At 71.7% G+C, this 57,671-nt stretch carries 43 protein-coding genes and 3 pseudogenes (1 of these 46 running past the window's edge); 16 read left to right on the top strand and 30 right to left on the bottom strand.

Annotated features, from left to right (window positions below):
* From ABZ471_RS11815 to tkt, 5 genes and pseudogenes are all read right to left on the bottom strand, one after another.
* Nucleotides 1-897: pseudogene (locus tag ABZ471_RS11815) on the bottom strand (glucose-6-phosphate isomerase); the annotation flags it as partial.
* A 1-nt stretch (nt 898) separates the two neighbouring features.
* On the bottom strand, nt 899-1,825 hold the full coding sequence (opcA, locus tag ABZ471_RS11820; protein ID WP_359065100.1) for a glucose-6-phosphate dehydrogenase assembly protein OpcA: 927 nt from the start codon (nt 1,823-1,825) through the stop codon (nt 899-901).
* Nucleotides 1,822-3,414: a glucose-6-phosphate dehydrogenase gene (gene zwf / locus ABZ471_RS11825; RefSeq protein WP_359065102.1), complete on the bottom strand. Its 1,593-nt coding sequence runs from the start codon at nt 3,412-3,414 to the stop codon at nt 1,822-1,824. The genes opcA and zwf overlap by 4 nt, the downstream gene beginning before the upstream one ends.
* A complete protein-coding gene (tal, locus tag ABZ471_RS11830) occupies nt 3,414-4,556 on the bottom strand; it encodes a transaldolase (RefSeq protein ID WP_359065104.1) in 1,143 nt (380 codons plus the stop codon). Before tal ends, zwf begins: the two co-directional genes overlap by 1 nt.
* A gap of 19 nt (nt 4,557-4,575) precedes the next feature.
* Complete coding sequence (tkt, locus tag ABZ471_RS11835) at nt 4,576-6,651, bottom strand: transketolase (RefSeq protein WP_359065106.1); 2,076 nt, start codon at nt 6,649-6,651, stop codon at nt 4,576-4,578.
* A gap of 145 nt (nt 6,652-6,796) precedes the next feature.
* Between tkt and ABZ471_RS11840 the strand changes: the two genes are divergently transcribed.
* Entirely contained in the window at nt 6,797-7,699 is a 903-nt protein-coding gene (locus ABZ471_RS11840) for an AraC family transcriptional regulator (RefSeq protein WP_359065108.1), read from the top strand.
* A 139-nt stretch (nt 7,700-7,838) separates the two neighbouring features.
* On the opposite strand, the gene ABZ471_RS11845 is transcribed toward ABZ471_RS11840, so the two are convergent.
* Nucleotides 7,839-9,239, bottom strand: coding sequence for a glycoside hydrolase family 16 protein (locus tag ABZ471_RS11845; RefSeq protein WP_359065110.1), 1,401 nt, complete (start codon nt 9,237-9,239; stop codon nt 7,839-7,841).
* Nucleotides 9,240-9,686: 447 nt separating this feature from the next.
* On the opposite strand from ABZ471_RS11845, the gene ABZ471_RS11850 reads away from it, so the two are divergent.
* A complete protein-coding gene (locus tag ABZ471_RS11850) occupies nt 9,687-12,356 on the top strand; it encodes an FAD/NAD(P)-binding protein (RefSeq protein WP_359065112.1) in 2,670 nt (889 codons plus the stop codon).
* Nucleotides 12,357-12,445: 89 nt separating this feature from the next.
* Here ABZ471_RS11850 and ABZ471_RS11855 read toward each other — a convergent pair whose 3' ends face one another.
* On the bottom strand, nt 12,446-13,252 hold the full coding sequence (locus tag ABZ471_RS11855) for a DUF817 domain-containing protein (protein ID WP_359065114.1): 807 nt from the start codon (nt 13,250-13,252) through the stop codon (nt 12,446-12,448).
* Nucleotides 13,253-13,432: 180 nt separating this feature from the next.
* On the opposite strand from ABZ471_RS11855, the gene ABZ471_RS11860 reads away from it, so the two are divergent.
* Nucleotides 13,433-14,731, top strand: a complete 1,299-nt coding sequence (locus ABZ471_RS11860) for a lipase family protein (protein ID WP_359065116.1) — start codon at nt 13,433-13,435, stop codon at nt 14,729-14,731.
* An 85-nt stretch (nt 14,732-14,816) separates the two neighbouring features.
* On the opposite strand, the gene ABZ471_RS11865 is transcribed toward ABZ471_RS11860, so the two are convergent.
* The 8 genes and pseudogenes from ABZ471_RS11865 to ABZ471_RS11900 form a co-directional block, all read right to left on the bottom strand.
* Nucleotides 14,817-15,659 carry a hypothetical protein gene (locus tag ABZ471_RS11865; protein ID WP_359065314.1) on the bottom strand — a complete coding sequence of 281 codons (843 nt, stop codon included), beginning with the start codon at nt 15,657-15,659 and terminating at the stop codon, nt 14,817-14,819.
* An 8-nt stretch (nt 15,660-15,667) separates the two neighbouring features.
* A complete protein-coding gene (locus tag ABZ471_RS11870) occupies nt 15,668-17,347 on the bottom strand; it encodes a histidinol-phosphatase (RefSeq protein ID WP_359065118.1) in 1,680 nt (559 codons plus the stop codon).
* 28 nt (nt 17,348-17,375) lie between these two features.
* Entirely contained in the window at nt 17,376-19,202 is a 1,827-nt protein-coding gene (locus ABZ471_RS11875) for a LamG-like jellyroll fold domain-containing protein (RefSeq protein WP_359065120.1), read from the bottom strand.
* A gap of 44 nt (nt 19,203-19,246) precedes the next feature.
* A pseudogene (locus tag ABZ471_RS11880) lies at nt 19,247-20,668 on the bottom strand (beta-galactosidase domain 4-containing protein); the annotation flags it as partial.
* 86 nt (nt 20,669-20,754) lie between these two features.
* Complete coding sequence (locus ABZ471_RS11885) at nt 20,755-21,591, bottom strand: carbohydrate ABC transporter permease (protein ID WP_359065122.1); 837 nt, start codon at nt 21,589-21,591, stop codon at nt 20,755-20,757.
* A gap of 14 nt (nt 21,592-21,605) precedes the next feature.
* On the bottom strand, nt 21,606-22,562 hold the full coding sequence (locus ABZ471_RS11890) for a sugar ABC transporter permease (RefSeq protein WP_359065124.1): 957 nt from the start codon (nt 22,560-22,562) through the stop codon (nt 21,606-21,608).
* A complete protein-coding gene (locus tag ABZ471_RS11895) occupies nt 22,562-23,848 on the bottom strand; it encodes an extracellular solute-binding protein (RefSeq protein ID WP_359065126.1) in 1,287 nt (428 codons plus the stop codon). The genes ABZ471_RS11890 and ABZ471_RS11895 overlap by 1 nt, the downstream gene beginning before the upstream one ends.
* A 51-nt stretch (nt 23,849-23,899) precedes the next feature.
* A complete protein-coding gene (locus tag ABZ471_RS11900) occupies nt 23,900-24,958 on the bottom strand; it encodes a carbohydrate kinase family protein (RefSeq protein ID WP_359065129.1) in 1,059 nt (352 codons plus the stop codon).
* A gap of 128 nt (nt 24,959-25,086) precedes the next feature.
* Between ABZ471_RS11900 and ABZ471_RS11905 the strand changes: the two genes are divergently transcribed.
* The 4 genes from ABZ471_RS11905 to ABZ471_RS11920 are packed head-to-tail and all read left to right on the top strand — an operon-like array spanning nt 25,087 to nt 31,525.
* Nucleotides 25,087-25,851, top strand: a complete 765-nt coding sequence (locus ABZ471_RS11905; protein ID WP_359065131.1) for a DeoR/GlpR family DNA-binding transcription regulator — start codon at nt 25,087-25,089, stop codon at nt 25,849-25,851.
* Entirely contained in the window at nt 25,848-27,185 is a 1,338-nt protein-coding gene (locus ABZ471_RS11910; protein WP_359065133.1) for a 6-phospho-beta-glucosidase, read from the top strand. The genes ABZ471_RS11905 and ABZ471_RS11910 overlap by 4 nt, the downstream gene beginning before the upstream one ends.
* A 32-nt stretch (nt 27,186-27,217) precedes the next feature.
* On the top strand, nt 27,218-30,271 hold the full coding sequence (locus ABZ471_RS11915) for a glycoside hydrolase family 38 C-terminal domain-containing protein (RefSeq protein ID WP_359065135.1): 3,054 nt from the start codon (nt 27,218-27,220) through the stop codon (nt 30,269-30,271).
* 3 nt (nt 30,272-30,274) lie between these two features.
* On the top strand, nt 30,275-31,525 hold the full coding sequence (locus tag ABZ471_RS11920) for an alpha-L-fucosidase (protein ID WP_359065137.1): 1,251 nt from the start codon (nt 30,275-30,277) through the stop codon (nt 31,523-31,525).
* 253 nt (nt 31,526-31,778) lie between these two features.
* Here ABZ471_RS11920 and ABZ471_RS11925 read toward each other — a convergent pair whose 3' ends face one another.
* Entirely contained in the window at nt 31,779-33,464 is a 1,686-nt protein-coding gene (locus tag ABZ471_RS11925; RefSeq protein ID WP_359065139.1) for a carbohydrate binding domain-containing protein, read from the bottom strand.
* Between the two features lie 135 nt (nt 33,465-33,599).
* Nucleotides 33,600-34,733: an ATP-grasp domain-containing protein gene (locus tag ABZ471_RS11930; protein ID WP_359065141.1), complete on the bottom strand. Its 1,134-nt coding sequence runs from the start codon at nt 34,731-34,733 to the stop codon at nt 33,600-33,602.
* A gap of 267 nt (nt 34,734-35,000) precedes the next feature.
* Here ABZ471_RS11930 and ABZ471_RS11935 point away from each other — a divergent pair, with 267 nt between their 5' ends.
* On the top strand, nt 35,001-35,906 hold the full coding sequence (locus ABZ471_RS11935; protein ID WP_359065143.1) for a metallophosphoesterase: 906 nt from the start codon (nt 35,001-35,003) through the stop codon (nt 35,904-35,906).
* A complete protein-coding gene (locus ABZ471_RS11940) occupies nt 35,854-36,534 on the top strand; it encodes a 4'-phosphopantetheinyl transferase superfamily protein (RefSeq protein WP_359065145.1) in 681 nt (226 codons plus the stop codon). The genes ABZ471_RS11935 and ABZ471_RS11940 overlap by 53 nt, the downstream gene beginning before the upstream one ends.
* A gap of 25 nt (nt 36,535-36,559) precedes the next feature.
* On the opposite strand, the gene ABZ471_RS11945 is transcribed toward ABZ471_RS11940, so the two are convergent.
* The 3 genes from ABZ471_RS11945 to ABZ471_RS11955 all read right to left on the bottom strand — a co-directional run bounded on the left by ABZ471_RS11945 (nt 36,560) and on the right by ABZ471_RS11955 (nt 38,319).
* Nucleotides 36,560-36,787 (bottom strand): hypothetical protein, encoded by a 228-nt coding sequence (locus ABZ471_RS11945; protein ID WP_359065147.1) that lies wholly within the window; start codon nt 36,785-36,787, stop codon nt 36,560-36,562.
* Nucleotides 36,788-37,084: 297 nt separating this feature from the next.
* Entirely contained in the window at nt 37,085-37,630 is a 546-nt protein-coding gene (locus tag ABZ471_RS11950) for a toxin-antitoxin system, toxin component (RefSeq protein WP_359065316.1), read from the bottom strand.
* Between the two features lie 32 nt (nt 37,631-37,662).
* Nucleotides 37,663-38,319: a helix-turn-helix transcriptional regulator gene (locus ABZ471_RS11955; RefSeq protein WP_359065149.1), complete on the bottom strand. Its 657-nt coding sequence runs from the start codon at nt 38,317-38,319 to the stop codon at nt 37,663-37,665.
* 238 nt (nt 38,320-38,557) lie between these two features.
* Here ABZ471_RS11955 and ABZ471_RS11960 point away from each other — a divergent pair, with 238 nt between their 5' ends.
* The 7 genes from ABZ471_RS11960 to ABZ471_RS11990 all read left to right on the top strand — a co-directional run bounded on the left by ABZ471_RS11960 (nt 38,558) and on the right by ABZ471_RS11990 (nt 47,524).
* The gene (locus ABZ471_RS11960; RefSeq protein WP_359065151.1) at nt 38,558-39,229 is read left to right on the top strand and encodes a hypothetical protein; all 672 of its coding nucleotides are present in this window, start codon (nt 38,558-38,560) and stop codon (nt 39,227-39,229) included.
* 101 nt (nt 39,230-39,330) lie between these two features.
* Nucleotides 39,331-40,329 (top strand): LacI family DNA-binding transcriptional regulator, encoded by a 999-nt coding sequence (locus ABZ471_RS11965; RefSeq protein WP_359065153.1) that lies wholly within the window; start codon nt 39,331-39,333, stop codon nt 40,327-40,329.
* A 119-nt stretch (nt 40,330-40,448) separates the two neighbouring features.
* The gene (locus tag ABZ471_RS11970) at nt 40,449-41,801 is read left to right on the top strand and encodes a sugar ABC transporter substrate-binding protein (protein ID WP_359065155.1); all 1,353 of its coding nucleotides are present in this window, start codon (nt 40,449-40,451) and stop codon (nt 41,799-41,801) included.
* A 5-nt stretch (nt 41,802-41,806) separates the two neighbouring features.
* Nucleotides 41,807-42,760, top strand: coding sequence for a sugar ABC transporter permease (locus tag ABZ471_RS11975; protein ID WP_359065157.1), 954 nt, complete (start codon nt 41,807-41,809; stop codon nt 42,758-42,760).
* Nucleotides 42,757-43,632, top strand: coding sequence for a carbohydrate ABC transporter permease (locus ABZ471_RS11980; RefSeq protein WP_359065159.1), 876 nt, complete (start codon nt 42,757-42,759; stop codon nt 43,630-43,632). The genes ABZ471_RS11975 and ABZ471_RS11980 overlap by 4 nt, the downstream gene beginning before the upstream one ends.
* A gap of 51 nt (nt 43,633-43,683) precedes the next feature.
* Nucleotides 43,684-45,291 (top strand): glycoside hydrolase family 13 protein, encoded by a 1,608-nt coding sequence (locus tag ABZ471_RS11985; protein WP_359065161.1) that lies wholly within the window; start codon nt 43,684-43,686, stop codon nt 45,289-45,291.
* A 55-nt stretch (nt 45,292-45,346) separates the two neighbouring features.
* Entirely contained in the window at nt 45,347-47,524 is a 2,178-nt protein-coding gene (locus tag ABZ471_RS11990; protein ID WP_359065163.1) for a discoidin domain-containing protein, read from the top strand.
* 12 nt (nt 47,525-47,536) lie between these two features.
* Here ABZ471_RS11990 and ABZ471_RS11995 read toward each other — a convergent pair.
* The 10 genes and pseudogenes from ABZ471_RS11995 to ABZ471_RS12040 form a co-directional block, all read right to left on the bottom strand.
* A pseudogene (locus ABZ471_RS11995) lies at nt 47,537-47,662 on the bottom strand (oxidoreductase); the annotation flags it as partial.
* A gap of 188 nt (nt 47,663-47,850) precedes the next feature.
* The gene (locus ABZ471_RS12000; protein ID WP_359065165.1) at nt 47,851-48,570 is read right to left on the bottom strand and encodes a hypothetical protein; all 720 of its coding nucleotides are present in this window, start codon (nt 48,568-48,570) and stop codon (nt 47,851-47,853) included.
* Between the two features lie 43 nt (nt 48,571-48,613).
* A complete protein-coding gene (locus ABZ471_RS12005) occupies nt 48,614-50,818 on the bottom strand; it encodes a M48 family metalloprotease (protein WP_359065167.1) in 2,205 nt (734 codons plus the stop codon).
* Entirely contained in the window at nt 50,815-51,669 is an 855-nt protein-coding gene (locus ABZ471_RS12010; RefSeq protein WP_359065170.1) for a hypothetical protein, read from the bottom strand. The genes ABZ471_RS12005 and ABZ471_RS12010 overlap by 4 nt, the downstream gene beginning before the upstream one ends.
* A 70-nt stretch (nt 51,670-51,739) precedes the next feature.
* Nucleotides 51,740-52,594: a hypothetical protein gene (locus ABZ471_RS12015; RefSeq protein ID WP_359065172.1), complete on the bottom strand. Its 855-nt coding sequence runs from the start codon at nt 52,592-52,594 to the stop codon at nt 51,740-51,742.
* 170 nt (nt 52,595-52,764) lie between these two features.
* Entirely contained in the window at nt 52,765-53,550 is a 786-nt protein-coding gene (locus ABZ471_RS12020) for a hypothetical protein (RefSeq protein WP_359065174.1), read from the bottom strand.
* Between the two features lie 105 nt (nt 53,551-53,655).
* On the bottom strand, nt 53,656-54,828 hold the full coding sequence (locus ABZ471_RS12025; RefSeq protein ID WP_359065176.1) for an NlpC/P60 family protein: 1,173 nt from the start codon (nt 54,826-54,828) through the stop codon (nt 53,656-53,658).
* Between the two features lie 127 nt (nt 54,829-54,955).
* Nucleotides 54,956-55,492 carry an RNA polymerase sigma factor gene (locus tag ABZ471_RS12030; RefSeq protein ID WP_359065178.1) on the bottom strand — a complete coding sequence of 179 codons (537 nt, stop codon included), beginning with the start codon at nt 55,490-55,492 and terminating at the stop codon, nt 54,956-54,958.
* A gap of 88 nt (nt 55,493-55,580) precedes the next feature.
* Nucleotides 55,581-56,264, bottom strand: coding sequence for a M15 family metallopeptidase (locus ABZ471_RS12035; protein ID WP_359065180.1), 684 nt, complete (start codon nt 56,262-56,264; stop codon nt 55,581-55,583).
* A gap of 89 nt (nt 56,265-56,353) precedes the next feature.
* Nucleotides 56,354-57,671, bottom strand: partial view of a BTAD domain-containing putative transcriptional regulator gene (locus tag ABZ471_RS12040; RefSeq protein ID WP_359065182.1) — the 3' portion only. 2,705 nt of this gene lie beyond the right edge of the window; only the last 1,318 of its 4,023 coding nucleotides appear in the window; its start codon lies beyond the right edge, outside the window; its stop codon occupies nt 56,354-56,356.

The following is a 57,671-nucleotide window of genomic DNA, read 5'->3' on the forward strand; positions in this document are numbered from 1 at the left end:
CATCAGCGACAGACCGATCGCGGAGTCGTACGAGTACCGTCCGCCGACCCAGTCCCAGAACTCGAACATGTTGTCCGGGTCGATGCCGAACCCGGTGACCTTCTCGGCGTTCGTGGACAGCGCCACGAAGTGCTTCGCCACGGCCTTCTCTCCCCCGCTCTCGAATTCGCTCGAGCGGGAGGTGCCCCCATCGTCCAGGCCCTCCAGCAGCCACGAGCGGGCCGCGGTGGCGTTGGTGATCGTCTCGATCGTGGTGAAGGTCTTGGACGCGACGATGAACAGGGTCTCCGCCGGGTCCAGGTCGCGGGTGGCCTCGTGCAGGTCGGCGCCGTCCACGTTCGACACGAACCGGAACGTCAGCTCCCGTGCCGTGCAGGCGCGCAGGGCCTCGTAGGCCATCGCCGGACCGAGGTCGGAGCCGCCGATGCCGATATTGACGACGTTGCGGATCCGCCTGCCGGTGTGGCCGGTCCACTCGCCCGAGCGAACCCGCTCGGCGAAGTCGGCCATCTTGTCCAGGACGGCGTGCACGCGCGGTACGACGTTCTCGCCGTCGACCTCGATCACCGCGTCCCGCGGGGCGCGCAGCGCGGTGTGCAGCACGGCCCGCCGCTCGGTGATGTTGATCTTCTCGCCGCGGAACATCGCGTCCCGCAGCGCGAACACGCCGGTGGCGGTGGCGAGTTCCTGGAGGAGGGCCAAGGTCTCGTCGGTGATCAGGTGCTTGCTGTAGTCGATGTGCAGATCGCCGGCCCGGACGACGTACCGCTCGGCGCGGCCGGGGTCCGTCGCGAACAGCTCCCGCAGGTGCGGCTGCCCCTCTGCGCGGTGGTCGGCGAGGGCCGTCCACTCGGGCCGGCGGGTGAGCTTCGGGGTGTCTGACGGTGCGTCGGACATGTCAGGCGTTCTCCTTGGTGGCCCCGCCCTTGAGGGCGATGGCGTACATCTCGTCGGCGTCGAGGCGGCGCAGCTCCTCGGCGATGAGTTCGGAGGTGGAGCGGACCTTCAGGGCGAGGGTGCGCGGCGGCTGGCCCGGCAGGGTCAGCGTCGCGAGAGGCCCTTCGGGCCGGTCGACGACGATCTCGCCGCTCGCGGTGCCGAGGCGCACGGCCGTGACGACCGGGCCCCCGGAGACCACCCGGTCCACCGGGACGTTCAGGCGGGCCTCCAGCCAGCGCGACAGGAGTTCGGCGCTGGGATTGTCCTGCTCGGCCTCCACGGCCGCCGACGTCACCTTGGTCCGCGCCTGGTCCAGGGCGGCGGCCAGCATGGACCGCCACAGCGTGAGCCGGGTCCAGGCGAGGTCGGTGTCGCCGGGAGCGTAGTTCCGGGCCCTGGTCTCCAGGACCTCCATCGGCCGCTCGACCGCGTACAGGTCGGTGATCCGGCGCTGGGCCAGCGCGCCCAGCGGGTCCTTCGACGGGGTGTCGGGCGCCTCCACCGGCCACCACACCACCACCGGGGCGTCCGGCAGCAGCAGCGGCAGGACCACGGAGTCGGCGTGGTCGGACACCTCGCCGTAGGTCCGCAGCACGACCGTCTCGCCGGTGCCGGCCTCCGAGCCGACCCGGACCTCGGCGTCGAGGCGGGAGGTGGTGCGGTCGCGCAGGGTGCGGGCGTGCCGCTTGATGACGACCAGGGTGCGCGAGGGGTGCTCGTGCGAGGCCTCCTCGGCCGCCTTGATCGAGTCGTAGGCGTTCTCCTCGTCCGTGACGATGACCATCGTCAGGACCATGCCCACGGCCGGGGTGCCGATGGCGCGGCGGCCCTGCACCAGCGCCTTGTTGATCTTGCTTGCCGTGGTGTCGGTCAGGTCGATCTTCATGGCCTGCGCCAGCTCCGTCCGTCTCGTGCGAGCATCTCGTTTGCCTCTTCCGGACCCCAGGTGCCCGACGGGTACTGAGCCGGCCTGCCGTGCTTCGCCCAGTACTCCTCGATCGGGTCGAGGATCTTCCAGGACTCTTCCACTTCCTGGTGACGGGGGAACAGATTGGCGTCGCCGAGCAGTACGTCAAGGATGAGCCGCTCGTACGCCTCCGGGCTCGACTCCGTGAACGACTCGCCGTAGGCGAAGTCCATGGACACGTCCCGGATCTCCATCGAGGTGCCCGGCACCTTGGAGCCGAAGCGGACGGTCATGCCCTCGTCGGGCTGGACGCGGATGACGATCGCGTTCTGCCCCAGCTCCTCGGTGGCGGTGGAATCGAACGGGGAGTGCGGGGCCCGCTTGAAGACGACGGCGATCTCGGTGACGCGGCGGCCGAGCCGCTTGCCGGTGCGCAGGTAGAAGGGGACGCCCGCCCAACGGCGGTTGTCGACGCCCAGCTTGATCGCCGCGAAGGTGTCGGTCTTCGACTGGGGGTCGATACCGTCCTCCTGGAGGTAGCCGACGACCTTCTCGCCGCCCTGCCAGCCGGTCGCGTACTGGCCGCGCACGGTGTGCTCGCCGAGGTTCTCCGGCAGCCGCACCGACTTCAGCACCTTCAGCTTCTCGGTGAGCAGCGCCTCCGCGTCGAAGGCGATCGGCTCCTCCATGGCGGTCAGCGCCATCAGCTGCAGAAGGTGGTTCTGGATGACGTCACGGGCCGAGCCGATGCCGTCGTAGTAGCCGGCCCGGCCGCCGATGCCGATGTCCTCGGCCATGGTGATCTGCACGTGGTCGACGTAACTGCGGTTCCAGATCGGCTCGTACATCTGGTTGGCGAAGCGCAGCGCCAGGATGTTCTGGACCGTCTCCTTGCCGAGGTAGTGGTCGATCCGGAACACCTGCTCCGGATCGAACACGTCGTGCAACACCGCGTTCAGGTCCTGCGCCGACTTCAGGTCGTGGCCGAACGGCTTCTCGATGACCGCGCGCCGCCAGGAACCCTGCGCCGGACTGGCCAGGCCGTGCTTCTTCAGCTGCTGCACGACCTTGGGGAAGAACTTCGGCGGGACGGAGAGGTAGAAGGCGAAGTTGCCGCCGGTGCCGCGGGAGGCGTCCAGCTCGTCGACCGCGTCCTTGAGCTGCTTGAAGGCGGTGTCGTCGTCGAAGTCGCCGGGGATGAACCGCATGCCCTCGGCGAGCTGCTGCCACACCTCCTCGCGGAACGGGGTCCGGGAGTGCTCGCGCACCGCGTCGTGGACGACCTGCGCGAAGTCCTGGTCCTCCCAGTCCCGGCGGGCGAAGCCGACGAGGGAGAAGCCCGGCGGCAGCAGGCCGCGGTTGGCCAGGTCGTACACGGCCGGCATCAGCTTCTTGCGCGACAGGTCGCCGGTCACGCCGAAGATGACCAGGCCGGAGGGGCCCGCGATGCGGGGCAGCCGGCGGTCGCGGGTGTCCCGCAGCGGGTTCTCCCAGTCGGCGGCCGGGGCGAGCGGAACGCGCACCTCCGTGGCAGGGGGCGTCTCGGGTTCCGGAGCCTTGGTAGTCATTACGCGTCCACTCCCTTGCTGTCCAGGGACTTGGCGACGGCGTCCAGCAGGTCCTGCCAGGCCGCCTCGAACTTGGCGACGCCCTCGTCCTCCAGCTGCTGGACGACCTCGTCGTAGGAGATGCCGAGCCGCTCCACGGCGGCGAGGTCCGCGCGGGCCTGCGCGTAGCCGCCGGTCACCGTGTCACCGGTGACCTCGCCGTGGTCGGCGGTGGCCCTCAGGGTGGTCTCCGGCATGGTGTTCACGGTGCCGGGCGCGACCAGCTCGTCCACGTACAGCGTGTCCTTGTACGCGGGATCCTTCACCCCGGTGGAGGCCCACAGCGGACGCTGCTTGTTCGCCCCGTCACCGGCGAGCGCCGACCAGCGCCCGGACGCGAAGACCTCCTCGTAGGCCCCGTAGGCGAGCCGCGCGTTGGCGAGGGCCGCCCGGCCCTTGAGCGCGAGGGCCTCGTCGGTGCCGAGGGCGGTCAGCCGCTTGTCGATCTCGGAGTCCACGCGGGAGACGAAGAAGGACGCCACCGAGTGAATCCGGGACAGGTCCAGGCCCCGCTCACGGGCCTTCTCCAGGCCGGCCAGGTAGGCGGCCATGACCTCGTGGTAGCGCTCCAGCGAGAAGATCAGCGTCACGTTGACGCTGATGCCGAGGCCGATGACCTCGGTGATCGCCGGGAGGCCCGCCCGGGTCGCCGGGATCTTGATCATCACGTTGGGGCGGTCGACCAGCCAGGCCAGCTGCCTGGCCTCGGCGACCGTCGCCTCGGTGTGGTGGGCGAGGCGCGGGTCGACCTCGATGGAGACCCGGCCGTCGCGACCCTCGGAGGTCGTGTATACAGAATCCAGGATATCGGCGGCTGCACGCACGTCGGCGGTCGTCATCATCCGCACGGCCTCGTCGACCGTGACACCCCGTACGGCGAGGTCGGTCAGCTGCTCCTCGTATCCCTCGCCGGAGCCTATGGCCGCCTGGAAGATCGACGGGTTGGTGGTGACGCCGACGACGCCGCCGCTCTCCACCAGCTCGGCCAGGCCGCCCGAGGTGATCCGCTTCCGCGACAGGTCGTCCAGCCAGATCGACACGCCTTCGTCGGCGAGGCGCTTGAGGGCTCCGGAGGTCGCGATTGCTTCGGTCACAGTGATCATCTTTCTGGTCGCGTCGGTATCAGGCGCGCGCAGCGGCCAGCGACTCGCGGGCAGCGGCGGCGACGTTCTCGGGGGTGAAGCCGAACTCGGCGAACAGTGTCGTCGCATCGGCGGAGGCACCGAAGTGTTCGAGAGAGACAATCCGACCTGCGTCACCCACGAACCGGTGCCACGTCAGACCGATACCGGCCTCGACGGCGACGCGGGCCTTCACGGCCGGCGGCAGCACCGAGTCCCGGTACCCCTGGTCCTGCTCCTCGAACCACTCCACGGACGGCATCGACACGACCCGCGTGCCGATCCCCTCGGCCTCCAGCTGCTCCCGCGCGGCGACGGCCAGCTGCACCTCGGAGCCGGTCGCGATGATGATCACCCCCGGGGTCTCGGTCGACGACTCGCGCAGCACATAGCCGCCCTTGGCCGCGTCCTTGTGGGGCGCGTGGACCGGCACGCCCTGGCGGGTGAGCGCGAGCCCGTGCGGTGCCGGGTGGGTGGCGTGCCTCTTCAGGATCTCGGCCCAGGCGATCGCGGTCTCGTTGGCGTCCGCCGGGCGGACGACGTTCAGGCCCGGGATCGCACGCAGCGAGGCCAGGTGCTCGACCGGCTGGTGCGTCGGGCCGTCCTCGCCGAGGCCGATGGAGTCGTGCGTCCACACGTACGTCACCGGCAGCTGCATCAGCGCCGACATGCGGACGGCGTTGCGCATGTAGTCGGAGAAGACCAGGAAGGTGCCGCCGTAGACGCGGGTGTTGCCGTGCAGGGCGATGCCGTTCATCTCCGCGGCCATGGAGAACTCGCGGATGCCGAAGTGGACGGTACGGCCGTACGGGTCCGCCTCGGGCAGCGGGTTGCCCTTCGGCAGGAAGGGGCTGGTCCCGTCGATGGTGGTGTTGTTCGAGCCCGCGAGGTCGGCGGAGCCGCCCCACAGCTCGGGGAGGACCGGGCCGAGCGCCTGCAGCACCTTGCCGGAGGCCGCGCGGGTGGCGACCGACCTGCCCTCCTCGAACACCGGTAGGGCGTCCTGCCAGCCCTCGGGCAGCTCGCCCTTGCTGATCCGGTCGAAGAGCTGCGCCCGCTCCGGGGCGGCCGTGCGCCACTCGGCGATCCGCTTGTCCCAGGCCGCGTGCGCCTCGGCGCCCCGGTCCAGGGCCCGGCGGGTGTGCTTCAGGACCTCGTCGGTGACCTCGAAGGTCTGCTCGGGGGCGAAGCCGAGGACGCGCTTGGTGGCGGCGATCTCGTCCGCGCCGAGTGCGGAGCCGTGGGAGGCCTCGGTGTTCTGCGCGTTCGGGGCCGGCCAGGCGATGATCGTGCGCATCGCGATGATCGAGGGGCGCTCGGTCTCGGCCTGCGCCGCCCTGAGGGCCGCGTACAGGGCGGGCACATCGATGTCGCCGCCGAGCACGGGCTCGACGCGCTGCACGTGCCAGCCGTAGGCCTCGTACCGCTTCAGCACGTCCTCGGAGAAGGCGGTCGCGGTGTCGCCCTCGATGGAGATGTGGTTGTCGTCGTAGAGGAGGACCAGGTTGCCGAGCTTCTGGTGGCCGGCCAGGGAGGAGGCCTCGGCGGAGACGCCCTCCTCCAGGTCGCCGTCGGAGACGATCGCCCAGACGGTGTGGTCGAAGGGGGAGGTGCCCTCGGGGGCCTCGGGGTCGAACAGGCCGCGCTCGTAGCGGGCGGCCATCGCCATGCCGACGGCGTTGGCGACACCCTGGCCGAGCGGCCCGGTGGTGGTCTCGACTCCCGCGGTGTGCCCGTACTCGGGGTGGCCGGGCGTCTTCGAGCCGTGCGTGCGGAACGCCTTCAGGTCGTCCAGCTCCAGCTCGTACCCGGCGAGGAAGAGCTGGGTGTAGAGGGTGAGCGAGGTGTGTCCGGGGGACAGCACGAAGCGGTCGCGGCCGGTCCACTCCGGGTCGGCCGGGTCGTGCCGCATCACCTTTTGAAAGATCGTGTACGCGGCAGGGGCCAGGCTCATCGCGGTTCCCGGATGACCGTTACCGACCTTCTGTACGGCGTCTGCCGCGAGAAGTCGGGCGGTGTCCACGGCACGCCGGTCGAGGTCGGTCCACTCGAAGCCGTCGGATGTCTGCGTGCTCATCTTCAAGAAGTCCTCGTTCAATGCGTGATCACTGGCCGGACGCGTTCAAACCTAAAAGTCTGACTTTTTAGAGGGAAGGGCAGGGTGTGTCAGCCTGTGGTGAATCTGGGACAGTGATCGCGCGAACGGACGGCACAGAAAGAACATGGCGGACAGAACACCCCGACCCAGTGGCGACGGCAGGGACGGCGACGGGATCAGGACCTTCCCCTTCCCGGCCGAGCTGACCGTCGGCGGCGTCGGCATGCAGGTCGGCACCATGGGGAGCGGAACCTGGCGGGTCGACGCTCCGCTGGACCGGATCCACCGCATCGACTTCCACGTCGTCATGCTCTTCACCGACGGCCCCGTACGGCACATGGTCGACTTCGCCGAGTACGAGGCGACGGCCGGAGATCTGCTGTGGATCCGCCCCGGACAGGTCCACCGGTTCTCCCGGACCAGCGGGTACCGCGGCACCGTCCTGGCCATGCAGCCCGGTTTCCTGCCCCGCGCCACCGTCGAGGCCACCGGCCTGTACCGCTACGACCTGCCGCCGCTGCTGCACCCCGGCCCGGCGCAGCTCACCGCGCTCCGGGCGGCTCTCGGCCAGCTGCGCCGCGAGTACGAGGACACCGTCACGCTCCCGCCGAGCCTGCACACGGCCGTGCTGCGGCACACCCTGACCGCGTTCCTGCTGCGCCTCGCCCATCTCGCCGCCAGCTCGGCGCAGGGGTCCCGGGAGCGGTCGGACACCACCTTCACCCTCTTCCGGGACGCCGTCGAGCAGGGTTTCGCCACCAACCACAGCGTCAGCGCCTACGCCGACGCGCTCGGCTACTCCCGCCGCACCCTCGTCCGCGCGGTCCGCGCGGCCACCGGCGAGACCCCGAAGGGCTTCATCGACAAGCGGGTCGTCCTGGAGGCCAAGCGCCTCCTCGCCCACACGGACATGCCGATCGGCCGCGTCGGGGCGGCCGTGGGCTTCCCCGACGCGGCGAACTTCTCCAAGTTCTTCCATCTGCACACCGGCGTCACGCCGGCGGCGTTCCGGGCGGAACTGCGCTGAACGGGGGGCCCGGTCGCGCACCTCCTCTTCACCACCCGTGGATCACCAGCCGGTGCCGGGCGTCAGCCCGGTCGGCGGGTTCGCGTCGCCCGGCCGGCACGCCGGCCGGGGAGCGCGTGGTCATCGGTCGGCTTCCCTGTCAGTGGCCGAAGTCGAACCAGTTGACGTTCACGAAGTCCGCCGGCTGACCGCTGGTGAAGGTCAGATAGACGTCGTGGGTTCCGGTGACGGAGCTGATGTTCGCGGGCACCGTCGTCCACGCCTGCCAGCCACCGGTGTTGGCCACCGAGAAGCTGCCGACCGGCGCGCTCGTACGGCTGTCGAGGCGCACCTCGACCAGTCCGCTGACCCCGCCCGCGGCGCCGCTCGCGACCCGGCCGTAGAACTGACGGGCCGCCGTGGAACCGAAGGCGACGCCCTTGTACAGCGCGTAGTCGCCGTTCGCGAGCGTGCTGATGTTCTGGCCGCCGCCCGTGTCGGTCGTGGTCTCGGTGCCGACGCCCGCCTGGCCGTCGTACGACTCGGCCTGGATCGCGCTGTACGCGTCACGGTTGCCGGTGGGCGGCGGGGTCGTGCCCCCGCCGCCGCCGGCCGACCGCAGGACCTGGACGTAGTCCACGACCAGCGGGTGACCGGGGTCCGTGCCGGCGTCCGGGCCACCGCCGAAGGCGTCCGGGAAGCCGCCGCCCATCGCCACGTTCAGGATCAGGAAGTAGCCGTGGTTCGTGGCGTTCGCCCAGGTGGTCGCGTCGACCTGATTCGCCCGTACCGTGTGGAAGTTGACGCCGTCGAGGTAGAAGCGCATCTCCTCGGGGCTCGTGGACCTGTCCCACTCCACCGCGTACGTGTGGAAGCCGGCCTGGCAGGTGGTGCCGGCGCAGGGGGTGTTGCCGCCGATGCCGGAGGTCTCGTTGCAGGGGCCGCCCGGAGAGGTGCCGCAGTGCATGGTGGCCCACTCGGTGTTGAGTCCCTGGACGTTCTCCATGATGTCCAGTTCGCCGATACCCGGCCAGTTCCAGTAGTTGCCGCGGAAGGGCGCGCCCAGCATCCAGAACGCGGGCCAGTATCCCTTGGCGGCGGCGCCGGTCACGTTCGGCATCTGGAGGCGGGCCTCGACGCGGAGCTTGCCTCCTGCCGGGGGCTGGAAGTCGGTGCGGACGGTCTCGATGCGGCCCGAGGTCCAGTTGCCCGCCGCGTCGCGCCGGGGGGTGATCCGGAGGTTTCCGGCGCCGTCCAGGGAGACGTTGTCGGTGCCGGCGGTCATGGTCTCGACCTCGCCGGTACCGAAGTTGGCGGGCCCGCCGGGGTAGCTCGTGCCCGTCGTGTACTGCCAGTCGGAGGTGTTGACGCCCGATCCGGCGGGACCGTCGAAGTCGTCCAGGAAGACCTGGGACCAGCCGGACGGAGGGGTGGGGGCCGATGCGTTCGCCGGGAGGGTGGCGGCCGTGGCGGCGGCGGACGCCAGGCAGAGTGTGCCGAGCACGGCGACCAGCACCCGCCGCAGGGGGCGCCGTCTGGGTATGCCGGAGGAATCGCTCATGGGGGAGGGCCTCTCGGGTACGGAGGGGTGTGCGGGAGTCGGTCGGAGCGCTCCCACAGGATGCTGAGAGCGCTCTCAAGGTGCCGCCAATGTGCTCCCCGCCCCTGCGGTCGTCAAGAGTTAAAGCAGGGAAAGTCCTTTCGCCGCAGGCGAGTTCACCCCGTGAAGCCGCCCGTACCGGCTCGGACCGCACCGCCCGCCCGGCCGTGGCGGCCCGGTCCCACGCCGCGGTCACATCCGAGCGGGGTTTCCCCGGGATTCCTCCGAGGACGCGCGCAGAGACGGCTGGATTCCGTGGTTGTGGGGGCCGCTTCGCGTGTGAACAGAGTATGAGCACCGACCGGTCGTCCTGCGTTTCCGGTGAACTCCCCGTCCCGGCATGGTTTCCCCACCCACCCGATCGGAACAGTGAAGAAGCAGTTTCGCCGACCCCTGCCGGAGGTTTCCGTGACCGAAGTCCGCAAGCGGCACACCGTGGCCATCGTCGGAGCCGGCGCGGCGGGCGCCCTGACCGCCGTCCAGCTCTGCGAGACGGCGACCCGCCGCCGGACTCCCCTCGACGTCGTGCTGATCGACCCGGCTCCGGAAGCGGGCCGCGGCACCGCCTACGGCACCCGCGACCCAGGGCACCGTCTGAACGTGCCCGCGGGCAACATGAGTGCCTATCCGGACGACTCCGGTCACTTCACCCGCTGGCTGTGCCGGCACGGCGAACCCGAGGTCACCGGCGCCGACTACGCCACCCGCCACCGCTACGGCGCCTATCTCGCCGACACCCTCGGCCAGGCGATCGTCCGCGCCCACGGCACGGTCGCCGTACGCCGGCTGCGCACCCGGGCGGAGAGTTGTACCGGCACTCCCGACGGCAGGGTGGAGCTCCGCCTCGCCGACGGGGGACAGCTGACCGCCGACGCCGCCGTCCTCGCCACCGGCCCCGCCGCCCCGACCGCCGCCTGGGCTCCGCCCGCCCTGCGCGCCTCGCCCCGCTTCGTCGGCGCGCCCTGGGTGCCCGGTGCCCTGGACGGCGCCCAGGACAGCACCGACGACGTGCTGCTCGTCGGCACCGGCCTGACCGCCGTCGACCTCGCCCTCACCCTCGACCGCCCCGGCCGCACGGTGCACGCCCTCTCCCGCAACGGCCTGCTGCCCCAGCCGCACACGCTCGGACCGGCCGGCGTGATGCCCGCGCCGGAGGACCTGCACGACACGTCCCTGGGCAGGCTGCGCCGCGCCGTCTACCGTCACCTCAGCCGCTCGGTCCGCACCCACGGTGACTGGCGCCCCGGCCTCGACAGCCTCCGCCCGCACATCACGCACCTGTGGCGCAGCCTCACCCCCGGGGAGCGGGAGGAGTTCCTCGCCCGTGAGGGCTCCCTGTGGAACACCCACCGCCACCGCATGGCACCGGCCACCGCCGAGCATGTCTCCCGGGCCCGCACCGCCCGCCGCCTCCAGGTCCACACGGGCACGGTCGTGCGGGTCACCGCACCCGACGGCGGACCGCTCGCCGTCGAGCTGTCCGGCGGCCGTACGCTGCACGTGGGCTGGGTGGTCGACTGCACGGGCCCGGGACGGCGCCTCGACGACCCGCTGTGGCGTGCGCTGTTCGCGTCCCAGTCGGCGGTTCCCGGCCCGCTGGGCATGGGCGCCGCGACCCGGGACGGCCGCCTCCTGGACGCCCGTGGCGGAGCCGGTCTCCCTCTGTTCACGCTGGGCGCCCCGCGTCGGGGCGAACTGTGGGAGACCACCGCGATCCCCGAGATCCGCGTCCAGGCGGCCGAGTTGGCCCAGCAGCTGCTGGCCCCGCTCACCCGCAGGCCGCGTACGACCCGCCGCCCCGTCGACGGCCAGGGTCTCGCCCTGACCACCCACGCCGAGGCGGCCGCCGCCTACCGCGGCGGGCTCGACCGGGTCCTCAAGGTCCGTTCCGGAGCCCAGCACGCCTTCGCCCGCGCGGTCGCCCTCGACCCCGGCTTCGCCCTCGGTCATGCGGCCCTCGCCCTGCTGGGCCACGAGTGCGGGGCCGCCGTCGACGTGCCCCGCGCCCTCGCCGACGCGCAGCGCTCGGCCCGGGAGCGGGCCGACACGCGCGAGCGCTCCTTCGTGGACGTGGTCACGCGCCGGGTCACCGGCGACGACGGGGACGAGGCGCTCGTACGACACCTGCGGGCGTATCCCGCCGACGCGCTCGCGCTCGCCGCGGCCGTGCCCACCATCGCCTTCTCCGGTGTCAGCGACCTGCACGACGACGACGCGCTCGGACTGCTCGACCTGACGTCACCGGCGTACGACGGGCACTGGTTCCACACCTCGCTGCTCGCCTTCCTGCGCCAGGGGCAGGGCCGCCTGTACGAAGCGGGCGAACTCGCGCACCGGGCGCTGGCCGTCGAGCCCGCCTCCGGGCACGCCGTGCACGCCCTGGCGCACGTGCACTACGAGTCGGGCGCGCACGAGGCAGGCCGGGACTGGCTGGACCGCTGGGTGTCCGGCCGGGGCCGGGGCGCGGTCCACCGGGCGCACTTTTCCTGGCACATCGCCCTGCACGAACTCGCCCTCGACGACGCGCCGGCCGTGCGCAGGCGCTGGTTCGCGCAGCTCGCACCCGGCCAGGTGACCGGTGTACGGGCCCTGGTCGACTCGGGGTCGCTGCTGTGGCGGGCGCGGCTGAGCGACAACTGGCGGGGCGAACTGCCCGCGGCCGACGTGCTGGACTCGGTCGAGCGGGAGGTGCTGGAGCGGCCGGCGACCGCGTTCACCGCACTGCACGTCGCGGTCGCCCTCACCGCCGCCGGGGACCTGCCCGCCCTGCGGCGGCTGCGCGACCACGCCTTGGGCGCGGACCCTGTGCAACGCGAGGTCGTCGCGCCGCTGTGCGAGGCGTTCGCCGCACTTGTCGAGGAACGCTTCGGGGAGGCGGCCCGGGGCCTCGAACCGCTGCTGCCGATGCTGCGCAGGGTCGGCGGCAGCGCGGCCCAGCGGGAGGTCGTCGAGGAGTCGCTGCTGTACACGCTGGTGGCGGCGGGCCGCTGTGACGCGGCCCGCCGTCTGCTGGACGCCCGCCTCGACCGCAAACCGGCCCCCCGCGACCGGCGTCTGCTGGCGGCGCTGTCCGGCTGAGCCGCGAGGTCCGTCTCCGTCGGGGTCCTGTTCGCTCGTCCGTAGGACAGGACCCCGACCCGTCCCGTCCGGTGCGTACGGGGCGCCCGTCATGAGGGCGGTGGCCTGTGCGGGGTGTCCGGATTCCGTCTGCCGAGCGCCGCGAGCACGAAGGTGACGCTGATGAGCAGGGCCCATGCGCCGAACTTGCCGGCATCGACGGGCTGCCAGCCGTGCAGCTGGTACGGGTAGCGCCACGCGCCCACATAGGTGGCGAGGTTCTCCGCCAGCCACAGGAAGAACCCGATCAGGGCGAACGACAGCGCGAGCGGCATGCGCCGCCGTACCCCGCGCACCGTGTAGTGCACGAAGGTACCCGCGGTGACGGCTGCGAGGAGGGCGGCGAGGGGCCAGCGGGCGTCGGGCAGCCAGTGGTGGCTGAAGAAGTTGACGTAGACGGCGGCGGCCACCAGTGCCGTCGCCCGCGGCCGGTAGCCGGTCAGCTCCAGGTCGAACAGGTGCCAGGCCCGGCAGACGTAGCTGCCGACGGCCGCGTAGAGGAAGCCCCCGTACAGGGGGACGCCCGCGAACTTCAGCACGGCCGGCTCCGGGTAGCTCCACGAGCCGAGCGAGACCTTCACCAGCTCGAAGGCGAGACCGGTGACATGGCAGGCGGCGATGACGGCGACATCGCGTCCGCTCTCCCAGCCGCGCCGCCAGAACAGCAGGGTGAGGAACACGCCGTAGCCGACGAGCAGGTCGTAGCGGGCCACCGGCAGCGACGGCAGCAGGGCCGATGCCGCCACACCGGACAGCAGGGCGATGGCGAAGGCGCAGGAGCGGGCCTGCGTCCAGGTGAAGTCGAGCAGTTGGCCGACCGGGGAGGCCGGGACACCGGCCGGGTTTGTAGTGGGCATGGTGATCAGGGGGACGACGGCCGGCCCTTCTCCGGTTGCCCGTCACGCTAGTCAACGGCACACAGCCCTGCCCCCGCCGGTTCGTCGTCCTTTAACTATCAGTGCTTACCTACGCCTCCGTAACCTCACGGCCTGCCCAGCTTCACGTACCTCTGCACCGCATGGAAGGGACGCTCTGAGGTGAACTTTCACAGCTCGAGGAAGCCACTGCGCAAGAGAGCCGCACTGCTCGCCGCCGCGGGCCTGCTCGGGGGACTGCTGGCCGTGCCGGCGGTGACCGCGTCGGCCGGGACCCCGGAGGCGTGCTCCGCCGCGGACGCCGACATATACCGGCCTCCGGACAACCCCACCGCCGCACCGGGCGCCGTCGTCGCCTGCCGCCGCGTCGACTCGCTGCCCATGGTGGTCGGCGGCCCGCCGCTGGACGCGTGGAAGGTGCAGTACGGCTCCACCGACGGACGCGGCAGGCGGGTATCCGTCGCCGGCACCGTCGTCGTACCGCACAAGCCGTGGACCGGAGCGGGCGAACGGCCGCTGGTCGCGTTCGTGCCGGGCACCCTCGGCATCGGACCGCAGTGCGCGTTCTCCAAGCAGCTCGCGGGCCAGTACCAGGACGCCTACGAGGGCCCGAACATCGCGGCGCTGCTCAACGCCGGTTACGCCGTCGCCGCCACGGACGGCCAGGGATACATGGACGGCCAGGTCCACCCCTACGCCTCCGGAGCCGAGGCCGGTCACGCCGCCCTCGACATGGCCCGCGCGGCCTCCCGGGTGCCCGGCACCGGGGTGAGTCCCGATGCCCGGGTGGGTGTCTGGGGCTACTCGGAGGGCGGCTCCGGCAGCCTGTGGGCGGCCCAGCTCGCCCGGTCGTACGCGCCCGAACTGGACGTCGTCGGCGTGGCCTCCGGCGGGATCCCCGCCGACCTCAAGCAGGTGGCGGGCAACCTCGACGGACAGTTCTTCGCCGGGTTCCTGGTGGACGCGTTCATCGGCCTGTCCGTCACCCATCCGGACATGCCGTTCGACAGCATCCTCAACGACAGCGGCCGCAAGGCCGTCAAGGACGCCGAGTCGCTGTGCGCGGCCGGCACCGTGAGCCGCTTCCCGGGCGCGCGGATCGAGCAGTACACCGAGGGCGGACTGACGCTCGACCAGATCTACGCCCTGCACGGCACGGACGGCACCACCTGGGGAGACGCCGTCGCGGCCAACAAGCTGGGGGCCGGGATCGGCGTACCCGGCTCCGGCGCCCGCTACGAGATCGGCTTCCCGGTGCTCCAGTACCGCGGCCTGCTGGACGAGGTGATCCCCGCCCGGACCGCGGGCGAGACCCGCCGCGCCTACTGCGCCGCCGGCATCAGCACCCGCTGGACCACGTACGCGGGCGACCACCTCACCAGCGACCCGCACGCGATCGGCGACGTGGTGGCCTGGCTCGGCGACCGGTTCGACGGCAAGGCGGACACCGGGAACTGCTGACCCCGGGCCGTGACGGCCGTACGGAGGACGTCCCCGCGCCACAGCCCCACGGCGCGGGGACGTCACGGCTTCCACGCGTGAGCGTCTACTGCTGCCGGTAGGCGTACACGGTCGTCGCGACCGCGCACACGCCCGGCGGGATCACCTCGGCCCGCAGGGTGCCGCTGCCCGGGTCGTAGTCGACGCCCTCCGCCTCGAACGCGCCGGTGCACACGCTCTGTTGCGGCAGCCCGAACAGGCCCGTCACCGTGCCGGTGACCGGCTTGCCGTCCAGGGCGTGCGGCAGGTCGACCCGGAGCAGCGGCCTGCTCTGCGGGAAGAGCGCACCGGAGGCGTCGTCCGAGGCGCACAGCAGCCGGGTGGCCGTGACGAAGTCACAGCCCTGGATGTCCCGCACCGGCCGGTCCAGGCTGATCTGGCCGGCCTGCGCCAGCGACCCGCCGGTGGCCGGCGTGGCCGGGTTCAGCAGGGGCGCCGGGAACACCTGGAGCCGGTTCTGGTCGCCCCACTCGCCCGACACCAGCCACTGGCCGTCGGGCGAGACGGTCGCGAAGGAGTTGTTCACCTTCTCGCCCGGGTCCAGCGGATGCACGTAGTCGTACCGCTTCCCGGACGGCGTGGTGACCGCGTACAGCTTCGAGGCGGCCGTGTCCGCGCCCTGGTAGGCGTCGAAGACGTACCCGCGCGTGATGTCCGGGTCGCCGACGTGGTTCCAGCCCCTGACTCTGAGGTCCAGCGGAATGTCGAGCAGACCGCGGTGCAGCAGCGACCCGTCCGCCCGGCTCGCCAGCCCCTGCCCGCCGCCCAGGGTGTCGGTGTACGACGTCCCGGCCGGCGCCCACCGGGGTCCCTCGGCGGCGGACGCGCTCGGGGCGCCGAGCGCGAGCGCGCCCAGTAATGCGGTCAGAGCGACCAGTTGACGCTTCATCAGGCCTTTCATCGGGCTCCTGCCACGTCGACGAAGATGGGATTGGAATAGAACCACGTATCGATCCACGGGTCACCGTTCCCGGGCTCGTGCGCGATCGGCCCGTGCGGGTCGACCGCCGCGCCGAGGAAGCCGGTGCCGTGCCGGTTGCCGTCGCTGCCGCGCAGCCGGACGTAGCAGGACTCGTCGCCCGCGGTCAGCGGGATGCGCAGGGTGTACGTGCCGGTGCGGCCGCTGACGTCCCTGGTCTGCACGACCTCGGTGTCGGGCGCCCGCCAGCCGTCCCGGTCGGCCACCGGGCCGCGCACTGCACCCCGGATCACGTCGACGTGCGCCAACCGGGGCAGGATTCCGTGCGGGTTGGCCCGGGAGGCGGTGGTCACCGTGACGTACAGCGAGAGCCTCTCGCCCCTGCGGACCCGCAGCCGGCCGCCCAGCGTGACGCCCCGCCCGAAGTCGCAGTCCCGCTTGAGCCGCACGTCGAGCCCGTCGAGCAGATGCCCGTGGTCCACCCAGACCCGGCCGGCGCGCAGGCCCGCCATCACGGCGCGGTAGCCGTAGCGGGTCACGCCGACATGGGTGCGGCTGAACTCGCCCGGCCAGAAGTCGCTGCCGGGCTGCGGGGTGTCCGTGTCGACCGGGTCGGGCAGCTTCCCGGTGTCGTCGAAATTCTGCCCCGGCTGCCAGTCGCCGTTCTTCCAGGTGTCGAAGACGGTCCGGTGGTTGTCGGAGTTGGTGGTGATCGAGAACAGCCTGCCCTCGGCCAGCATCGCGTCCCACAGACCGCCGACGGTCGCGGTCGCCCAGTCGAAGCCGCCGTACGTGACGTAGGCCTCCGCCGGGTACCCGGCGAAGGAGTTGGCGGACGGCTTGTTCTCGTACTCGCCGCGGATCGACGTGGTCGCACCGCGCCAGCCGGGGATCGCCGCGCCCTGGGCGCCGGGCGCGCCCTCCATGCCGATCACGATCTCGGGGGCCGCGTCGCGCCAGTTGCGTATCTCGTGCGGCGAGTCGATGCCCAGGCGCAGCGGGTGGTTGGCGAGGACGAGAACGTCGTCGACGTAGCCGGTGCGGCGCTGTTCGGCCAGCCACCGGACGGCCTTGACCGCGTGGGCCTCGTTGCGGGCGGTGTCGGCGTCGGCGGCGCCGCCCTTGTCGTAGCCGAGCAGCTTGCCGTCGTAGGCCAGCTCGAACTGCGTGAGCAGGTCGGTCTCGTGGGGGCCGGGCGCGGCGAAGACCGTGGCGTGCTCGGCGGCCGGGATGTACCACTCCAGGCCCTGGAAGATCAGCTGGCGCGGGTTCGCCGCACGGGCCTTGAGGATCTCCGCATGCTCCAGCTTCGCGCCGTGGGCGGCGTGCCCGAAGTTGGAGTGCTCGTTGAAGACCATCCAGTCCAGGCCGTAGCGGGCGGCGGCCTGGGCCTGCTGCGTGAACGTGTACTTGGCGTCGTGGCTGTAGACGGAGTGGACGTGGTGGTCGCCCACCAGATAGGCCAGGCGCGGGTCGTCGCCGCCGAAGCCGTTCCCGCGGTCGGCGGCGACGGCGGGCGCCGCCGCCGACCCGAGAGCGAACGCGGCGCCGAACAGACCGGCGCGGCGAAGAAGACCACGTCTCGACACGCCTTGGGCGTCGAGGTCGGAGGGGGAGACGGTCGGGTCGGCCCAGGCGGGCAGCTGCTGCTCGGTCATGATCGTCGAAGGCTCCTCTTCGAGAGCGTCAGTGGTTCATGAAGGACGTGACGGGCAGCGCCCGCGCGACGATCCGGACGTCGCCGAGGCGGCCGTGCAGGATCTGGTCGATCTTCCCGGCGTACTCGTAACCCCCGAGCAGCCACGGCAGCCCGAGCGAGGTGATCCCGACGGCGGCCGCGTGCGGATTGCGGGCCACGGGACAGCCCTGGACGTACATCGTCGTGTGCCGGCCGTCGTTGACCACGGCGAGGTGCCACCAGGTCTCGCGGGAGGTCTCGTCGCCCCAGTTGGTGGCGATGCCCTGCTGGTCGAGCGGGCGCATCGCCCACTGCGGCCCGGGCCCGTCGGAGAGCGACAGCGTGGCGAGCGGCTCGTCCGGATCGTCCGCGGTCCGGCCGGCCGCGCCGCCCGTGCCGGTACGGCTGAGCAGCCCGGCCCACGCGTGGTGCGCGGCGTCCCAGTCGGCGGGCAGCCGGTAGAAGGCCTCGATGGTGTAACCCGACGCGAACGTCGCAGAGTTGAGAGGCGCTCCGTCGACCGTCTTCAGATACGCGCCCTTCAGCGGGGACTTGTACCCGGTGAACTCCAGGCTGCCGTGGCCGGGCTGGTCCGGGTGGTGGTCCGCCGACCAGCCGAGCGAACCGCCGCCCACCGAGACCGGGACGAGGTCGTTGCCACGCCCGGACAGGTCGCGGACGGTGCCGGACACGGGCGCGTCGAAGCGCCAGTACGCCATCGTGCCGGGGACGACCATCCGGGACGCGGGCCGGGCCGGACGCGCCGGCACCGGGTCGAAGCCCGAGAAACGTTCCGCGAAGTCGATCCCGACGGAGAACCGGTCCGCGTCCCCGCTCAGCTCGATCTCCTGCCGCTCCAGCTCGTTGAGCCCCTTCGCGGCGCGGCCGAGGATCCACGGGGAGATCGTCTCCACGTCGATGACGTTCCGGTCGAGGTCGAAGCGGTACAGGCGGATCATCGCCGCGCCGCCGAAGTACCGGTTCTGGTAGTTCGTCAGATGCAGGTGGACGTCGTTGCCGGCCGCGTTCTTTCGGACCGCGCGGCCGGCCGGCCAGTAGTGCCCGTTGAGGGTGAGGAAGATCTGGTCGTGGTCCTCGACCAGCTGGTCCCACAACTGCTGCCCGTAGGAGGAGAGGGAGTCGTCCTCCTGGACCAGCTCGTGGGTGGTGAGGACGACCGGCGTCCGGGGGTGCCGGGCCAGCACGTCCCGGGCCCACGCGTACCCCTTCGCCGACAGCCGCCAGTCCAGGGCGAGCACCATCCACTCCCGCCCGGCCGCCCGGAAGAGGTGGAAGGTGTTGTAGCCGTCGGGCGAGGAGCCGCCGAAGGTCGCCTTGTCCCTGAACCGCTGCGGCCCGAAGGCGTCCAGGTACGGCGTCGCACCGCGCTGGTCGTCCGTCGAGGACCGCACGTCGTGGTTGCCGGCGACGACGCTGTAGCCCACGCCCCGCCGGTCCAGGATCCCGAACGCCTCGCCGATCGCGGCGAATTCCTCCTCTGCACCGTTCTGGGTGAGGTCGCCGAGGTGGGACAGGAAGACGATGTTCTCGTCCCGGCCGTGCTCCAGCAGGTAGCGCAGGGACGCCTCGACGGGCGCCTTGTCGATGCTGGGGCCGTCGAAGAGGTACTGGGTGTCGGGCATCACCGCGAGGGTGAAACGGCGGCTGTCCGCATCGGGCCGCCGACCGCTCCGGGGAGCGGCCTCGGCGACGGCCGGCAGCGCGACCCCGGCGGTGGCGGCGGCGCCGAGCAGCGCCGTGGCCCTGAGGAAACCGCGCCGTCCGGCTCCGGCCTGCGCGGCCTCGCCCTGGGGGTGGTCATGCGAAGTACACACGTGTGCTCCGTGAGAGGTGAAGGGGAGAGGGGGCGTGGGGGGAGTCAGAGAACGCGCAGGGTCCAGCTCCAGCGGTGGACACCGGCGCGGACGAGAGGGGCGGGGGCGGGGGAGGTGCCGGGGCCGCAGGACGCCGTGCCGAGGCCCCGGTGCGCGGCGTCGAGGTGCACCACGCAGCCCGGGCCGGGCACCGGTTCGTCGTGGTGGGCCGCGGCGGTCGGGTCCTCGGTGCGGAGCGGGGGCCGGGTGAGGGTGACGGACACCTGGCGCGGTTCGTCCAGCTCGACCGCGAGCCCGGTGGCATCCGCCGCCGACAGCGTGAACCGCCGTACCCCGTGCCGGCCGCCGCTCTCCTGCGGGCGCGGACGCGGTGTGACCAACGCGTCCACGGGCGGCGTGTGACGGCCGGCCGGCGCACCGGCCGAGCGGTCCGGACGCGACTCCCCGGGCTCCCGCCCGAACCACTCCAGCAGGTCGAGCCCCGGCACCGTCTCGAACACCGAGCCGACCCGGGCCACATCGGCGAACTCCGCCGGCAGCTCCGCGGACTCGGCCACCCGGACACCGCCCTCGACCGGCCTGAACTCCTGCCGGTGCCGCACCACACCGGCGGTCCCCGCGTACTCGGCGAGCACGGTGACCGCCTCGCCCACGCGACGCACCGAGACGACCTTGCGGACCAGCGCGTCCGGACCCCAGGTGCGCCTGCGCCGGGCGACACCGCCCCGCTCGTCGTCTTCGGCCGGCGCCCGCCGCAGCGACAGCACGGGCGCGGCCGTCAGCAGCGGATGCACCAGCAGCCCGTCGTCGTCCACCGCCACCGGCGGCCCGGACACGGCGGACCCGGGCTCCACCAGGGCGGCGGCCCGCAGCCGTACCCGCGGCGCGCACACCTCCGTACCGCGCGGCGCCCACGGCTCGTCCTCGGCGGTCGTCACCCGCAGCGTCAGCCACGCCTCACCGCCGTCCGCCGGCAGCGCGAAGGGCAGCGGCACCGCGGCCGTCTCGCCCGGCCGCAGATCGGGCAGCTCGGCCGGGCCCGTCAGCGTACGGCCGTCGGCCAGGGACAGCTCCCAGGCGGCCGCCAGCCAGGTCAGGCCACGGAAGTGCTGGTGGTTGGCGAGGACGATCCCCTCGTGCCGGTAGCACCGGATACGGACCGGAGCCGCGATCTCCCGGTCCTCGTACGGGGCCGGCGTCGGGCTGCGGTCCGGGAGGACCGCCTCGTCCGCGACGCACGCGCCGCCGTGCACCGTCCCGCCGAAGTCGCCGCCGTACGCCCAGCGGTGCCCGGGCGCCGCGACACCGTTGTCATGCAGTCCGGCGCCCGTGCGCCCGGCCGGTCTTCCGTCGCTCACGCGCTGCAGAATTCCGTGGTCGCAGGACGCCCGGATGAAGCCGCCCTGAAAACCCGGCGTTGACTCGATGGCCGCCCAGTGGTCCGCGAGCGTGCCCGAGCCGTCGCCCGTGGTCGGACTCGTCGCCGGTACGTACTCCGGAGGGGGTGCCTTGCAGGGGCGCGGTGCCGGCAGCGGGTCCAGCGGCCGGTCCATCAGCGGATGGCGCCCTTGGCGAGGTCGCCGATGATCTGCCGGGCGCCGATCGCGAACACGATCAGCAGCGGGATCAGGGCGAGCAGGGCGCCGGTCATCACCATGCCGTAGTCGGTGGTGCCGTGGGTGCCGTTCAGCTGGGAGAGGGCCACCTGGAGGGTGACGTTGTCCGGGTCGGTGAGGGCGATCAGGGGCCAGGCGTAGTCGTTCCACTGGCCCATGAAGGTGAAGATGCCCAGGAAGGCCAGGCCCGGGCGGACCACCGGGAGAGCCACGTGCCAGAACTGGCGCAGGAAGTCGGCGCCGTCGATGCGGGAGGCGTCCAGCAGCTCGTCGTGGATCGCGCCCTTCATGTACTGGCGCATCCAGAAGATACCGAACGCGTTGGCCGCCGCCGGCACGATCAGCGAGGTCATCGAGCCGATCCAGCCCAGCTTCGCCATGATCACGAACTGTGGGACGGCGGCAAGCTGCGCCGGCACCATGAAGATGAGCATCAGCAGCCCGAACAGCGGCCGCCTGCCAGGGAAGTCGAACTTGGCGAAGACGAACGCGGCGAGCGAGTCGAAGAACAGCACCAGCACCGTCACCGATCCCGCCACCAGCAGCGAGTTCAGCATCGAGCCGAAGAAGTCGACGCTGTCGAGCAGATGGCGGACGTTCTGCAGGAAGTGCGAGCCCGGCAGCAGCTTCGGCGGATACGAGAAGATCTCCGACGACGTGTGCGTCGACATGATCACGGCCCAGTAGAACGGGAAGGCCGAGAGCAGCAGCCCGATGACCAGGACGGCGTGCAGGGCGATGCCCCTGCCGCGGGTTCCCTTGATGGATGCCATGGTGACCGGCCTGCCTATTCTTCGCCCCGGCGCTGCAGCAGACGCCAGTTGATGATCGAGAAGAGGACGACGACGAGGAAGATCCCCCAGGCCACGGAGGCGCCGTAGCCGAAGTCGTTGTTGTCGAAGGTCTGCTGGAAGAAGTAGAGGACCATGGTCCGGCCGGCGTGGTCCGGGCCGCCCGAGAACGTCGAGTCGTTGGCGGTCGTCTGCAGCAGCACCTGCGGCTCGGAGAAGGACTGCAGACCGGTGACCGTCGAGACGACCAGCACGAACAGCAGCACCGGCCGCATCATCGGCAACGTGATCCGGAAGAAGGTCTGCACGGGACCCGCGCCGTCCATACGGGCTGCTTCATACAGTTCACCGGATATTGTCTGCAGTCCCGCGAGGAAGATGATCGCGTTGTAGCCGGTCCACTGCCAGGTCATCAGCGTGGCGACGGCGACCTTGATGCCCCACGGTGTGTTCAGCCACGCCACCTGGTCGAGCCCCATGGCCCGCAACAAGGCGTTCACCAGCCCGAAGTTGGTGGAGAACACCGAGCCGAAGACGATCGCGATCGCCACCACGGAGGTGACGTTCGGCAGGAAGTAGGCGAAGCGGTAGACGTTCTTGAAGCGGACCGCCGAGTTGAGCATCACGGCCGTCACCATCGCCAGGAAGACCATCGGGAAGGTGGCCAGCGCCCAGATGAGCACCGTGTTCCCGACCGAGCTCCAGAAGTCGCCGTCGTCCAGCAGATACCGGTACTGCGACAGACCCGCCCACTCCATCGGACCGAGGCCGTCCCAGCGGTGCAGGGAGACGTAGAGCGAGAAGCCGACGGGTATCAGGCCGAAGCCGAGGAAGAGGAGATAGAAGGGGGAGATCGCGGCGTAGAGGTGCCAGTACTTCCGAAGGCCCTTCCTCCGCCGTGCGGCGGCCGACCGTTGCGCGGTCGCCGGCGGGGTGTCCAGCGTGGTGGCCATCAGTGGCTCACCCCCAGGTGCTGCGCGATGCGGCGGCACTTGCCCATGGCGTCGCTCCAGGCCTTGTCCGGGTCCTTGCCGAGGACGCCGACGTTCTTGATCTCGTCCTTGATGGGCTGCCCGAGTGCCACGTCGTACGGGCTGTTGTAGGCGACCGCGATCCTCTGCGCGGCCGGCCCGAAGACGTCCATCGTGATCTGGCCGCCGAAGAACGGGTCGGGCGCGCGCAGTTGCCGCTGGCCGTAGGAGGCGGGAGTGGAGGGGAAGAGGCCGGCGTCGACGAAGCCCTGGGCCTGGTTGGCGGCGTTCAGCATCCAGGTGATGATCCGGAAGGCCTGCTCGGGCTCGCGGCACGCCTTGGTGATCGACAGGAACGAGCCGCCGTTGTTGGAGGGCCGCACGGGCATCTGGGCCACCCGCCAGCGGCCCTCGGTCTTCGGTACACCGCTCTTGAGGTCGTTGGTCGCCCAGGAGGCGCCCAGCTGGCTCGGCAGTTTGCCGTCCTGGACGGCGGAGAACTGGTCGGGGGTGCCGTTGACGAGGTCCGAGACGATCCCGCGCCGTTTCGCCTCCACGGCCAGCGCCCAGGCGTGGCGCACGTGTTCCTGGTCGCCGATGAAGTGGCGGTCCTTGTCGACGTACCGCTTGCTGCCCTGCTGCACCGCGTTCTCGAAGACGGCGTTGACGTCGGTGAGCAGACAGGTGCCCGGGATCCGTCTGCGCAGCTGCTCGCCCGCCGCGAAGAACCGGTCCCAGGTGTCCAACTGGCGCGAGACGTCGTCGGGTTCGTACGGCAGCCCGGCCCTGCGGAAGACGTCGTACTGGTAGAAGTGGGCGACCGGGCCGCAGTCGATCGGGAAGCCGATCATCGTGCCGTCGTCGGCGATGCCCTGGTCCCACTTCCACGACAGGTACCGGCTGCGGTACCTCTCGGCGCCGAGGGTGCGCAGGTCGACGAACTGGCCGGCGTTGGGCAGGTAGGACGCCATGTCCTCGCCCTTGAGGCCCGCGATGTCGGGGATGTGGGCGCGGCCGGTCATCGTGGTGACCAGCTTGGACCGGTAGTAGCCGCCGATCTTGACGGCCTGGAGGTCGACCGAGCTGCCGTAGCGGTTCCTGGCGTTCTTCAGGACCGTGTCGCCGAGGCCGCCGTCCCAGTACCACAGGACCATGTTCCGGCCGGTGGAGCCGGTCGGGACGGCGCAGCCGGACGCCAGCCCGCCGAGCGCCGCGGCCGCCGCGGGGGCCAGGCCCGCGCGCAGCAGGCCTCTTCGTGAGAGCCGCACAGCTCCCACCGCCTTTCGGATCTGTTCGGGTCTTCGCTGGGGTGCGGGGGGTCAGTGCTGCCGTGCGGGGGGAGTGACGGGGGCGTACCTGACGGGCGGGCCGGGGTCCGCCGGGAGACGGTCCGCGAGGTAGCCGTAGGCACGCCTGAGGTCCGGGTCGGTCAGCGAGTGCCACCAGCGGTCGACGCCGTACCAGCCGGGTGCCGCGAGGGCTCCGCCGTGCCGCTGGACGGAGAGGCCGGCGGCCAGGACGCCGAAGCGCAGCCGTTCTTCGAGCGGCCAGCCCGCGAGCGTGGCGGCGACGAAGCCCGCCCCGAACACATCGCCGGCGCCTGTCGCGTCCACGACATCGATGTCGAGGGCCGGGACGTCCGCGTACTCACCGGTGGTCTGGTCGACGGCGACCGCCCCGTGGCCGCCGCGTGTCACGACGGCCACCGGGACCAGTTCGGCCAGCGTGCCGAGGGCGGCGAGGGCGCTGTCGGTGCGCGTGTAGGCCATCGCCTCGGCCTCGTTGGGGAGGAAGGCGTGGCACAGGGAGAGCTGGTCGAGGAGGCCGCGGGACCACTGCCGGGTGGGGTCCCAGCCGACGTCGGCGTAGATGTGCGTGCCGTTCGCGGCGGCCTTGGCGAGCCACTCGCGGGGCTCCGCCTCCAGGTGCACGAGGGCGGTGCGCGCCGGGGGCGGGTCGCCCATCAGCACGTCCTGCGAGTACGGCGGCTCGGTGCCGTGGGTGACCAGGGCGCGGTCGGAGCCGGGGGTCCCGCCTGCCCCGACCGAGCCGGGAGCCTGGGGGAGGGCGAGGGAGACGGTGACCGGGGTGGGCCAGCCGTCCGCCCGGCGGGAGAGAGCGAGGCCGACGCCCTCCTGGCCGGCGAGGACCTCCTGGCAGTGGGCGCCGTAGAAGTCGTCGCCGAAGACGGTGGCGAGCGAGGTGCCGAGGCCGAACCGGGCCGCGGCGACCGCGAGGTTGGCGATGCCGCCCGGTCCGCAGCCCATGCCCGAGGTCCAGATCTCCTCACCCGGTGCGGGCGGCCTGCCCAGGCCCGTGAGGACGAGGTCGTAGAAGAGCAGCCCGGTCAGCAGCACATCGGGCCGGTCGTCATCCACGGCGGCGTCCTCTCGTCAGAACTCTTCAAATTCGATGCCCGGAATCGTGCGCCGCCTTGCGGGAATGGTCAATAGGTGAGCAGAACTGAGCATGGATTTGATTGAAGGTGACGAGTAGTGTTCATGCCGTGCTGGCAGAACGACGACATCAACTCATCCTGCGGGCCCTTCGCTCCGGCGGGCCCGCGGCCGTCACCGACCTCTCCGGGCAACTGGGCGTGAGTCCCGCGACGATCAGGCGCGACCTGGTCAAACTCGAGGAGGACGGCCTGCTCACCCGGGTCCACGGCGGCGCGGTCGCGGAGGAGGGCGACCAGCCCTTCGCGGAGGTCGCCGAGGTGCGCGTGGCCGAGAAGGACGCCATAGCGGCACGCGCGGCGGCGATGGTCGAGGACGGCCAGTCGGTGCTGCTCGACATCGGCACCACCGCCTACCGGCTCGCCCGCCAGCTGCACGGCCGCCGCCTCACCGTGATCACCAGCAACCTGGTCGTCTACGAGGAACTGGCCGACGACGAGGGCATCGAACTGGTGCTGCTCGGCGGCATGGTCCGCCGCGAGTACCGCTCCCTGGTCGGCTTCCTCACCGAGGACAACCTCCGCCAGCTGCACGCCGACTGGCTCTTCCTCGGGACCAGCGGCGTGCGCCCGGGCGGGCAGGTGATGGACACGACGGTCGTCGAGGTGCCGGTCAAGCGCGCCATGATCAAGGCCGGCGACCGGGTCGTGCTGCTCGCCGACGCGGCGAAGTTCCCGGGTACGGGGATGGCGAGGGTCTGCGGCCCCGAGGACCTGGACGTGGTGGTGACGAACGGGCCGGTCGACCCCGCGACCCGCGCCTGTCTGGAAGAGGCGGGCGTCGAGGTCGTCCTGGCGGGAAAGGTGCAGACGTGAAGCTGACGATTCTGGGCGGCGGCGGATTCCGGGTTCCGCTCGTGTACGGGGCGCTGCTGACGGACCGCGGCGAAGGGCGGGTCACGGAGGTCGTTCTGCAGGATCTGGACGACAGCCGACTGTATGCAGTAACCCGTGTACTGGCTGAACAGGCGTCGACCGTGGACGACGCCCCCCGCGTGACCGCCACGACCGACCTCGACGAGGCCCTGCGCGGCGCCGACTTCGTCTTCTCCGCGATCCGCGTCGGCGGCCTGGAGGGCAGGGCGAACGACGAACGCGTGGCCCTCGCGGAGGGCGTCCTCGGCCAGGAGACCGTCGGCGCGGGCGGCATCGCCTACGGTCTGCGGACGGTCCCGGTCGCCGTCGACATCGCCCGGCGGGTCGCCCGCCTCGCCCCCGACGCCTGGGTCATCAACTTCACCAACCCGGCGGGCCTGGTCACCGAGGCCATGTCCCGGCACCTCGGTGACCGCGTCATCGGCATCTGCGACTCGCCGGTCGGCCTCGGCCGCCGTATCGCCCGGGTGCTCGGCGCGAACCCGAACGAGGCGTGGATCGACTACGTCGGCCTCAACCACCTCGGCTGGGTACGGGGCCTGCACATCGCGGGCCGGGACGAACTGCCGCGCCTGCTCGCCGACCCCGACCTGCTCGGCTCCTTCGAGGAGGGCAAGCTCTTCGGCGTCGACTGGCTCCGGTCACTGGGCGCGGTCCCGAACGAGTACCTGCACTACTACTACTTCAACCGCGAGGCCGTACGCGCCTACCAGGAGGCCGAGAAGACCCGCGGCGCCTTCCTGCGCGACCAGCAGGCCCGGTTCTACGAGGAGGCCCGGCGCGACGGCGTCCGCGCGCTCGACGTCTGGGACCGCACCCGTGCCGAACGCGAGGCGACCTACATGGCCGAGAACCGGGAGACGGCCGGCGCCGGCGACCGCGACGCCGACGACCTCTCCGGCGGCTACGAGAAGGTGGCGCTCGCGCTGATGCGGGCCATCGCCCGGGACGAACGCACCACTCTGATCCTCAACGTCCGCAACCGCAGCGCGCTGTCCGTGCTGGACTCCGAGGCCGTCATCGAGGTCCCCTGCCTGGTCGACGCCAACGGCGCTCACCCCGTCGCCGTCGATCCGCTGCCCGGCCACGCCACCGGCCTGGTGTGCGCGGTCAAGGCCGTCGAGCGCGAGGTGCTCGCCGCCGCCGAGTCCGGTTCGCGCACGACGGCCGTGAAGGCCTTCGCGCTGCACCCGTTGGTCGACTCCGTCAACGTGGCCCGCAGGCTGGTCGAGGGCTACACCGAGGTCCATCCCGGCCTGGCCTATCTTGGGTAAGCGCTTTCCCTCTTCGCTCCCTGGAGACTTCCATGCATGACGAACGCCGCCGGATCGAGGAGCGCGTCGAGCGTCTCCACCACCAGCGCATCAGGCCCGCGATCTACGCGTCCACCGTGCCCTTCGAGGTGGCGGCCTGGCAGGCCCCGGGCGAGCCGGTCTCCTTCGAGGAGGCCGCGGCCGCGCCGTACGAGCCCTTCGCGACGGGCACCCCGTGGGGGCCGCCCTGGGGCACGACCTGGTTCAGGATGCGCGGCCAGGTGCCCGCCGAGTTCGCGGGCAGGCGCGTCGAGGCCGTCATCGACCTCGGTTTCGTGGGCGACTGGCCCGGCAACCAGGCCGAGGCGCTGGTGCACCTGACCGACGGGACGCCGCTGAAGGCGGTCAACCCGCTCAACCAGTACGTCCCGATCGCACACCCGGCCGCGGGCGGCGAGCCGGTCGACTACCTGGTCGAGGCCGCCTCCAACCCCGACATCCTCGCCAACGACTTCGCGGGCCCGACCTCGCTCGGCGATGTACTGACGGCAGGCGACCGTCCACTGTATACATTCCGCCGTGCCGACATCGCCGTCCTCGACGAGGAGGTCTGGCACCTCGACCTCGACGTCCAGGTGCTGCGCGAACTGATGCTGGAGCTGGGCGAGCACGATCCGCGCCGGCACGAGATCATGCACGCCCTCGACCGGGCCATGGACCTCCTCGACCTGGACGACATCTCCGGCTCGGCGGCCGCCGTGCGCGAGGCGCTGAAGCCGGTGCTCGCCAGGCCCGCGCACGCGAGCGCGCACCGCATCTCCGGCGTCGGCCACGCGCACATCGACTCGGCCTGGCTGTGGCCGATCCGCGAGACCAAGCGCAAGACGGCCCGCACCTTCTCGAACGTGACCTCTCTGGCCGACGAGTACGAGGAGTTCGTCTTCGCCTGCTCCCAGGCCCAGCAGTACGAGTGGGTGCGCGACAACCACCCGCACGTGTGGGCCCGCATCCGGGAGTCGGTGAAGAGGGGCCAGTGGGTGCCTGTGGGCGGCATGTGGGTGGAGGCCGACGGCAACCTGCCCGGCGGCGAGGCGATCGCCCGCCAGCTGATCCACGGCAAGCGGTTCTTCATCGAGCACTTCGGCATCGAGACCAAGGGCATGTGGCTGCCGGACTCCTTCGGCTACACCGCCGCCTACCCGCAGCTCGCCAGGCTCGCAGGCAACGAGTGGTTCCTCACCCAGAAGATCTCCTGGAACCAGACCAACAGGTTCCCCCACCACACCTTCTGGTGGGAGGGCATCGACGGCACCCGCATCTTCACCCACTTCCCGCCGGTCGACACCTACAACGCCCGCTTCAGCGGCGAGGAGATGTCCCGCGCGGTGCGCAACTACCGGGAGAAGGGCGGCGCCGCGCGTTCCCTCGCCCCCTTCGGCTGGGGCGACGGCGGTGGCGGACCCACCCGCGAGATCATGGAGAGGGCCCGGCGCCTCAGGGACCTGGAGGGTTCCCCGAAGGTCGAGATCGAACACCCCGACGCGTTCTTCGCCAAGGCCCGCGCCGAGTACCCGGACGCCCCGGTCTGGGTCGGCGAGCTGTACCTGGAGCTGCACCGCGCCACCTACACCTCCCAGGCTCGCACCAAGCAGGGCAACCGGCGCAGCGAACACCGGCTGCGCGAGGCCGAGTTGTGGGCGACGACGGCCGCGCTGCACGCGCCGGGCTACACCTACCCGTACGAGAAGCTCGACCGCCTGTGGAAGACGGTGCTGCTGCACCAGTTCCACGACATCCTGCCCGGCTCGTCGATCGCCTGGGTGCATCGCGAGGCGGAGGCCGAATACGCCCGCGTGGCGGGCGAGTTGGAGGAGCTGACCGCCGACGCGGTGGCCGCGCTCGGTGCCGGCGGGGCGCGGGTGTTCAACACGAGTCCCTACGGCCGCGCCGAGGTGGTCCGCACGCCCGAGGGTGCACCGGTCTACGTGGAGGTGCCCGCGGGCGGGAGCGCGCCGCTGGCGTCCGCCGAGCCGCCGCAGCCGGTGACGGTCGACGGGCGGGTGCTGGACAACGGCCTGGTGCGTGTACAGGTGGCAGAAGACGGCACACTGTCGTCTGTATACGATCTACGGGCGAACCGCGAAGTCCTGGCCGAGCCCGGCAACCTGCTGCGCCTGCACACGGACCTCCCCAACTACTGGGACGCCTGGGACATCGACAAGCACTACAGGAACCGGTACACGGACCTCCTGGACGCCGAGTCCGTCACCGTCGTCGAAGACGACCCGCTCGTCGGCGCGATCCGTGTCACGCGCGCCTTCGGCAAGGGCTCGCGGATCATCCAGACGATCACCGTCCGCGCGGGCAGCCCCCGCATCGACATCGAGACGGACCTCGACTGGCACGAGGCCGAGAAGATCCTCAAGGCCGTCTTCCCGGTGGACATCCGCGCCCCGCACTCCTCGGCCGAGATCCAGTTCGGGCACGTACAGCGCCCCACCCACACCAACACCAGCTGGGAGGCGGCCCGCTTCGAGGTCTCCGGTCACCGCTGGGTGCACATCGGCGAACCCGGCTACGGCGTCGCGGTCGTCAACGACTCGACGTACGGGCACGACGTCTCCCGCACGGTCCGTGAGGACGGCGGTACGACCACCACGGTCGGCCTCAGCCTGGTGCGCGCCCCCCGCGTCCCGGACCCGGGCGCCGACCAGGGCCGGCACCGCTTCACCTACTCCCTCCTGCCCGGCGCGGACCTCGCGGACGCGGTCGCCGAGGGCTACGCGCTGAACCTCCCGCTGCGGGTGGCCGAGGCGGCGGGCGAGCCGGAGCCGGTGGTCTCGGTGGACGGCGAGGGCGTGACCGTCGAGGCGGTCAAGCTCGCCGACGACCGCTCGGGTGATGTCGTCGTACGGCTGTACGAGTCCCGGGGCGGCCGGGCGAGCGGTGTTCTGCGCACCGGGTTCCCGCTCGCCGGCGGCCAGGTCACCGACCTGCTGGAGCGGCCGCTCGAGGATGCGGCCGTGCAGGCCGACGGCGGGGTCCGCGTCGCGCTCCGGCCCTTCCAGATCCTGACCCTGCGGCTGCGGCGCGCCGAGGTGGACTGACCCATGACCATGCAACCCTGGTTCACCGACGCCAAGTTGGGGATCTTCGTCCACTGGGGCATCTACGCCGTCGACGGCGTCCAGGAGTCCTGGTCGTTCTACGACGACGTCGTGCCCTACGACCGGTACATGTCCCAGCTGGACCGCTTCACGGCCGCGCGCTACGACCCCCGTGAGTGGGCGGCCCTGTTCGCCCGCGCGGGCGCCCGGTACGCCGTCCTGACCAGCCGGCACCACGACGGCGTCGCCCTGTGGGACACCGCGCACGGCGACCTCGGCCTGGGCCGCGACTTCCTCGGCCCGTACGCCGCCGCCCTGCGCGAACAGGGCCTCAAGGTCGGCTTCTACTACTCGCACTCCGACTGGAGCCACCCCGACTACGCCTCCACACGCCGGCCGGGGCGGCCGCCGGAGCAGGAGGACAACCGGTACTCCGAGGTCGCGGCCGAGTTCGAGGACCTGGACGCCTGGGAACGGTTCCTCGCCTACCGGGACGGCCAGATCCGGGAGCTGGCCTCCCGCTACCGGCCCGACCTGATGTGGTTCGACGGCGAGTGGGACCGCAGCGAGGAGCAGTGGCGCATCCGCGAACTCGCCGCGCTGATCCGCTCGTACGCGCCCGATGTCGTCTTCAACGCCCGCATGCTCGGCGAGGGCGACTACGCGACGCCCGAGCAGGGCACTCCCGTCGTACCGCCCGAGGGCCCCTGGGAGCTGTGCCTGACGGTCAACGACTCCTGGGGCTTCCAGCACCACGACCACAACCACAAGTCGGTCGACCAGCTGATCCGGTACTTCACGGAGACCATCGGCGGCGGGGGCAACCTGCTGCTCGACGTCGGCCCGAGGGAGGACGGGACCATCCCGGCCGAGCAGGCCGAGCGCCTCGAAGGGCTCGGCGACTGGATCCGCAGGCACGCTCAGGCCGTGTACGGGACCGTGCGGGGGCTGCCTGCCGGGCACCACTACGGCCCCAGCACCCTGTCCGCGGACCGCCGCACCCTGTACCTGGTCCTGTTCGACGTGCCGCGCGCCGAGATCAACGTACGCGGGCTGCTCGGGAAGGTGCGCCGGGTCACCGTGCTCGGCAGTGGCAGGGAACTGGCCCACCGGGTCACCGGCGGTCTGCACGAGACGCCCGGGGTGCTGTGGATCGAGCCGCCCGCCGCGGCCGACCTCGACCCGCACGCCACGGTGCTCGCGGTGGAACTGGACGGTGAACTCGAGCTGTACCGGGGCGCGGGCCGTTTCTGACGCCGCCGGACCCGCTCCCGCCGAGGCAGGTGTGCATCGGGTCGGCCGGTCGCTCCCCGTGACCGCGGCCGGCCGACCCGATCCCCCGTTCCCCCGTCGGTGCTTCCCCCGTTGGTGCGTCCCCCGTCGTGCTTCCCCCGTTTTCCGTGTTCCTGATATGAAGAGCGGCCAGGTCGCCCGCTGATACACCCCGGGCGGAAAAAGAATCCCCCGGCCCTGAAGCCGGGGGATTCCGGTCGCGCCGGTGCCTCGCTCAGCCGGTGAAGCCGGCCGTGATCGAGGTGAACTGCCAGGTGCTCTGGCTGATGCCGGAGCAGTTGCTCACCACGCCGCCGCCGGGGCACGGCCGGTCGCGGTTGACGGCCCAGTAGGCGAGCCGGGCGATGTGGTGCGCGTTCGCCCAGTCGCGGATCTGGGTCCAGATCGCCGGGGTGGTGTTCTCCTGCTGGTCGGACAGGCCGTTCATGCCGGAGATGCCGATGTGGGAGTAGGCGGTCGCGTCGTCCCAGCCGAAGGTGGACTTCAGCTTGTTCTTCAGGCCCTCGGCCGCGTTCACCGTGTTGCCGTACATGTCCGAGCCGCCGCCGAAGTCGAACGGCATGATCGTGAAGACGTCGATGTTCGCGCCGAGCGACTGCGCCTGCTCGATGAGCCGGTTGCCGTAGTACGTCGGACCGGTGGTGGACGTCCCGAAGGTGACGATGGTCTTCAGGCCGGGGTTGTTGGCCTTGACCGTCTTCAGGGCGGTGAGGATCTTCGCCTGCACGGCCTCGTTCTCGAACTCGTCCGTGTTCTCGATGTCCATGTCGATCGCCTTGAGCGAGTAGGCGTCGATCACCCTCTGCAGGGCCCCGGCCAGCGCGCTCGACGAGGAGCAGTTGGCGCCGAGCTTGCTGCCCTGCCAGCCGCCGAACGACGGGACGATGTCACCGCCCGCCGAACGGATCTGGTTGATGGCACTCTGGTCGACCCCGCCGGTCAGCGCCCGACTGCCGTCCCAGGCGGGGGTGCAGCCGCCGGAGTCCAGCACGAACGCCATCGTGAACCACTTGATGCCGGTCGCGCTCATCACCGTGCTCGGGCTCGGCGGGTCGCCCCAGCCCTCGTACAGGTACGGCGCGGCCTGTTTGAAGCCGGTGCCGCCGCCGCTGCCCGCGTCCGTGGTGACGGAGACGGAGTTGGATGCCGCGGAGGTGTTCCCGGCCGCGTCCCGTGCCTTGACCGTGAAGGTGTACGCCGTGCTCGGTGACAGTCCGCTGACCGTGGCGGACGTACCGGAGACGCTGAGGACCTGGCTGGTGCCGCTGTAGATGTCGTACGCCGTCACGCCCACGTTGTCCGAGGCGGCGTTCCACTGGAGCGACACGCTGGAGGAGGTCTTGCCGGTGGAGGTGAGCCCGCCGGGCGCGGTCGGCGCCTGGGTGTCCCCGCCGCCTCCGCCGCCCGGGCCGTCCAGGCTGATGTCGTCGGCGTCGTAGGAGCCCTGCGCGTACCAGCCGTGCACATAGATGGTGGCGCTGGTCTGCGAGGCGCCGGTGGTGAAGGAGACGCTGAGCTGGCTGTAGGCCGAGGGGGACGTCGTCCAGGTGGAGGCGCCGCCGTTGACGCCGAGATAGACGTAACTGCCGCGGACCCAGCCGCTCAGCGAGTACGTCGTGTTCGGCTGGACCGCGACCGTCTGGCTGCACTGCGCATTGTCGCTCGACGTCACGGCGCCCTGCAGAGCCTTGGAGCCGCCGTGCACGGGGGAGGAGACGACCGAACCGAGGTTGCCGGTGCAGGTCCAGGGGGAGAGACTGCCCGATTCGAAGCCGGGGTTGGTGAGGATGTTGGCCGCCTGGGCGGTGCCCGGCAGCGCGATGGCCCCGCCGAGCGCGAGGGCGGCGGTGCCGAGCAGAGCGAGGAGCCGGCGTCTGTGACGCCCGGGTGTGTGGCGCACGCGATCTCCCTGTGGGGAATGGGGTGTTCGGGAGTGCAGGGGGAGTGCGGGAATGCGCCCACCAAGTTGGTATGGACCAATCGAGGTGTCAAGAGGATGCGCCGAGATTGGTCCAGACCGGTGTGGCTGTCGAGACTATGCGGGGGCGATGGCGGCGGCGCCCGCCTCCGTGGTGACCGCGGCAGCGGGCGCGGGCACCGCCGGCAGCAGAACCTCTGCCTCCTCGACGCGTTGCTGCGGCAGGGACACCGCCCGCAACGGACGCGGCCCCGACACCACCGTGTAGTCCTGCCCCAGGAACGGCGGCTCGATCACCCCCGGGTCCTCGCCCAGCGCCAACTGCACCGCGGCCCACGGCGCGTTCACCCCGCAGAGCGACAGCTGGTGCAGGCCCCCGGCGGGCCTCGTGTTGACGTCCATGAGCACCGGGCGGTCGCCGAGCATCCGGAACTGGATGTTGGACAGGTGGTGCAGCCCGAAGCCCTCCGCGATCAGCCGGGCCGGCTCCAGCCACTGCTCGTGCAGCGTGAAGCCCCGACGGCGGCCGTTCTTGGTCCGGCCCACGGCCAGCCGGAGGCGGTTGTCCGGACCGGTCAGGCAGTCGACGGACACCTCCGGCTGCTCCAGGCGCGGCATCACCAGCCAGTCCACCGGCTCCTCGGCCTGCCTCAGCGCCTCGACGACCAGATCCAGCTGGACGTACGGGCCGGGGAAGCCGCTGAGGTGCAGGAGCGAGAAGGGGGCGCGGGTGATCACACGGAAGCCCACCCCGCCCGCACCGGCGGCCGGCTTGAAGCAGGCTCGGTGCCCGGCGGCCTCCAACTCCTCGACGGCGGCGACGAGTTCGTCCGCCGTGCGCACCCGCCACCACGGCGGCACCGGCACACCGACCGAGCGGACCGCCTCGTACGCGGTCGCCTTGTCCTCGAACACGGCCACCGCCTCGCGCGTCGGCGCCAGCAGCGCCGTACCCACGGCCCGGAAGTCGACGCGGTGCGCGACGATCGCCCTCTGGTGCAGCCGGGGCACGAACACGTCGATGCCGCGCCGTGCGCACTGGTCCAGGGCGTATTCGACGTAGGCGGCCGGGGACAGGCCCTCCGGCTCCAGGTCGGCGGTGTCGGCGGCGGCCAGCACGGGGGAGTCGGCGTCCCCGTGCGTGGCATGGATCTCGACCGCCCGGTCGCTGGGATTTCTCCGCAGCTGATCCATGAAGAACACGTTCTCCGCGTACGTGCGGTTGAGCCAGACGCGTACGCGAGAGGGCATGCAGGCCGCCTTTCAGGGTTTTCGGGCAGGGCTCAGCGGCCCGTGCCCGGGCAGGAGGGAGGAAGGGACACCAAACGGCCCTGTGCGAAGGGGGATTAGGGGCGTCGGCGTTGGGGCGATCATACGGCTTTCAAGAGCCCGTGCGTGCAACGCGGATGTTACGGATTTCCCCGGGCTGTCCAGGGCCACCCGGCACGGGGTGGCCCTTGTCCGCCGGTCGGTGAGTGTGTTGTTGTGGTGTCGACGGGAAGATCGGAAGGGGCGCGCGTGGAGTCGACGGCCGGGGCCGGACAGCTGCTGGCCATCAGCGACCTGCACGTCTCCTATGCGGACAACCGCGCGCTCGTCGAGCGGATGCGCCCGCGCACGGACGACGACTGGCTGATCGTGGCCGGGGACGTCGCGGAGACCGTGGCGGACATCCGCTGGGCCCTCGGCACACTCGCGGACCGCTTCCGCAAGGTCCTGTGGGCGCCCGGCAACCACGACCTGTGGACCCATCCGAAGGACACCGTCACCCTGCGCGGAGTCGCCCGCTACGAGCACCTCGTCGACGTGTGCCGTGAACTGGGGGTGACCACGCCCGAGGACCCGTACCCGGTGTGGCACGGCCCCGGCGGTCCGGTCGTCGTCGCCCCGCTGTTCCTGCTGTACGACTACTCCTTCCTGCCGGCCGGCTGCGCCACCAAGGAGGAGGGGCTGGCCTACGCGCACAGCACCGGCATCGTCTGCAACGACGAGTACCTGCTGCACCCCGACCCCTACCCGACGCGCGAGGACTGGTGCCGCGCCCGGGTCGCCGAGACCGAGCGCAGACTCGCCGACCTGCCCGCCGACCTGCCCACCGTCCTCGCGGGCCACTATCCGCTCGACCGGCACCCGATGGACGTGCTGTGGCACCCGGAGTTCGCCATGTGGTGCGGCACCGGCCTGACCGCCGACTGGCACCGCCGGTTCCGCGTCGAGACCATGGTCTACGGACATCTGCACATCCCGCGGACCACCTGGCACGAGGGTGTCCGCTTCGAAGAGGTGTCCGTGGGATACCCCCGCGAATGGCGCAAGCGCCCGGTCCCCCCGGGGCAGCTGCGCCGCATCCTGCCGATGGAGGTCGGACCCGGTGATCGAGGAGCTGCTCCCGAAGTCGGCGGTGGCCGTGGAAGCGTTCGGTGACCAGGAGACCGACGAAGCCGCGCTGTACCCGCAGGAGCAGCAGCTCGTGGCACGGGCGGTGGCCAAGCGCCGCCGGGAGTTCACGGCGGTACGGGTCTGTGCCCGGCGCGCCATGGAGAAGCTCGGTGTGCCGCCGCAGCCGGTACTGACCGGCGAGCGCGGCGCCCCCGACTGGCCGGACGGGCTGACCGGCAGCATGACCCACTGCGACGGCTACCGCGCCGCCGCCCTGGTCCGCGCCGCGGACCTGGCCTCCCTCGGGATCGACGGAGAATCGCACGCACCGCTCCCGGACGGCGTCTTCGACACCATCGCCCTGCCCGCCGAGCAGCACCGGCAGCGCACGCTCTGCGCCGACCTGCCCGACGTCCACTGGGACCGGCTGCTGTTCAGCGCCAAGGAGTCCGTCTACAAGGCGTGGTTTCCGCTCACCCGCGCCTGGCTGGACTTCTCCGAGGCCGACATCGAGCTGGTCCCCGAACCGGGGCCCGGCACGCGCGGCCGTTTCCACGCCCGGCTCCTCGTCCCCGGGCCGGTCGTGGACGGCGTACGACTGGACGCCTTCGAAGGCAGCTGGCTGGTCGGGAGCGGTCTGGTGCTGACGGCGGTGGCCGTCCCGCACCACTGAGCGGGACGGCCAGGGGCTCCCGGGCTCACTGCTGCGGGCACCAGTGGCGCAGCAGCCGGAAGAACTCCTCCTCGTTGCCCGCGAGTCCCGCCCGCGCCAGCGCCCGCTCCGCCTCGGCCAGCACGGTGGGCGGCACGACGACGGGGCGCCCCCCGTCCGGTGGTCCGTCGAACGCGGCGCGCACGGTCTGCAACAGCCGCAGATAGGCCTGGACGGCGGTGCGCTCACGGTCGGTCAGTACGGCGGTGTGCATCGATCGGCTCTCCCCGGTTCGGCATCACGGTCACACGCCCTGCGGCGCTGTGCACCGCGACGTACGGCGCACGCATCCAGCTTGCCGTCCGCCACTGACAACGCCGTTCGGCTTCGTGCGGGTTCGCCCGCTCAGCGGAACGGAGCGCCACCGGAACACCCTGGACGCAGGTCCGGCCCCCCGGCCCCCCGGCCTCGGGGCCGGTCGGCGCTGCGGGGGCCCGGGCGCCGGTCCAGTCATCCCTTGCAGTTGCGGGCGCCGGTCCGTTCGGCCTTGCGGTCCCGGCTCCCGGTCCGGTCAGCCCTGCGGTCCGGGATACCCCAGGGACGCCTCGATGCGGCCCGCCACGTCGTCGCGTCGGCCGATGCCGCGCGGGGCCGAACCGGTCAGCCAGGTACGGCACTTGCTGGCGAGGAGCAGGCCGAAGGTCTCGGCCTCGCGTTCCTCGGCCTGGTCGAAGCGGGTGCGGGCGGCGACCCGCAGGACCGTGGCCTGCAGCGCGGCCTCGTCGGTGTCGTCGCTCAGCAGGCGCGTGGCGACGCCGACGCCGGCACCGTCGAGCTGGTGGCCGCAGTGGTCGGCCTGCATGTGCCACAGCTCGTGGCCCAGGATCACCAACTGGTGCTGGGGCGCGGTGCGTTCCTCCACCACGACCAGGTCGCGGTCGGCCATGTCCAGCCACAGCCCGCTGGCCGTACCGGGCGGGAAGACGGCCGTACGGAAGTGCACGGGGCGGCCGCGGCGGCGGCTCATCGCCTCGCACAGCGCGCGGTACAGCTCGTGCGGCGGGGCAGGCGCGGGCAGCGTGAGTTCCCCGACCAGCTCGGCGCACAGCCGGCGCATGTCCCTGCCGATGCCCACAGTCCTCCCCAGGTTCACGACTCGGGCCGCTTGACGCTCTCCAGGAGCATGTCGAGCCACTCCGCGACCTTGTCCCGGTGCTGGTCGGTGGGCAGTTGCGCGGCCCGCCAGGCGATCCCGCGCACCCCGTGGTCCTGCAGCAGCCGCTCCAGCGGATCGTCAGCCGCCTCGGCCGCGGCCCGCTCCCGGTCGGCGAGCTTCTGCAGCAGCTCCTGCTCGGTGCGCTGCAGTGCGCCCGCCAGCGCCTCCGGGTCCTCCGCCGTGAGGAAGCCCGCGTGCACGCGGAAGAACCGCTGCAGGGCGTCGCAGTGCTCCATGGTGGGCCGGCGGTCGCCGTTGATGAGCGCGCCGGCCTGCTGCCGTGACATGCTCGCGCCGTCGGCGATCTCCTGCTGGGTGTACTTGCGGCCGCCCGGCTTCAGCCGGGTGCGGCGCAGCAGGTCCAGGCGCTGCAGGAAACGGGCCTGGACGTCCGGTTCGCCCGCCGGACGGCCGCTGAGCAGGGCCTTGACCACCGGATCCGGGACACCGCAGGCGACACGGAGGCGCCCTACGTCGAAGACCTCGGCGTGCGGCACGCCGAGCCGGTCGGCGAGTGCGGTGACGCGGGCGACGACGGCCGGCAGCTGAGCGGTCTCCGTGGCGCCCGGATCCTCGTAGCCATCCGTCACCGACAGAACTCCTACGTCTCTCGAGGGCTTGAGATGCGCGGTGCTTCTCACAAGCGGTTGTCGTGAACTTCCCGGAGAGTAGCGGGTGCTTCGAACTCACATCCAGGTCTCGCCACAACTGTGGCGGATTTCAGCCGTCAACCGGCATGGAATGCCACGATAGTTGACATGGCCCCCGCCGGGCAGCAGGATCGCTTCGCCGCGTGAAGGCCGCAGAGGCAAGAGGGGTGACCTCCCGATGGCACATCAGGCAGGAGGGCAGTGGCCGGCGCCGCGGCCCGTCCCCGAGGGCTGTGACACCCAGGCGTATCTCCAGGACTACGCCACACTTCTGGAGGCCGTCACCTTCCCGTCCCTGGTCGTCGACCACCGCTGGAACGTCGTCATGGCCAACGGTGCGTTCGGGACACTCTTCCGCGGCGCGCGTCCTCACCCGACGGCCATGCCCGAGCAGAACCTCCTCCGGTTCGTCCTCTTCCACCCCGATGCCGGCGAGATCCTCGGCGAGCACGAGGCGGGCTGGTGCCTGCCGATGCTGGCCCACTTCAAGACCGCGATCGAGCGGTACGGCCACGATCACGAACTGCAGGCCGTCCGCCGGGACATCGCCCAGGACCCGATCATGGAGGCCGCCTACCGGCAGGGCCTGCCGCACTGGATCCGCGCCGTCGGCGAGGCCGGGACACGACTCGACGGCGCCGTGCGCCTCCTGTTCCACCCCGACCCGCGCCGGGGTCCGACCGAGTGCCGGATCGTCGACGAGACGCCCGCGACCCTCCGGGAGATCGGCTGCACCCGTCTGACGATGGTCCTGCGCGACGCCCGCCGCCCGGCCGGGGCCTCGCGCCGCACGCGCCGGCCGCGCGGCGCGGGCGCGCATCTGACGGTCGTCCCGGCGCACGAGGGCTGACCCGGCTCCGTCGGCGTTCAGGTCGCCGACGGGGCCGGGCCGGAAAGCCCCTGTCCTCGTCTACGCAAATGACTTGCGTTACTTGCGCTAGTCTTGCGTGCATGACGCGACGACTTGCGGAAGTGGCGAAGAAGGTCGGGGTCAGCGAGGCCACGGTCAGCCGGGTGCTCAACGGCAAGCCCGGAGTCTCCGAAGCCACCCGGCGGGCGGTCCTGACGGCCCTCGACGTTCTCGGCTACGAGCGCCCCACCCAGCTGCGCGGCGAACGAGCCCGGCTCGTCGGCCTGGTCCTGCCGGAGCTGCAGAACCCCATCTTCCCGGCGTTCGCCGAGGTCATCGGCGGCGCACTCGCCCAGCTGGGGCTCACCCCGGTGCTGTGCACACAGACCAGGGGCGGGGTCTCCGAGGCGGACTACGTGGAGCTGCTGCTGCAGCAGCAGGTCTCCGGCGTCGTCTTCGCCGGCGGCCTGTACGCACAGGCCGACGCCCCGCACGACCACTACCGGCTGCTCGCCGACCGCAACATCCCCGTGGTGCTGGTCAACGCGGCCATCGAGCACCTGGGCTTCCCGGGCGTGTCCTGTGACGACGCCGTGGCCGTCGAGCAGGCCTGGCGGCACCTGGCCTCCCTCGGCCACGAGCGGATCGGCCTGGTCCTCGGCCCCGGCGACCACGTCCCCTCGGCCCGCAAACTGGCCGCCGCCCGCGCCTTCGCCCCCGACCTGCCGGACGAGTGCGTCGCCCGGGCCATCTTCTCCATCGAGGGCGGTCACGCGGCCGCCGCACGGCTGATCGACCGGGGCGTCACCGGCATCATCTGCGCCAGCGACCCCCTCGCCCTGGGTGCGATCCGGGCCGCCCGCCGCAAGGGGTACGACGTCCCCGGGCGGATCTCCGTCGTGGGCTACGACGACTCCGCCTTCATGAACTGCACCGAACCCCCGCTGACCACCGTCCGCCAGCCCATCGAGGCCATGGGCCGCGCGGCCGTGGAACTGCTGAACGTACAGATCGGGGGCGCCGCCGTACCCGCCGAGGAGCTGCTGTTCGAGCCCGAACTGGTGGTGCGCGGCTCCACCGCGCAAGCCCCGCGCGACTGAGATCCAGAAGCTTCGACTCCCTGTTCAATAATTGCAGATTCTGCGCGACATCTTGCGACCAGGTGTCGTCGGTGCTTGAGTGTGCGGCGCCCACCGCTCCCGCCTTGAGGGGTCCACCGATGAGAAGCACCGGGTTCCGCCGTACCCTCGCCGCGATCGGCGTCTGTTCCTCCCTCGCCCTCACCGCGTCCGCCTGCGGGTCGGGCGGCGACGACACGGCGAGCGGCAAGACCCGCATCACGGTCAACTGCGAGCCGCCCAGGAGCGCCGAGGTCGACCGGCGGTTCTTCGAGGAGGACATCGCCTCCTTCGAGAAGCAGAACCCGGACATCGACGTCGTCGCGCACGACGCCTTCCCCTGCCAGGACCCGAAGACCTTCGACGCCAAGCTCGCCGGCGGGCAGATGGAGGACGTCTTCTACACGTACTTCACCGACGCCCGGCACGTCGTCGACATCAACCAGGCGGCCGACCTCACGCCGTACCTCAAGGACCTGAAGAGCTACGACACCATCCAGAAGCAGCTGCGGGACATCTACACCGTGGACGGGAAGGTCTACGGTATACCGCGTACCGGATACAGCATGGGGTTGATCTACAACCGCACACTCTTCGAAAAGGCCGGCCTCGACCCCGACAAGCCCCCGGCGACCTGGGACGAGGTCCGGGCAGACGCCAAGAAGATCGCCGCCCTCGGCAACGGAACCGTCGGGTACGCCGACTACAGCGCACAGAACCAGGGCGGCTGGCACTTCACCGCCGAGCTGTACGCGCAGGGCGGCGACGTCGTCAGCGCCGACGGCAGGAAGGCCACCGTCGACACCCCCGAGGGCCACGCCGTCCTGCAGAACCTGCACGACATGCGGTGGACCGACGACTCGATGGGCAGCAAGCAGCTCCTGATCATCAACGACGTGCAGCAGATGATGGGTTCGGGCAAGCTCGGCATGTACCTCGGCGCCCCCGACAACATCCCGATCCTGGTCAAGGAGAAGGGCGGCGACTACAAAGACCTCGCCCTCGCGCCCATGCCCGGCGGCAAGGGCACCCTCATCGGCGGCGACGGCTACATGTTCAACAAGAAGGACACGCCCGCCCAGATCCGCGCCGGCCTGCAGTGGCTCGACCACATGTTCCTCACCCCGGGCACGGGCTTCCTCGGCGACTACGCCCGCGCCAAGAAGAACGACGCCCCCGTGGGACTGCCCGAGCCGCGCCTGTTCACCGGCGCCGCCGACGCCAAGGACCAGCAGGCCAAGAAGGCCGACGCCAACGTTCCGGTGGAGAACTACCAGGCCTTCCTCGACGGCAACCAGCAGCTCCGGATGAAGATCGAGCCGCCGAACGCCCAGCAGATCTACTCCGTCCTCGACGGCGTCGTCTCCGCCGTCCTCACCGAGAAGGACGCGGACATCGACCAACTCCTCGAGGACGCGTCCGGCAAGATCGACAGCATTCTGGCCCGGAGCTGACCGCCATGACGAAGACGGCCGAACGGCGCCCGGTCGAGGAGGCCGCCGTCCATCCCGTCCAGGCGCCGCCCCCGGCAGGGGACCGGGGACGGCGCCGCCTGGCCGACCAGGCCCGCGCCTACGCGTTCCTCCTCGGCGGCCTGATCTGTTTCGCGCTCTTCTCCTGGTATCCGGCGATCCGCGCGGTCGTCATCGCCTTCCAGAAGTACACGCCCGGCTCCTCGCCCGAGTGGGTCGGCACCGCCAACTTCACCCGCGTCCTGCACGACCCCGAGTTCACCGCGGCCTGGCGCAACACCCTCACCTTCACCCTGCTCGCCCTGCTGATCGGCTTCGCCGTCCCCTTCGTCCTCGCCCTCGTCCTCAACGAACTGAGGCACGCGAAGGCGTTCTTCCGGGTCGTGGTCTACCTGCCGGTGATGATCCCGCCCGTGGTCAGCGCCCTGCTGTGGAAGTGGTTCTACGACCCCGGATCCGGCCTCGCCAACGAGGCGCTGCGCTTCCTGCACCTGCCCACCTCGAACTGGTCCAACGGCACCGACACCGCGCTCGTCTCGCTGGTGATCGTGGCCACCTGGGCCAACATGGGCGGCACCGTCCTCATCTACCTCGCCGCCCTGCAGTCCATCCCCGGCGAGCTGTACGAGGCCGCCGAACTGGACGGCGCCAACCTGCTCCAGCGCGTCCGGCACGTGACGGTCCCGCAGACCCGGTTCGTCATCCTGATGCTGATGCTCCTTCAGATCATCGCCACGATGCAGGTGTTCACCGAACCGTTCGTGATCACGGGCGGCGGACCGGAGAACGCCACGGTCACCGTCCTCTACCTCATCTACAAGTACGCCTTCCTCTACAACGACTTCGGCGGTGCCTGCGCGCTCAGCGTGATGCTCCTCGTCCTGCTCGGCGCCTTCTCAGCCGTCTACCTGCGGCTCACCCGCTCCGAGGGGGACGCATGAGCACCCGGACCCTGATCTCTCCGGCCACGCTCGCCCGGCCCCGCGGCAAGGTCCTCTACTGGACCGTGTTCACCGGCGTCGTCCTGCTCTTCGCGCTCGCCTTCCTCTTCCCGGTCTACTGGATGGCGACCGGCGCGATGAAGTCCCCGGACGAGGTCGCCCGGACCCCGCCGACCCTGATCCCGAAGCACTGGCACACCGACGGCTACACCGACGCCTGGAACCTGATGCAGCTGCCGCGGCACCTGTGGAACACGGTGGTGCAGGCGGCCGGAGCCTGGGCGTTCCAGCTGGTGTTCTGCACGGCCGCCGCCTACGCCCTGTCCAGGCTGCGGCCCGCCTTCGGCAAGGTGATCCTCGGCGGCATCCTCGCCACCCTGATGGTCCCCGCACAGGCGCTGGTCGTCCCCAAGTACCTGACCGCCGCCGACCTCCCGCTGGTCCACACCAGCCTGCTCAACGACCCCCTCGGCATCTGGCTGCCGGCCGTCGCCAACGCCTTCAACCTGTACCTGCTGAAGCGGTTCTTCGACCAGTTGCCGCGCGACGTCCTGGAGGCCGCCGAGATCGACGGTGCCGGCAAGCTGCGCATCCTGTGGTCGGTCGTGCTGCCCATGTCCCGGCCGGTCCTCGGCGTGGTGTCGATCTTCGCGCTGGTCGGGGTGTGGCAGGACTTCCTGTGGCCGCTGATGGTCTTCTCCGACACCGAGAGACAGCCGATCAGCGTGGCCCTGGTCCAGCTGTCGCAGAACATCCAGCTCACCGTGCTCGTCGCCGCGATGGTGATCGCCAGCATCCCGATGGTGGCGCTGTTCCTCGTCTTCCAGCGGCACATCATCGCCGGGATCAGCGCGGGCAGCACCAAGGGCTGACGCCGACGCCCCGTCTGCAGAAGACGTCCCGTCTACAGAAAGGGAAGCCCAGTGGGACAGCCCACCCATGCCCCGAAGGACCCTGGCTGGTGGCGCTCGGCCGTCATCTACCAGGTGTACGTCCGCAGCTTCGCGGACGGCGACGGCGACGGCACCGGCGACCTCGCGGGAGTCCGCGCGAAACTGCCGTATCTCGCCGAACTCGGCGTGGACGCCCTGTGGTTCAACCCCTGGTACCTCTCGCCCATGAAGGACGGCGGCTACGACGTCGCCGACTACCGTGCCGTCGATCCGGCCTTCGGCACCCTCGCCGAGGCCGAGAAACTCATCTCCGAGGCGCGCGAACTGGGCATCCGCACGATCGTCGACATCGTGCCCAACCACGTCTCCGACCAGCACCCCTGGTTCCGGGCGGCCCTCGCCGCCGGACCGGGCAGCCCCGAGCGCGAGCTGTTCCACTTCCGGCCCGGACGCGGAGCCGACGGCGAACTCCCGCCCAACGACTGGCCGTCGCAGTTCGTCGGCTCCACCGAACCGGTGTGGACCCGGCTCCCCGACGGAGACTGGTACCTGCACCTGTTCACCCCCGAGCAGCCCGACCTCAACTGGGCCCACCCGGCCGTCCGTCAGGAGCACGAGGACATCCTGCGCTTCTGGTTCGAACGCGGCGTCGCCGGCGTGCGCATCGACTCGGCGGCCCTGCTCGCCAAGGACCCGGACCTGCCCGATCTGGCCACCCGTCCGGAGCCGCACCCGTTCGTCGACCGCGACGAACTCCACGACATCTACCGCTCCTGGCGGTCCGTCGCCGACGCCTACGACGGTGTGTTCGTCGGCGAGGTCTGGCTCCCCGACCCGGAACGCTTCGCCCGCTACCTGCGCCCCGACGAACTCCACACCGCCTTCAACTTCTCCTTCCTGTCCTGCCCCTGGGACGCCGGACGGCTGCGCGCCGCCATCGACAGCACCCTCGCCGAGCACGCCCCCGTCGGCGCCCCGGCCACCTGGGTGCTCTGCAACCACGACGTGACCCGGACCGTCACCCGCTACGGCCGTGCGGACACCGGCTTCGACTTCGCCACCAAGGCGTTCGGCACCCCGACGGACCTGGCGCTCGGCACCCGCCGGGCACGGGCGGCGGCGCTGCTGTCGCTGGCGCTGCCCGGGGCGGTGTACCTGTACCAAGGGGAGGAGCTGGGGCTGCCGGAGGCCGAGATCCCGGTCGACCGCATACAGGATCCGATGTACTTCCGATCGCATGGTGTCGACCCGGGCCGTGACGGCTGCCGGGTGCCGCTGCCCTGGGCGGCCGACGCGCCGTATGCGGGATTCGGTTCGCACGAGGAGCCGTGGCTGCCGCAGCCGGTCGACTGGACATCGTATGCGGTCGACCGGCAGCAGCAGAACGCATACTCCATGCTGACCCTCTACCGCGAGGCCATCGCCACCCGTCCGGTCTTCCGCGACGGCCCCCTGATCTGGCTCCCCGCCCCCGAGGGCGTGCTCGCCTTCTCCCGTGCGGAGCACGTGACCTGCATGGTGAACCTCGCCGCCGCCCCGGCCGAACTGCCCGCGCACTCCCGACTCCTGCTGAGCAGCGGCCCGTTGGACGACGCGGGCCGGCTGCCGCAGGACACGGCGGCCTGGCTGCGTGCCTGAGCCGCATCCGCACCTCTTGCTGTCCCACGTACCCCCACCACGAAGGGATCGGCACATGCACACCAGCACCGTCCGACATGTCAGGCACATGCCATCCATCGGGGCGGTAGTCGCCCTCGCCGCCGGCATGCTCGTCGCCGTGGCCCCCGCCGCCCACGCGGCTTCGGGCGCCACGCTCCCCTTCACCTCCGTCGAGGCCGAGTCGGCGAGCACCACCGGCACGAAGATCGGCCCCGACTACACGCAGGGCACCCTCGCCTCGGAGGCCTCCGGACGGCAGGCCGTACGGCTCGCCTCCGGGCAGCGCGTGGAGTTCACGGTGCCGCGTGCATCCAATGCCGTGAATGTTGCATACAGTGTCCCGGACGGTCAGTCCGGTTCGCTCAGCGTGTACGTCAACGGCACCAAGCTGGCCAAGACGCTCCTGGTGACCTCCAAGTACTCCTACGTCGACACCGGCTGGATCCCGGGTGCGAAGACCCACCACTTCTTCGACAACGCCCGGCTGCTGCTGGGGCAGACCGTCCAGGCGGGTGACAAGATCGCCTTCGAGCCGACGGGTACCCAGGTCACCGTGGACGTCGCCGACTTCGAACAGGTCGCGGGGGCCGCCTCCCAGCCCGCCGGATCGGTGTCGGTGGTGTCCAAGGGCGCCGACCCGAGCGGCAACGGCGACTCCACCCAGGCCTTCCGGGACGCCATCGCCGCCGCCCAGGGCGGAGTCGTGTGGATCCCGCAGGGCGACTACCGCATCACCTCCTCGCTCAGCGGTGTGCAGAACGTGACGCTGCAGGGCGCGGGCAGCTGGTACTCGGTCGTGCACACCTCCCGGTTCATCGACCAGTCCAGCTCCTCCGGAGGCGTGCACATCAAGGACTTCGCGGTGATCGGCGAGGTCACCGAGCGCGTCGACTCCAGCCCGGACAACTTCGTCAACGGATCCCTCGGCCCGAACTCGTCCGTCTCCGGCATGTGGATCCAGCACATGAAGGTCGGGCTGTGGCTGATGGGCAACAACGACAACCTGGTGGTGGAGAACAACCGCATCCTCGACACCACCGCCGACGGCCTCAACCTCAACGGCACCGCCAAGGGCGTCCGCGTCAGCAACAACTTCCTGCGCAACCAGGGCGACGACGCGCTCGCCATGTGGTCGCTCTACTCACCCGACACGAACTCCAGCTTCGAGAACAACACGATCTCGCAGCCCAACCTCGCCAACGGCATCGCCGTCTACGGCGGCACCGACATCGCGGTGAAGAACAACCTGATCTCCGACACCAACGCCCTCGGCAGCGGCATCGCGATCTCCAACCAGAAGTTCCTCGACCCCTTCTCCCCGCTGTCCGGCACCATCACGGTCGACGGCAACACGCTGGTGCGCGCCGGCGCGATGAACCCCAACTGGAACCATCCGATGGGGGCGCTGCGCGTCGACTCCTACGACAGCGCGATCAACGCGACGGTGAACATCACCAACACGATGATCACCGACAGCCCCTACAGCGCCTTCGAGTTCGTCTCCGGGGGCGGGCAGGGGTACCCGGTCAGGAACGTCAACGTGACGGGTGCGACCGTGCGGAACACCGGGACGGTCGTGGTCCAGGCCGAGGCGCAGGGCGCGGCCGCCTTCCGTGACGTCACCGCCACCCAGGTCGGCGCCGCCGGCATCTACAACTGCCCCTATCCGGCGAACTCCGGCTCCTTCGCGCTCACCGACGGCGGCGGCAACTCCGGCTGGTCCAGCACCTGGTCGGACTGCTCCACCTGGCCCCGGCCGGGCCAGGGCAACCCCGACCCCGACCCGGCCCGCAACCTGGCCAAGGGCCGCCCGGCCACCGCGACCGGTTCGCAGGACGTGTACACGCCGGGCAAGGCGGTCGACGGCGACCCGAACAGTTACTGGGAGTCCACCAACAACGCCTTCCCGCAGTCCTGGACGGTCGACCTCGGCTCCACCTACGCGGTCCGCCGCCTCGTGCTGAAGCTGCCCCCGTCCTCGGCCTGGGGTGCCCGTACCCAGACCATCACGGTACTCGGCAGCACCGACGGTTCGAACTACTCCACGGCCGTCGGCGCACAGGGCTACCGCTTCGACCCGGCCACCGGCAACACGGCCACGGTCGCCCTGCCCGGCAGCACCGATCTGCGCTACCTCCGCCTGACCGTCGGCGCCAACACGGGCTGGCCGGCGGGACAGTTCAGTGAAGTGGAGGCGTACCTGACGTCCTGAGCCGGGACCGCGTCACAGGTCCGGCACCAGGCGGTCGCCCCGGCACCGGGACACGCAGATCATCATCGTGTCGCCCGCTGCCCGTTCCTCCTCCGTGAGGGCCGGGTCCCGGTGCCCCGGGGCGCCGTCCGGGACGTCCATGAGCAGGCCGTAGTCGGCGTCGGGGTCGGCTCCATGAGGTCTTCGGTCAATCGCCTGGTCAGGTCGTCCTGCCGGAACGGTTCGGGTGCCGGTGGAGGGGCGTCCGAAGCGGAGCGTCTGCCGGAGCCCCGTCCGAGATCAGCGCCGGCCGACTCGGGCTCCTCGCAGCTCAGTTGCAACTGGGGTCAGGGGATGCGGGACGCGGCGGTACGGGCCAGGGCCAGCGTGCGGGAGCGCTCGGGTGCCGTGGGGCTGCCCGCGTCACTGATCACGAGCAGGGTCTTCTCGACGACCACCAGGACCAGGGTCTCCTGGACGGTGAACGTTCCGGTGGTCGCGGTGACCGTGGCGTGCCACGAGGCGCCCCCGATCCCCGCCGAGCCGCGCGGCACCACGCGCTCCGTGCCGGTGGCGCCGTCGCTCCAGCCGATGGAGAACTCGGCGCAGCCGGACAGCGCACCCACCGCCTGTTCCAGGTCCTGCTGTGCCCCGGTCCCCGGCAGTCGGCGCAGTACCTGCTGGAGGAACGGTCCGCTCCGACTCCGGGCGAAGGTGACCCGGGCCTCCACCGCGCCGGGGCGGGTACCGGGAAAGGACTCCAGTGCGTTCAGTGCGGTGACGCATCCGGGACGGTCGGAGCGCGTCGGGGGCTCGTTCCGCAGCACTGTCTTCACATAGCCGGCCGGTAACTGGGCGGTGGTGAGGAGCGCCGTGGAAAGGTCGGCCGCGGTACCGGGGGAGGGCAGGGGCGCCTGCGTCGGCTCCACGGTGTCCGGCCGGTCGCGTTCACTGTCGCAGCCGGCGAGGGCCGCACCCGCCGGCAGCGCGAGCATCGCCAGCACGACCGGCAGGGCGGCGAGCCGACGTCGGCCGGCGCCGGACGTCGCCGCGGATCTCGGGCTCACGGGTGCCTCCTCGGACGGCGGGCGGATCGTCGGGCACGGCCGGTCAGCGGCCGTAGCGGAAGTACAGGTCGCAGCGCAGGACGGAGGCGACCAGCGCGTGCTCGTCCAGGGGCCCCGACCCGTCGCGCAGCAGGACGGCGGAGGCGGCCCGCAGCACGGTGTCGTCGGGACCGCCGAGCAACTCGGCCGTATCGGCGCGGTGTTGGGGGTCGGACCAGACGGCGGTACCGCCCAGGGACAACGCACGGCAGACGAGGGCGGTGTCCGTCCTCATGGCGTCCGTCCGCTCCTCCTCGGGCGGCAGCAACGGGAGTTGCTCCAGGGGTACGGTCCGGTCACCGCTGCCGGAGGCGGGGGCGTCCGGGGCGTCCGGTGAGTCCGTCGGCGTCGTCGGAGTCGTCGGCGCCGCAGACGTCGTCGCGTCGTCGGAGGAGTGCGCGGCCGGTGCTGTGGCCGGTGCCGTGGCCGGTCCGCCGCCGAATGCCGCCCATCCTGCCCCGGCCGTGATCAGGACCGCGGCGGCAGCCGGCAGGACCAAGGACCGCAGTCCCCCGGTGCCGCTCTGCCCCGGACGCCTCGGGCCGCGGGCGGCGGCCGCCGGTACCAGTGCGCCGACGACGGTCGTCAGCATCCCCGTCACCCACCAGGGCGTGTCGACCACCGCCCACCGGATGTCAGGGGCGGCACCGGCCGCCGTCAGCCGGGCGAACAGGAACCAACTGCTCAGCGGCACGGCCAGCAGGACCCCGGACAGTCCGACGGCCGCCGCGCAGGGGGCTGCCGAACGGGAACCGTCCACCGTGGCCCCCAGGGCTCTGGCGAGGGAGGTGGTCCAGAGGGCGAACAGCGCCCCGCCGGCCACGAGCGCCGCCCCCAGGGCCAGCGTCTGCCCGCGCGGCACATGGGTCAGGGAGAGCGCCGTGGCCAGCCCGTCCGCCGTGCCGGTGTCCCGTACCCAGTCACCGGCCGCCCGCCCGGCGAGCTGGCTGCCCAGGAGCACACCGAGACCGAGCGCGGCTCCGGCCCGCGCCGCGCGCCGGCCGGACGCGTCACGGTGTCCGACGGCGACTGCCCGCCACCACGCCACGGTCACCACCCCGGCGACGACCCAGCCGGTCAGCAATCCGGCCACCATGTAGGCGAGTCGGGTGTGCTCGGGCATCAGGGCGGCCACCAGTAGCGACAGGTCGGTGAACACCAGGCCTGCGGCGAGCCCGGTGGTGAGGCACTCCGGGGACGACAGGCCCCAGGACCGCGCCGGATCGGCGAGCACGGTCAGGCGGTCCGCGGGTGTGGGATGCGTGGCAAGGCCCAGGGACCGTACGAGGTGCTCGACGCGGCGCGGCGGGAGGGCCGAGCCGATGTGGGCGGCGGTGGCGCCCCGGGGTGCGTCCGGATCCGCCGACGCGGCGAGGTCGGCGTCGTACTCCCGCACGCGCAGCACGGCGCACAGGGTGAGCAGTACGACGGCCAGGACGACCGCCATCCGCACCAGCAGACCGGCACCCAGCAGTCCGGGCTCGCGGGCCAGCGCGACTCCCATCGGCAGGGTGACACCGAGAAGCAGGAGCCACCAGGCCGCGACGGCCAACTGCACCCGGCCCACGTCCCGCAGGCGCAGATGGGCCAGTTCATGACGGAACATCGCGTCCACGCGCCGGTCGGGCAGGCTGAAGACGTGGGAGTCGGCGACGATCAGGGGCCGGCGGACGGTGCCCGATGCGCGCGCCCGGACCCCGACGCGCCGGCCGCGCACCCACAGCACCGGCCGGGGCCGTTCTCCTAGGGGCGCGACGGCGGTCAGGCGGTGGGCGAGCGGTGAGGAGTGGTCCGGTGTCGCCCGCCACCGCCACAGGCTCAGCCGGCGTCCGGCGGCCCGGCACAGCACGGCGAGGGCCAGCAGGGCGAGCGGCCCGCACACCACCACCGCCGACTGCGCCAGCCGTACGTCGTTGACACATCCGGTGAATCGGGTGAGCACCTCGTCCGGGGCTGCGTCGGAGGAGGGCAGGCAGGCGAGTTGGGCGTCCGGCCAGTTGCCGCGGCCCAGGACCAGCCACCACCAGGTGGCGAACGAGGCGCCGGCGCCGGCCACGAGGACCAGCAGGGCCAGCCGGGTGGTGGTCGGCATCGGCAGCGGGCTGGACACCAGTGCACGGGCGACGTCGCTCCGTTCGGCGATGTCGGTGGTGGCCCCGTGGGAGGTGCTGGAGGAGGGCGGGCCGGCCTCGCCCGGCGCGGCGCTCACGACACCGACGGGTTCGCCGCCGCCGCGTCCCCGGCTTCCGGCCTCAGCCCTGCCCCGGCTTCGTCTCCGGCTTCCGGCCTCAGCCGCGCCCTGGCCTGGTCGCTGGGCCTGGCCTCGTTCGACGCCCTGGCCTCGTCGCTCGGCCTGGCTTCGTCGGCCGCCCCGGAACCGTCGCTCGCCCTTGCCTCGTCGCCCGCCCCGGCGGTCGGCGTCCGCGGGGCCGGAGCGGTGCGGGGCTCAGGTTCCGCGAGTGCATCCGGGTCCGGGGCCGGCTCCGGCCCCAACTCCTGTCGAGGTCCCGTGTCACGGGCCGCGGCTGCTGCCGACCCGTCGGTCATCGGTCGCCGTGTCGTGTACCCGGTGTCCGGTGACTCGTCGCTCTGCGGCCCTGCGTTCCCGCGTACCACGGCCACGACGATGATCTGCGCGCAGGTTTCGGCCCGGGGCGCGGACAGGCCGGCGGTACGGCCCTGGGCGATGGCCCAGTCCGCGAGTTCCTGGCGTGTCACCTCGGAGAGTTCCGGGACGGGCGACGTCAGCGCGGCGCGCCTGCCCTCGGTGTCGGCCCCGCGCCGGTGTCGCCACCAGCGCTTCAGCCGGGTGCCGCCCGCCTGGATGCGCCCGGAGGCGAGGTCGGCGAGTACCTGCGAGACCACCGCCACCAGGACCGGCAGCACCACCGCGGACTCGAAGCCGATGCCCAGCGGGTCCCCGGCCGGCCGGTGCAGGCGCTGCGGGGGATGGGGCCGGGCCAGGTACGCCCGGCAGGTCGCGTCCAGCTTCTCCAGTTCGTCCGGAGCGACGCGGCGGACCACGTCGCGCAGGACATCCTGGCCCGTGCGGTGGTACATGAGTTCCTCCCGTGAGGACGGACCTGTGGTGCGCTCGTGCGGACGGCGGTGGCGTCGACCGCGGGCGGGTTCAGGGCCGCCGGCGGCGACGCTGCCGGGTCAGGCCGATGGCGACAACGGTGGCGAAGACGAGGGCGGCCACGCAGATCGCCACGATCGATGCGGATGTTCCGGTGCCCGCGAGCCCCTTTCCTCCGGTGCCGCCGGACAGCGCCGACGGGGCGGGAGCGGCGACGGGCGGGGTACCGGTGGGTGTCGCCGCCCCGCTCGCCGTACTGCCCCGCGAGAGGCTCGCCGTCGACGACGCCGTCTGTGACGAGGCTGTCTGCGACGACGGGGCTGTCTGCGACGACGAGTCCGCGTCCGGTGCCGGGGCCGTCGCCTGGCCGGCCACGGAGTAGGACGCCTTGCCGTCCATCAGGGCCACCGGATCGACCGAGGTCGTGGGCTGGATCAGGCCCTGCGCGACGAACTGGAGGGTGGACGGCGCCGGCACTCCGGAGGCCAGCGAGAAGCGGAGGGGGATGCGGGCCGAATCGCCCGCCGGGAGCGAACCCACGGAGGGCAGGCCGGCGTCGGTGCCGAGGTAGCCGCTGAGCGCGGTGTCACCCGGTGTCAGCTGCACCGGCCGCCATACGGACGGGCCGGCGTCGAACCATTCCATGGTGACCTGATCGGATGTCAGCCGGGTCGCGGGCGGCGCGAGCCGGATGCCGACGGCGACGATGAAGCTGTCCGTGATGTCGGTGTCCAGCGTGTTGTGGAACGTGGCGTCCACGGTCAGCGGACCGCCACCGGGCACTATCTCCCCGGAATCCGGGGTCAGTTCGGCGTAGGGAGCAGCCGGGTCCGTGGCGTACGCCGGCGCGGCGGACAGGCAGAGGGGGATGAGCAGTGCGGCGCAGCTCGCAAGGGTTGCGCACAACGGTCTACGGCGTCCACGGCGCACGAGAAACCAGCTCCCCCCGACGCGCCCCCCGGCGCGCTTCCTGGCGTGTTGCCGGAGAGTTTAAGGGATAATGTGCCTTAAAGGGCAGGCACTTCACATTCGGTCAATAAAGAACAGAAGTGAATTCCTGTGCCCCTTGAGGATTTTCAGGACCCGGTGGAGCTGTCGGGGTCGACGACGACGTCGTAGGAAGGCGTGGACAGGGAGTGCAGGGGGGAGTCGAGTTTCTCCGTACGGAGGATGTAGGTGCCCGGAGCCAGGTCCGAGAGCTGCTGGTAGCGGCCGGTGAAGTCGGGCTCCGTTCCGGTCCAGTAGCCGGACCCGAGGCTGTGCTTGAGGACCCATCCGTTCGGCTGGACGATCGCCGGGTACACCGGGCCGAGCGCATCCTGGGTGAGTGTGAAGGACGCCCCGGCACGGGCGTCCGCGCCCGGCGTACCGGACAGGGTGAACGAGAAGTAGCGCACGTTGAACGGTGAGCCCGAGGTGAGCGGGGCGCAGTTCTGGGCCGTCACCGGGCCGTCCACGACGCCGAGTTGCAGCGGGTCGGTGAAGGTGCCGCTGCCGGCCAGGTCCGCGCAGTCCTGACTCCCGTCTCCGGCCGACTGGTCGTCGTCCTCCGTCGTGTCGTCCCCGCTCCACGTGTCCGGAGTGTCGGACGTCGCGACCTCCTCGGTGGGGGTCTCCACCACGGGTTCCTGCGTGGTGGGGGTCGGCTCAGGAGAGGAACTGCTGACGGCCGGGGTCGCCGAAGCGGTGTCGGAAGCGGACTGGGAGACGCCCGCCGAAGAGGATCCCTCCGCACTCGAACGATGGTCCGGTGAGCCGCCGCAGCCGCTCGCGAGCAGTATCGCCGCGAGCGCAGCCGCGCACTTTCTGATCATGGTTTCCTCCCCCTCGCGCACCGCCGGGAACGCGCCGGCGGACGTCATGTGCGCGGGATATTACATCTCTTCATCCCTTCGATCCCCTCATATGAGGACTTCTCCGAACCGTCTTCCCGGAGCCGTCGGAACCGGCCCCGGGAAGACGCCCGCTCAGCAGGTGGGTACGTCCGTCAGCCAGGCCGGACCCTTGAGGTAGATGTTGGTCATCCACGAGCCGTCGGTCAGCTTGGACCAGGCGTCGTTGGTGTAGCCCTCGGCCGTGACCTCCTGCGCGTGCGCCTGGCAGACCACGTTGACCGTCGTCGGCTGGGCGAAGTAGTCCACCACGGACGCGTTGACGTTCGGCTGGCTGTGCGTGCGCACCCCCGTGCCCCACGTCTGGTGCGGCTTGCTGCCCCCGCTCGGCGGCGCCGGGCTGCTGCCGCCGCAGTCCGGGATGCCGGGCAGCGAGGCCGGGCCCTTGATGTAGATGTTCGTCAGCCAGGAACCGTCGGCCAGCTTCGACCAGATGTCGTTGGTGTAGCCCTCGGCGGTGACCGTCTCCGCGTGCTCCTGGCACTGCACCGAGACCTGCGTCGGCCCGGCGAAGGTGTCCACGACGGAGGCCCGCACGCTCGGCGAGCTGTGGGTGCGCACGCTGGTGCCCCAGGTCTCGAAGACCGTACCGCCGTCGGCCGGCGGGGGAGTCGGGGTGCCCGACGGGTTGATGCGGACGGCGCCCGCGTAGTCGCCGCCCGTGCGTACCGGGGCGACGCGGATGTGGGTGCCGGACTCGTACGCCTCGACCATCTGCCCGGCGCCCAGGTACATCGCCACGTGGTGGATGTGCCCGCTGCCCCAGAACATCAGGTCACCGGGGACGAGCGGGCCCGTGCCCTGTCCCGCCGAGAAGCGGGCGGCGGCCTGGGAGGTGTGGAACTGGTCGTTCGCGGTGCCGTTGAGCAGGTCCTTGCCGGTCGCCCGGTAGTACGCGTAGCGCGTCAGGCCCGAGCAGTCGAAGCCCTTGCGCTCGTTGTCGTGCATGCTGTCGGGGTCGGACCCGTCGTAGTAGCCGTAGGTGGGGCCGGGCGTGGCGCCGTGGCCGCCGCCCCAGCTGTACCAGACGCCGATCTGCGCACAGGCCGCCTCCACGGCCGCCTGCGCGGTGGCGGAGGCGCCGGGCGCGAGGACACCGCAACCCGCCTCCTGGGCCGCCGTCGTGGCACGGGGTTGCGTGACCGCGTGCGCGGTCGTGGGCAGGAAGGCGGCCAGGGCCGCCGCCACCGCGGTGGCGAGCGCCCGGCCGATGAGCCGGCGCGTGGTTCCGGTCTTCAAGGAGCACATCCTTCATCGACGTTCCGTCACCCGGGCAACGGGCCACGGCGGTGGGGGGTGTGTGCCCGGCGCCCGCACAGCGTGCGGGCGCCGGTTCCGGTGCGGCGCCCACCCCCGTCGGGCGCCGCACCGGCGTCTACTGGGCGGTCAGCGCCGCCCGCATCTTGGCCAGGGCGCGCATCCGGTTGCGCTGGACCGTGCCGCGATGGGCGCCGAGGCGCTCGCCGGCCGAGTCGTGGCTGAGGCCCTCCAGGTCGACGAGGATCACCGCGGCCGCCTCCTTCGGGGAGAGCACGCTCAGCAGCGCGAGGGCCGTGGCGCTCGCCTCGTACGTACCGAGCCCGCCGTCCCAGCCGGACTCCGGCAGCCGGTCCGTGACGCGCTCCCGCCGGGACGGGTGCAGCCAGGAGTCGCGCAGCAGGTTCAGGGCGACCGCGCAGGTGTAGGCGTACGGGTGCCGCTGCGGGGCGAGACTGCGGGCACGCGCCCGCCGGGAGAGCCGCAGATACGTCTCCTGCAGCAGGTCGTCGGCGTCGTGCGGGTTGCCGGTCAGCGCCAGCAGCCGTCTGCGCAGCCGCGGCATGTCGGCGGTGAAGGAGGCGTCGAACTCGCCCGGACCGACGCGGTCGTCCGTGCGCGGCGCCGGGGCGCAGATACCGCCGCTGGTCTCCATGGGTTCCCCCGATCGTCGGTCGTGGTGCGGAGTGGCGTGGTGCCGCCGCCGGTACGTGTGCCGGCGACGGAGTCGTCGGACCGTCGGGTCATGCGGTCCGTGCGCTCCGCGCGGGCGGGGCCGGCGGGTCGGCCGGACCGTAGCGGGCGGCCGGGGCGTGGCGCAGCAGCGCCCAGTACCGGTCGCCGTACGACCAGTGCCACCACTCGGTGGGGTAGTTGACGAAACCGGTCGCGGTCAGCGCCCGGTCCATCAGGGTCCGGTTGGCGCGCGCCTCGGCGTCGATGCCCGGGGCGGCCGTGCGGCAGGCACCCTCGCTCTCCTCGGGGGTGGCGTTGACCTCGGTGCCGAGCGGGAGTTCGGTGCCGTCCTCGGTGCACAGGGTCAGGTCCACCGCCCCGCCGCTGACGTGCGGGGCGACCTCGGGCGGGGAGATGTAGGCGCTGGCCAGCTCCCGTATGAGGGCGGGCGCGGCGCCCGGGTGGGCCTTGCGCATCGTGGCCGCATAGCTCTCGAAGTAGCGCCGTTGCAGGTCCGGCGGCCGGTACCCCTCCACCACCAGGAACCGGACTCCGGCGGGCAGCAGCCGCTGCGCACGCAGCAGACGCCGGAGCGCCCCGGACCGGAGGTGGGCGTAGGCGCCGGTGTCGTCGGCCTGCCGCGGGTCGAGCAGCAACTCGGGAACCTCGCGCAGGTCGACCAGTGGTTCACCGCATTCGCGCTCGGTGACCCCGGCGACCCGCGGGTCGGAGAGCGGGATGATGTCCGTCACGCTCTCAGCGTGGCGGGCGCCTCTGCAAAGACTCTGCAGGATCTCTGCAAGCGCCCGCCCAGGGGTTCTGCAGCTTCCGTACGCCTGGTTCAGCCGCCCTCGTCCGCTCGCTCCCGCGCCTCCCGGCAACCCAGCACGCGGAACACCTCCAGTGCCTCCGCCCGGGCCGTACGCGCCGCCTCCTCCTCGCCGTCGGCCGCCCGCACCGCCGCCAGGTCCCACAGGGTCCGCGCCCGCCACACCGGCAGGCGCAGCTCCTCCCAGACCGCCAGGGCCCGTTGCAGCGGGTCACGGGCTGCGTCGGTGTCGGCGGCGGCCAGGCGGGCCTCGCCCAGCGTGCGCAGCACCAGGGCCTCACCGAACCGGTCCTGGCGTTCCAGGGCCACCTCCAGACAGCGGCCGAGCCGTTCCACCGCCCGACCGGGGCGGCCGCTGCGCAGCTCCACCTTGGCCAGCGACTGCTCGGTGTACATCGTGCCGAAGGTGTCGCGCAGGTCGGCGAAGAGCCGCAACGCCTCGTGCAACACCCGCTCGGCCTCGGCGAGTTCGCCGTCGGCGCGATGGCACAGGGCCAGCGACCGCAGGGTGAGACCCTCGCCGTTCCGGTCGAACGCCGTGCGGTACAGCTCCAGCGCCTCGGTCAGCGCCTGCCGGGCCTCGGCGCCCTTGCCCTGCTCGCGGTGCAGATGGCCGATGCCGTACAGCACGCGCGCCCGCGCGCCGACGTCGCCCGCGGAGCCGTACCGCTCCAGCGAGGCGCCCAGCAGTGCCAGCGCCTCGTCGTGCCGGGACTGTTCGCGCCGGGCCGTGCCCATCCCCGCGAGCGCCAGGGCCGCCCCGTGCGGTACGTTCCCGCACTGCTCGAACAGACGCAGCGCGTCGGCGAAGTAGGCGTACGAGGCGTCGAAGTCGTCCTGCTCGTAACGGAGCTGGCCCAGGCCGGTGAGCAGCCAGGCCTCTCCCTCCTTGTCGCCGCTGCGGCGGACCGCCGCCATGGCCGCGGTGTGCGAGCGGGACCAGGCGTCGAACTGGTTGTAGAGGGCGGCCGAACCGGCCATCAGTGCTCCGGCGAGATCCCTTGCGGCGCGCGGAAGTTGACGGTCGGCGCAGTGGACGGCGGCCGCGAGCAGACCGGCCTGCTCGGCGGCGAACCAGGCCGCGGGCCGCTCCAGCAGCGATTCCTCCGTCTCCGGATCGAGGGGGCGTACGGCGGCCGGTTCCGGGAAGTGCCGGGCCGCACCGCCCGGTCCTCGCGCGGCCGCCTTGCGGGCGAGATCCAGCCAGCAGGCGACCAGCCGCAGCACCGCCGCCGCCCGCTCCTCGGGACTCTCCTCCGTGAGGCAGCGCTCCCGGGCGTGTTCCCGGGCCAGGTCATGGATGCGGTAGCGGGCCCGGCCGGTCCCGTCC

Origin of the sequence: Streptomyces sp. NPDC005728, from assembly GCF_040630895.1 — a bacterium.
Taxonomy (GTDB): domain Bacteria; phylum Actinomycetota; class Actinomycetes; order Streptomycetales; family Streptomycetaceae; genus Streptomyces.

Excerpts from the sequence above, each read along its gene's own strand:
- zwf (WP_359065102.1), bottom strand. The coding sequence starts at position 3,414 with ATGACTACCAAGGCTCCGGAACCCGAGACGCCCCCTGCCACGGAGGTG.
- ABZ471_RS11870 (WP_359065118.1), bottom strand. The coding sequence starts at position 17,347 with ATGACCGAGCAGCAGCTGCCCGCCTGGGCCGACCCGACCGTCTCCCCC.
- ABZ471_RS11980 (WP_359065159.1), top strand. The coding sequence starts at position 42,757 with ATGAGCACCCGGACCCTGATCTCTCCGGCCACGCTCGCCCGGCCCCGC.
- ABZ471_RS11970 (WP_359065155.1), top strand. The coding sequence starts at position 40,449 with ATGAGAAGCACCGGGTTCCGCCGTACCCTCGCCGCGATCGGCGTCTGT.
- ABZ471_RS11990 (WP_359065163.1), top strand. The coding sequence starts at position 45,347 with ATGCACACCAGCACCGTCCGACATGTCAGGCACATGCCATCCATCGGG.
- tkt (WP_359065106.1), bottom strand. The coding sequence starts at position 6,651 with ATGAGCACGCAGACATCCGACGGCTTCGAGTGGACCGACCTCGACCGG.
- ABZ471_RS11930 (WP_359065141.1), bottom strand. The coding sequence starts at position 34,733 with ATGCCCTCTCGCGTACGCGTCTGGCTCAACCGCACGTACGCGGAGAAC.
- ABZ471_RS11975 (WP_359065157.1), top strand. The coding sequence starts at position 41,807 with ATGACGAAGACGGCCGAACGGCGCCCGGTCGAGGAGGCCGCCGTCCAT.
- ABZ471_RS11950 (WP_359065316.1), bottom strand. The coding sequence starts at position 37,630 with ATGCGCCGGCTGTGCGCCGAGCTGGTCGGGGAACTCACGCTGCCCGCG.
- ABZ471_RS12025 (WP_359065176.1), bottom strand. The coding sequence starts at position 54,828 with ATGTGCTCCTTGAAGACCGGAACCACGCGCCGGCTCATCGGCCGGGCG.
- ABZ471_RS11855 (WP_359065114.1), bottom strand. The coding sequence starts at position 13,252 with ATGCCCACTACAAACCCGGCCGGTGTCCCGGCCTCCCCGGTCGGCCAA.
- ABZ471_RS11915 (WP_359065135.1), top strand. The coding sequence starts at position 27,218 with ATGCATGACGAACGCCGCCGGATCGAGGAGCGCGTCGAGCGTCTCCAC.
- opcA (WP_359065100.1), bottom strand. The coding sequence starts at position 1,825 with ATGAAGATCGACCTGACCGACACCACGGCAAGCAAGATCAACAAGGCG.
- ABZ471_RS11965 (WP_359065153.1), top strand. The coding sequence starts at position 39,331 with ATGACGCGACGACTTGCGGAAGTGGCGAAGAAGGTCGGGGTCAGCGAG.
- ABZ471_RS11840 (WP_359065108.1), top strand. The coding sequence starts at position 6,797 with ATGGCGGACAGAACACCCCGACCCAGTGGCGACGGCAGGGACGGCGAC.
- ABZ471_RS11865 (WP_359065314.1), bottom strand. The coding sequence starts at position 15,659 with ATGAAGCGTCAACTGGTCGCTCTGACCGCATTACTGGGCGCGCTCGCG.
- ABZ471_RS11885 (WP_359065122.1), bottom strand. The coding sequence starts at position 21,591 with ATGGCATCCATCAAGGGAACCCGCGGCAGGGGCATCGCCCTGCACGCC.
- ABZ471_RS12020 (WP_359065174.1), bottom strand. The coding sequence starts at position 53,550 with ATGACGTCCGCCGGCGCGTTCCCGGCGGTGCGCGAGGGGGAGGAAACC.
- ABZ471_RS11960 (WP_359065151.1), top strand. The coding sequence starts at position 38,558 with ATGGCACATCAGGCAGGAGGGCAGTGGCCGGCGCCGCGGCCCGTCCCC.
- ABZ471_RS11890 (WP_359065124.1), bottom strand. The coding sequence starts at position 22,562 with ATGGCCACCACGCTGGACACCCCGCCGGCGACCGCGCAACGGTCGGCC.
- ABZ471_RS12010 (WP_359065170.1), bottom strand. The coding sequence starts at position 51,669 with ATGTACCACCGCACGGGCCAGGATGTCCTGCGCGACGTGGTCCGCCGC.
- ABZ471_RS11845 (WP_359065110.1), bottom strand. The coding sequence starts at position 9,239 with ATGAGCGATTCCTCCGGCATACCCAGACGGCGCCCCCTGCGGCGGGTG.
- tal (WP_359065104.1), bottom strand. The coding sequence starts at position 4,556 with ATGATCACTGTGACCGAAGCAATCGCGACCTCCGGAGCCCTCAAGCGC.
- ABZ471_RS12030 (WP_359065178.1), bottom strand. The coding sequence starts at position 55,492 with ATGGAGACCAGCGGCGGTATCTGCGCCCCGGCGCCGCGCACGGACGAC.
- ABZ471_RS11945 (WP_359065147.1), bottom strand. The coding sequence starts at position 36,787 with ATGCACACCGCCGTACTGACCGACCGTGAGCGCACCGCCGTCCAGGCC.
- ABZ471_RS11920 (WP_359065137.1), top strand. The coding sequence starts at position 30,275 with ATGACCATGCAACCCTGGTTCACCGACGCCAAGTTGGGGATCTTCGTC.